The organism is Streptosporangium sp. NPDC004631 (assembly GCF_053601935.1).
Map to the genome: position 1 here is coordinate 53,800 of NZ_JBSGCR010000027.1, position 48,284 is coordinate 102,083.

General features: G+C 70.9%; 35 protein-coding genes and 1 pseudogene (1 of these 36 running past the window's edge). 20 read left to right on the plus strand and 16 right to left on the minus strand.

The window, feature by feature from the left end:
* Positions 1–335: the final stretch of a DivIVA domain-containing protein gene (locus ACWEF2_RS24110; RefSeq protein ID WP_453818622.1), read on the plus strand. The gene continues 640 nt to the left of window position 1, outside the view; 335 of the gene's 975 nt are visible here — the last part of the coding sequence; its start codon lies beyond the left edge, outside the window; its stop codon occupies positions 333–335.
* 76 nt (positions 336–411) lie between these two features.
* Positions 412–1,221 (plus strand): hypothetical protein, encoded by an 810-nt coding sequence (locus ACWEF2_RS24115; RefSeq protein WP_453818623.1) that lies wholly within the window; start codon positions 412–414, stop codon positions 1,219–1,221.
* 33 nt (positions 1,222–1,254) lie between these two features.
* Here ACWEF2_RS24115 and ACWEF2_RS24120 read toward each other — a convergent pair whose 3' ends face one another.
* A complete protein-coding gene (locus ACWEF2_RS24120) occupies positions 1,255–2,373 on the minus strand; it encodes a HoxN/HupN/NixA family nickel/cobalt transporter (protein ID WP_453818624.1) in 1,119 nt (372 codons plus the stop codon).
* Positions 2,374–2,806: 433 nt separating this feature from the next.
* A complete protein-coding gene (locus ACWEF2_RS24125; protein WP_453818625.1) occupies positions 2,807–3,619 on the minus strand; it encodes an SAM-dependent methyltransferase in 813 nt (270 codons plus the stop codon).
* A gap of 279 nt (positions 3,620–3,898) precedes the next feature.
* Here ACWEF2_RS24125 and ACWEF2_RS24130 point away from each other — a divergent pair, with 279 nt between their 5' ends.
* Positions 3,899–4,402, plus strand: coding sequence for a hypothetical protein (locus ACWEF2_RS24130; protein WP_453818626.1), 504 nt, complete (start codon positions 3,899–3,901; stop codon positions 4,400–4,402).
* Between the two features lie 274 nt (positions 4,403–4,676).
* On the opposite strand, the gene ACWEF2_RS24135 is transcribed toward ACWEF2_RS24130, so the two are convergent.
* Positions 4,677–6,038, minus strand: a complete 1,362-nt coding sequence (locus ACWEF2_RS24135; protein ID WP_453818627.1) for a hypothetical protein — start codon at positions 6,036–6,038, stop codon at positions 4,677–4,679.
* A 504-nt stretch (positions 6,039–6,542) separates the two neighbouring features.
* Between ACWEF2_RS24135 and ACWEF2_RS24140 the strand changes: the two genes are divergently transcribed.
* Both ACWEF2_RS24140 and ACWEF2_RS24145 read left to right on the plus strand, forming a co-directional pair.
* Positions 6,543–6,875 (plus strand): hypothetical protein, encoded by a 333-nt coding sequence (locus ACWEF2_RS24140; protein WP_453818628.1) that lies wholly within the window; start codon positions 6,543–6,545, stop codon positions 6,873–6,875.
* A complete protein-coding gene (locus tag ACWEF2_RS24145; RefSeq protein WP_453818629.1) occupies positions 6,872–7,159 on the plus strand; it encodes a hypothetical protein in 288 nt (95 codons plus the stop codon). Before ACWEF2_RS24140 ends, ACWEF2_RS24145 begins: the two co-directional genes overlap by 4 nt.
* Before the next feature lie 111 nt (positions 7,160–7,270).
* Here the strand turns inward: ACWEF2_RS24145 and ACWEF2_RS24150 are convergent, their stop codons facing one another.
* The 4 genes from ACWEF2_RS24150 to ACWEF2_RS24165 form a co-directional block, all read right to left on the minus strand.
* On the minus strand, positions 7,271–8,395 hold the full coding sequence (locus ACWEF2_RS24150; protein ID WP_453818630.1) for an LLM class flavin-dependent oxidoreductase: 1,125 nt from the start codon (positions 8,393–8,395) through the stop codon (positions 7,271–7,273).
* A 410-nt stretch (positions 8,396–8,805) separates the two neighbouring features.
* Positions 8,806–9,288: a hypothetical protein gene (locus tag ACWEF2_RS24155; RefSeq protein ID WP_453818631.1), complete on the minus strand. Its 483-nt coding sequence runs from the start codon at positions 9,286–9,288 to the stop codon at positions 8,806–8,808.
* Positions 9,289–9,479: 191 nt separating this feature from the next.
* Entirely contained in the window at positions 9,480–9,968 is a 489-nt protein-coding gene (locus tag ACWEF2_RS24160; protein ID WP_453818632.1) for a DUF6653 family protein, read from the minus strand.
* The gene (locus ACWEF2_RS24165; RefSeq protein WP_453818633.1) at positions 9,922–10,593 is read right to left on the minus strand and encodes a TetR/AcrR family transcriptional regulator; all 672 of its coding nucleotides are present in this window, start codon (positions 10,591–10,593) and stop codon (positions 9,922–9,924) included. The genes ACWEF2_RS24160 and ACWEF2_RS24165 overlap by 47 nt, the downstream gene beginning before the upstream one ends.
* A 207-nt stretch (positions 10,594–10,800) precedes the next feature.
* Here ACWEF2_RS24165 and ACWEF2_RS24170 point away from each other — a divergent pair, with 207 nt between their 5' ends.
* The 3 genes from ACWEF2_RS24170 (at position 10,801) to cydB (ending at position 14,351) form a co-directional block, all read left to right on the plus strand.
* Positions 10,801–11,667 (plus strand): universal stress protein, encoded by an 867-nt coding sequence (locus ACWEF2_RS24170; protein ID WP_453818634.1) that lies wholly within the window; start codon positions 10,801–10,803, stop codon positions 11,665–11,667.
* Between the two features lie 278 nt (positions 11,668–11,945).
* The gene (locus ACWEF2_RS24175; RefSeq protein WP_453818635.1) at positions 11,946–13,331 is read left to right on the plus strand and encodes a cytochrome ubiquinol oxidase subunit I; all 1,386 of its coding nucleotides are present in this window, start codon (positions 11,946–11,948) and stop codon (positions 13,329–13,331) included.
* A gap of 42 nt (positions 13,332–13,373) precedes the next feature.
* On the plus strand, positions 13,374–14,351 hold the full coding sequence (cydB, locus tag ACWEF2_RS24180) for a cytochrome d ubiquinol oxidase subunit II (RefSeq protein WP_453818636.1): 978 nt from the start codon (positions 13,374–13,376) through the stop codon (positions 14,349–14,351).
* Between the two features lie 150 nt (positions 14,352–14,501).
* On the opposite strand, the gene ACWEF2_RS24185 is transcribed toward cydB, so the two are convergent.
* The 4 genes from ACWEF2_RS24185 to ACWEF2_RS24200 all read right to left on the minus strand — a co-directional run bounded on the left by ACWEF2_RS24185 (position 14,502) and on the right by ACWEF2_RS24200 (position 17,784).
* Positions 14,502–14,909 (minus strand): pyridoxamine 5'-phosphate oxidase family protein, encoded by a 408-nt coding sequence (locus ACWEF2_RS24185; protein WP_453818637.1) that lies wholly within the window; start codon positions 14,907–14,909, stop codon positions 14,502–14,504.
* A 50-nt stretch (positions 14,910–14,959) separates the two neighbouring features.
* Entirely contained in the window at positions 14,960–15,601 is a 642-nt protein-coding gene (locus tag ACWEF2_RS24190) for a response regulator transcription factor (RefSeq protein ID WP_355598978.1), read from the minus strand.
* A 155-nt stretch (positions 15,602–15,756) separates the two neighbouring features.
* Positions 15,757–16,272: a DUF6328 family protein gene (locus ACWEF2_RS24195; RefSeq protein WP_453818638.1), complete on the minus strand. Its 516-nt coding sequence runs from the start codon at positions 16,270–16,272 to the stop codon at positions 15,757–15,759.
* Between the two features lie 237 nt (positions 16,273–16,509).
* Complete coding sequence (locus ACWEF2_RS24200) at positions 16,510–17,784, minus strand: cytochrome P450 family protein (RefSeq protein WP_453818639.1); 1,275 nt, start codon at positions 17,782–17,784, stop codon at positions 16,510–16,512.
* Positions 17,785–18,842: 1,058 nt separating this feature from the next.
* Here ACWEF2_RS24200 and ACWEF2_RS24205 point away from each other — a divergent pair.
* The 6 genes from ACWEF2_RS24205 to ACWEF2_RS24230 all read left to right on the plus strand — a co-directional run bounded on the left by ACWEF2_RS24205 (position 18,843) and on the right by ACWEF2_RS24230 (position 34,750).
* Positions 18,843–19,709: a DUF4132 domain-containing protein gene (locus ACWEF2_RS24205; RefSeq protein WP_453818640.1), complete on the plus strand. Its 867-nt coding sequence runs from the start codon at positions 18,843–18,845 to the stop codon at positions 19,707–19,709.
* Positions 19,706–24,703, plus strand: a complete 4,998-nt coding sequence (locus ACWEF2_RS24210) for a DNA-binding protein (RefSeq protein ID WP_453818641.1) — start codon at positions 19,706–19,708, stop codon at positions 24,701–24,703. Before ACWEF2_RS24205 ends, ACWEF2_RS24210 begins: the two co-directional genes overlap by 4 nt.
* Before the next feature lie 650 nt (positions 24,704–25,353).
* Positions 25,354–26,541, plus strand: a complete 1,188-nt coding sequence (locus ACWEF2_RS24215) for an ATP-binding protein (protein ID WP_453818642.1) — start codon at positions 25,354–25,356, stop codon at positions 26,539–26,541.
* The gene (locus tag ACWEF2_RS24220; protein WP_453818643.1) at positions 26,538–30,701 is read left to right on the plus strand and encodes a DUF5682 family protein; all 4,164 of its coding nucleotides are present in this window, start codon (positions 26,538–26,540) and stop codon (positions 30,699–30,701) included. Before ACWEF2_RS24215 ends, ACWEF2_RS24220 begins: the two co-directional genes overlap by 4 nt.
* The gene (locus tag ACWEF2_RS24225) at positions 30,698–32,992 is read left to right on the plus strand and encodes a hypothetical protein (RefSeq protein ID WP_453818644.1); all 2,295 of its coding nucleotides are present in this window, start codon (positions 30,698–30,700) and stop codon (positions 32,990–32,992) included. Before ACWEF2_RS24220 ends, ACWEF2_RS24225 begins: the two co-directional genes overlap by 4 nt.
* 138 nt (positions 32,993–33,130) lie before the next feature.
* Positions 33,131–34,750: an MDR family MFS transporter gene (locus tag ACWEF2_RS24230; RefSeq protein ID WP_453818645.1), complete on the plus strand. Its 1,620-nt coding sequence runs from the start codon at positions 33,131–33,133 to the stop codon at positions 34,748–34,750.
* Between the two features lie 13 nt (positions 34,751–34,763).
* On the opposite strand, the gene ACWEF2_RS24235 is transcribed toward ACWEF2_RS24230, so the two are convergent.
* From ACWEF2_RS24235 to ACWEF2_RS24255, 5 genes are all read right to left on the minus strand, one after another.
* Complete coding sequence (locus ACWEF2_RS24235) at positions 34,764–35,801, minus strand: WD40/YVTN/BNR-like repeat-containing protein (protein WP_453818646.1); 1,038 nt, start codon at positions 35,799–35,801, stop codon at positions 34,764–34,766.
* Between the two features lie 76 nt (positions 35,802–35,877).
* Positions 35,878–38,139: a hypothetical protein gene (locus tag ACWEF2_RS24240; RefSeq protein WP_453818647.1), complete on the minus strand. Its 2,262-nt coding sequence runs from the start codon at positions 38,137–38,139 to the stop codon at positions 35,878–35,880.
* Positions 38,140–38,195: 56 nt separating this feature from the next.
* A complete protein-coding gene (locus tag ACWEF2_RS24245) occupies positions 38,196–39,917 on the minus strand; it encodes a hypothetical protein (protein WP_453818648.1) in 1,722 nt (573 codons plus the stop codon).
* Positions 39,914–41,194, minus strand: coding sequence for a hypothetical protein (locus tag ACWEF2_RS24250; RefSeq protein WP_453818649.1), 1,281 nt, complete (start codon positions 41,192–41,194; stop codon positions 39,914–39,916). Before ACWEF2_RS24250 ends, ACWEF2_RS24245 begins: the two co-directional genes overlap by 4 nt.
* A complete protein-coding gene (locus tag ACWEF2_RS24255) occupies positions 41,178–41,822 on the minus strand; it encodes a hypothetical protein (protein WP_453818650.1) in 645 nt (214 codons plus the stop codon). The genes ACWEF2_RS24250 and ACWEF2_RS24255 overlap by 17 nt, the downstream gene beginning before the upstream one ends.
* A gap of 740 nt (positions 41,823–42,562) precedes the next feature.
* Here ACWEF2_RS24255 and ACWEF2_RS24260 point away from each other — a divergent pair.
* The 6 genes and pseudogenes from ACWEF2_RS24260 to ACWEF2_RS24285 form a co-directional block, all read left to right on the plus strand.
* The gene (locus tag ACWEF2_RS24260; RefSeq protein WP_453818651.1) at positions 42,563–42,844 is read left to right on the plus strand and encodes an SAV_915 family protein; all 282 of its coding nucleotides are present in this window, start codon (positions 42,563–42,565) and stop codon (positions 42,842–42,844) included.
* Between the two features lie 441 nt (positions 42,845–43,285).
* Positions 43,286–43,375, plus strand: coding sequence for a K(+)-transporting ATPase subunit F (gene kdpF / locus ACWEF2_RS24265; RefSeq protein ID WP_189793838.1), 90 nt, complete (start codon positions 43,286–43,288; stop codon positions 43,373–43,375).
* Positions 43,375–45,036, plus strand: coding sequence for a potassium-transporting ATPase subunit KdpA (gene kdpA / locus ACWEF2_RS24270; protein ID WP_453818652.1), 1,662 nt, complete (start codon positions 43,375–43,377; stop codon positions 45,034–45,036). Before kdpF ends, kdpA begins: the two co-directional genes overlap by 1 nt.
* A gap of 1 nt (position 45,037) precedes the next feature.
* Entirely contained in the window at positions 45,038–47,191 is a 2,154-nt protein-coding gene (kdpB, locus tag ACWEF2_RS24275) for a potassium-transporting ATPase subunit KdpB (RefSeq protein WP_453818653.1), read from the plus strand.
* Positions 47,191–48,069, plus strand: coding sequence for a potassium-transporting ATPase subunit C (locus tag ACWEF2_RS24280; RefSeq protein WP_453818654.1), 879 nt, complete (start codon positions 47,191–47,193; stop codon positions 48,067–48,069). Before kdpB ends, ACWEF2_RS24280 begins: the two co-directional genes overlap by 1 nt.
* Positions 48,070–48,134: 65 nt before the next feature.
* Positions 48,135–48,284, plus strand: a pseudogene (locus tag ACWEF2_RS24285) (hypothetical protein); the annotation flags it as partial.

The following is a 48,284-nucleotide window of genomic DNA, read 5'->3' on the forward strand; positions in this document are numbered from 1 at the left end:
GCCTGGAGGAGCAGGTCCGTCAGGTGCGGAACCTGCTCCATGAGCTGGAGGGGCAGGCCGATCCCGAGCGGCAGAGCGGTCTGTCACCGGCCGGTTCCGTTTCCCGGACGGCACCGGTTCCCGTTCCGGTGGCCTCCGCCTCCCGCGCGGCGGACGCCACGGTCTCCACGGCGAACTCCAGGGCCACGGCCGGTGTCACGGTCTCGACGGCCGGCTCCACGACCAGCCCCGTGGTCCCGTCGGCCACTCCTGCGGCCGACTCCCCGGCCTCCCCGGCGCGTCACGCGGACATCGGGCGCCACGGCGGCGACATGCGCCCCCGAGGTATGTCGTGATCTCCGGCTGGGGGGCGTCTCCGTGGTATGTCGTGGTCCCTGACCTCCGAGGTCTCATCGACAAGGGGTGGTGACAATGCCGCTGGCGCATTGGGCACGGGCGGTTCCGGTGCTGGAGGACGGGCGGCCCCCCGGCTCCGGCACCTGGATCGCGGTGGCGCTGGTCTGCCTGGCCACCCTCGCGGGGGCGTGGCTGGCACGGTCCAACGCCCGGCATGTGGCGGGCTGGCTGGCGGTCGCCTCCGTGGTGATGCTGATCACCGCCGTGACGGACATGCTTCCGGACGCGTGGCACGACGCGGTCGAGGTCGGAGTGCCCCTGTGGGGCCTCGGGGGCGCGGTGGCGATCGGCTTCCTGGTGGTCACCTATTTCACCCGCAGGGCGTGCGGGCACGGCCACGAGGAGAGGCGGGCCGCCGGAAACCACGCTCCCGGCCGTCACCGCCGGGTCAACGAGATGGTCGGGGCCGCCCTGTACGGCGGGATGGGAACCGCGGCCGCGCTGACCGTTCACCGGGCGATCGAGGGGGCGACGCTGGCGCTGAGCACCTCCGCCGTCGTCGTGATAGCGCTGGCCGTGCACTCCGCCAGCGAGGGGCTGGCACTCACCGCCCTGCTCGACATGGCCAAGCAGTCCTTGACCCCGTGGCTGGTGGTGTCGTGCGCGAGTCCTGGGATCGGGGTCCTGATCGCCACCGCCGGCCCCCTGCCGAAGGGTGCTGTGCCTCTGCTGCTCGGTGTGGTGACCGGAATCATGCTGCGCACGGCGCTGGTCGGCATGAGACTCGCGGCCCGCAACCAGGAGGGCGGCCTGTCACGGTGGCAGCTGACCTTCGCGGCGGTCGCCGCCGTCACGATCGGCACGTTCATGATGTTCGCCCACTGAGGCCCTCCGACTCCGGCGCCGGCCACGCCGGAGTCAGCGATCGACGTCGGCCGGGCGAACGCCGACCGACCAGCGTTGCTCGATGCGGCCCAGATGCCACACCGTGAGCGCGATGATCCAGGTGGCCACGAACAGGGCGGCGACGCCGTAGCCGACGTAGTTGAGGTCAAGGGCGGCGATGGCCCCCAGGGGGCCGGACCGGATGCCGAGTTTCTCGGAGAGCAGGCCGATCAGCTCGATCGCTCCGATGATCATCGCGACGGCGACGGACAGCGCGGTGATGGTGATGTTGTAGTAGACCTTGCGCACGGGTTTGGAGAAGGCCCAGCCGTAGGCGAAGTTCATGAAGCAGCCGTCCATGGTGTCCAGCAGGCTCATCCCGGCGGCGAACAGCACGGGCAGGGTCAGGATCGCGTACCACGGCAGGGCGAACGCGGCGGCCCCGCCCGCCAGCACGAGCAGGGAGATCTCGGTGGCGGTGTCGAAGCCGAGGCCGAACAGCACGCCGACCGGATACATGTGCCAGGGCTTGCGCACGGCCTTGGTCGCTCCGCCGAGGACGCGGTTCATGAGGCCCCGCCTGTTGAGCTGCTCCTCCAGTGCGGCCTCGTCGTAGGCGCCGCGGCGCATCTGCCGGAAGACCTTGACGATCTGCCACAGGATCACGGCGTTGATCGCCGCGATGACCATGAGGAAGACGCCGGAGACCAGGGTGCCGATCAGGCCGGTGACGGTCTGCAGCGGGGATGCCCGGTTCTCGACCTGGCCGGCCAGGGTGCGGACGCCGACGCCGAGCAGGAGGCACAGCGCGAAGACGATGGTGGAGTGGCCCAGAGAGAACCAGAAGCCCACCGAGACCGGGCGCTGGCCGTCGGCCATGAGCTTGCGGGTGGTGTTGTCGATGGCCGCGATGTGGTCGGCGTCGAAGGCGTGCCGCATGCCCAGGACGTAGGCGGTGACGCCCAGCCCGACAGTGAAGGCCCCCGCCTGGCCCAGCCGGTAGTTGTGCGGGGCGACCAGGACGATCAGGGAGAGCCAGCCCGCGATGTGCAGTGCCGCGATGACGAGGGCCATCCCCGCGATGCGGCTCCACTCCCCACCGGAGAGGGGGCGCCTGCGCGCGGAGCCCGAGATGGCGGCGGGTGAACTCATAGGGCCGCTCCGGCGGAGACGGACAAATACCCTACAAACCTAACTTCACTGCGAAAGAGGTGCAATAGCGATATATGTGCTTAAGGGTCATGATACTTGCTGATATTGGTACGGAGAGATTGCCAAAGGCGCGGCGCAGCGACTCAGCGCGGCGACGAGAGAGCGGCATTAGCGAGGATCGAGGATGCGGTAACGGCGGGACCGTGGGCCGGTTCCGCACCTGCCCGTCATCCTCCACAGCTCCGCGGTGCCGGGGTCCATAATCACGGGCGGAAGCGTTGAGTCGTACCGTTCACCCGAAAACGCGGGGCCGCGAGACCTCCTGCGGGTATCCCAGGACCGGTGTGCCCCGGACCGGAACGGCACTCTCATGACCGGCTTGAAGTGCGGGCCGGGTAGGAGGGTGCCGTTCGTCACGGCTGCGGGTGACCTACTACGGCTTGCGGGCGACGCCGCAGAACTGGGACACCTCGTTGGGCTCGCCCCACGGGGTGGGTTCGTGACGCCAGCGGGAACAGGACACCACGCCGGGCTCAAGCAGTTCCAGGCCGTCGAAGAAACCGGCGAGCTGGGCGCGGTCACGGGCCACGATCGGGGTGCCGCCGCGTTCCATGAACCGCCGCATCGCCTCGTGCATGGCGTCGCCGTGAACCTCGGCGGTGGCGTGCGCGATCGCCAGATAGCTGCCGGAGGGGATGGCGTCGATCAGGCCCCGTACGACCCCCAGGGCCTCGTCGTCGTCCACGAGGTGGTGCAGGATCCCCAGCAGCATCAGCCCCACCGGCTTGGTGAAGTCGAGGGTCTCCGCGGCGACCTCCAGAATGTGACGGGGGTTTCGCAGGTCGGCGTCGATGTAGTTGGTCAAACCCTCGGGAGTGCTGACGAGCAGGGCGCGGGCGTGGGTGAGGACCAGCGGGTCGTTGTCGACGTAGACGATCCGGCACTCCGGCGCGATCCGCTGGGCGACCTCGTGGGTGTTGTCGGCGGTGGGCAGGCCAGTGCCGATGTCCAGGAACTGACGGATCCCGGCGTCGGCGACCAGGTGGGTGACGCAGCGGCCCAGGAACGCCCGGTCGGCACGTGCCGAGTCGGCTATGCCGGGGATGAGCTGCTCGACCATGGTCCCTGCGTCGCGGTCGGCCGGGTAGTTGTCCTTGCCGCCCAGCCAGTAGTTCCAGATGCGGGCCGAGTGTGGCCGGTCGAAACCGAGGTCGATGGGTTGGCCTGGGTCACGGGGGGTGCTCATGGGCGCTTCCGTTCATGCGGTATTCGCACCGGATATGGTCAGCCTAGTTGATCACGCACACCGTGATCGCGGCAAACTTCGCCCGCTTCACGCCTCCCGCCGTCTTCTCAGGTACGTGTCCCGATAGGGCCGGGACACCGTGACCGAGGCTCGCGCGGAGCCGGTGTCACCCACATCGAGGCCGGCATCGGCGCGGCCTGACCACCGGCGTTGCCAAAACTGTGCATTGTCCCGCACGTCGCTCAGATGGTTCGCGCACCCGCGAACCAGACTGTGGTCATGAGCGAGCGTGACACGGGCGTGGCAGCGGCGCGGGCCGAGTACGCGGGCGCCGTGTACGGCTCGCTGCTGGCCGCCTCCGTGGTCGCGGGCAGCACCGTCGAGGGCGGGCCGCCTTCGGCGGCGGACCTGGTGATCCTGCTGATCTGTACGGGGGTCGTGTTCTGGATCACCCACGTGTACGCCCAGCTCGTCAGCCGGGGATACCCGACACGGGCCTTCACCTGGGCGAACGTCCACGGGATCGCCAGGCAGGAATGGCCGCTGGCCCAGGCGTCCTTCCCTCCGGCCATCGCCGCCGCCTTCGCCTCGGCGTTGGGGGCGTCGGACGCGGTGGCGGCCTGGGTGGCGCTGTGCGTGGCGGTCGCCGGCCAGGTCACCTGGGCGGTCGTCGCCGCGCTGAAGACCCGCTGGACCACGGGCGTCGTGGTGGTCTCCGGGATCGCCAACCTGATCCTCGGGCTGGCCATCATCGTGCTCAAGACCCTGGTCTCCGCCCACTGAGCGCGTGGACCCGGCCAACAAGAAGATCACGATCGAGCATGTGCTTCCGGAGACCTCCACTCTGGAGTGGCTGGGGCAGCCGGCGGCAAGGAGGTCGAGCTGCCGCACAGACAGCCCGTTCGCACCCTTGGCGACCTGACGCTGAGCGGCTATGACTCCGCTCTGGGCAATGTCCCGTTCGGCAGGAGGCGGGACCTGCCGGCGCAGAGCGGGGTCGCGATGAACCAGGAGATCTCCGGGCGGACGCGGTGGAGCAAGTGCGGTGCCCTCGTGCTCATGTCGCGAGGGTCAGACGACGCTGGTGAAACTCCTCTACGTCTTTCATGCCGGGATAGCGCGCGGTAAGGACCTCGTCGAGGTAGGCGGCACGGGAGTGGACACGTTCGACTATCCGGGGTGACTCCAGGGCTTGGGAGGCCATTGCGATGGCCTCGTCGGGGGAGCCAAGCCCGGCGAGGGCGATGCCGAGATCGATTCGAGCGATCGCTTCGCGGCTGGGGGATCGGATCTCGATCGGCTTCGACTCGTGTGTGGCGACCGCTGCCTCCGCACGCTGACGTGCCTTCTCGAAGTCACCCAGCGAGATGTAGGCCGCCGCCGGATAGTCGGTCATCGTGTGCCCTGCAGCCAGAGCGCCCATGTCGATTCCGAAGCGTCCTGCCGCACGTGCGGGTAGCCGCCCGTATATTTCCTCGGCCGAGTGAAGTAGCGACTCACACTCTGCTCGCTGTCCAAGGTGGGCGTGCGCCCGGGCTGCTTGGACGCTCAGCCGTAGGGTCAGTACATGATCGGCGGGCGTTTTGGTCATGCCTCTTCGTGCGGCTGAAATGGCGAGATCCGGTCGCCTGGCATTCATCGAGATGGAGGCCGTGACGTTGGCCGCCCAGGCATACAGCTCGTCGTGTCCGGCCTGGTCTGCATACTCGAAGGAGTCGATGGCATAGGCGCGGGCGGCAACAGGGTTGCTTAGCTCATAAGCCAGCCAGGCGAGGGTCTCCGACAGCCACCCGGCATAGACGAACAGCTCACGACCCTCCTTGAGTGTGTGCGGGCTGCGGATGAGCTGGTCCACCCGCTGACGGTAGGCGCGGGCAACAGTGAACACGTCGGCCGGTGACCGTCGGTGGAAGCCTCCGACGATGTCGGTCACCGCGACCTCAAGATGATCGAGAGTCGCGCGGCCGACGGCGGTTTGGCCGGCGCGGCGGGTGAACTCCATGGCCTCTTCGGCGGCGTCGCCCAGCACCCGGCCCATGGCGGTGGCCAGGCCGACCTTGAGTGCATCACGGCGGTTCGTGGGATCACCTGCTCCCTCATGCTGCTCGGGGGATCGGCCCCCATTGTCCGTTGTGCCGTCGTATGGGCTCAAGGTGCGCTCGGGTGCGAACAGGATGGCCTCGGGGATGCCCATCGCCCGGCTGAACAGCAACCGGTAGCGCTCCGACAGCATCGCGATCACACCGGACTCCCACCGGCGGATCGTGCGCACCAGCGACTCGTGATCGGGCAGGTCACGACCGGCATCCCCGGCCGCCGCCCGCAGCCGCCGCGCCGTGGTGTGCACATCCCAGCCCAGCGTCTTGCGCTCGGCACGCACCCGCACCGCCCACGCGGGAAACACGCCGTCTCCGGCCACCGCCATCACCTCTTGAATTGACCCCGTCGGGAACACCCGCCACACCCATTGTCACTCTCCGAAATCGACCGTGCGCGATATCGGAGACACCGGTGTGGCCGGTGGCCGAAAGAGGACACGGCGCGTGGTCGCATCGGCGGAGACGGGATCCGTCCGTGGTTGTTAATCGATCGGCTCTGAGTGGGGGCGTTCAGGGGCGGTGCACTCGGGGGTGCGCCACGCCGACTGCCTGTCGAGTGTTATTGGGTTGATATGAGATGTTTTGGGGTGTTTTAGGATCTCGGTCGTCAAGGAAACAATTAGACCTGCCGGGTAAGTCCGGCTCCCGGCGTCCTCCGGCGGCCCCGCGGTTCTCCGGTCCTGCCGTGTTCCGCCGGTCGAGGCCGAAGAACACGCGGGGACAGCCGATGTGATCGGCGCCGTCGCCCGTTGCCACCCTCCGTGATCAGCCTCCCCCGTCTTCTACTGGCGTCGATGGATTCGGTGACCGGAGGTGGGCGCGCGGTGGACGAGCGAACGGCGGGAAACGTGGTGGCGGGATGGGAGCTGGCCCGGCGGTTGCCGTGGTGGACGGTCTGGTACGGCGAGCACACCGGGAGTTTCTGGGCGGTTCCCCGGGCCGGGCACCTGTCGGCCGTACCGCACATCGAGGCGGCGACCCCGCAGGAGCTGGAGCGCGCGGCCAGGCACATCGAGCATGTCGTCGCCCGGCGGGGAGCGCCGCCGTACGGCGAGCCGTCCGCCGGGGAGGCAGCCCCTTTCGGAAGGGAGGCGCGGGGCGGGCCACCGGGAGCCGGGAGTCCACCGCCGGGCCGTACGCCCCGGGGATCCCGGTGACCGTGGAGAGGGCGCTCGGCGAGCTCCGCCGTGAACTGCACGTTCTCGGGGTGCCGACCGAGGAGCGGGACGTTTTCTGGATGCGCTCCGGGGATCCGATGCTCAGTCTCGCGCCGGGCCTGGTCGTCTGGGTGGGTGCCGAGTGGTTCCGGTGGATCGGTGAGAGGTGCAGGTGGCGCTACCACGCGGTCGGCGACCCGGCCGGAGCGGCCCGTCTGATCCACCGAATCCACGGGCATCCCCGGGAGGAGCCGCCGGGAGGCGGCGGCGCCGCACAGCGGTGATCTCCCCGGGCTCGTCAATCCCGCTGCCTCCGGCCCGATGTTCGTCCGCGAGCACAGGGGCGCGGTGTCGCACCGCTCGGACTGAGACGTCTCGGGCGGACGTCAGGAGGGTCAGGCGGGGGAGGATGTCAAGGGAGCGGACGGTATCCCGCTCGTCGTCTCGGCGTGGTGCCTGGCGACGAGGGCCGCGTGGGTGGGGCCGTCCGGCGCATGGAAGAGGCGGTTGGAGGCGAACTCCTTACGCAGGACCGGCACCACCTCCTCGCCGAGGAAGTCGATCTGCTCAAGTACGGTCTTCAGTGGCAGCCCGGCGTGGTCCACCAGGAACAGCTGGCGCTGGTAGTCGCCGAAGGAGTCCCGGAAGGTGAGGGTCTTGTCGATGACCTCCTGGGGGCTGCCCACGGTGAGGGGGGTCTTCTCGGTGAACTCCTCCAGTGACGGACCGTGGCCGTAGACGGGCGCGTTGTCGAAGTAGGGGCGGAACTCGCGTACCGCGTCCTGAGAGTTGCGCCGGATGAAGACGTGACCGCCGAGTCCGACGACGGCCTGTTCGGGGGTGCCGTGCCCGTGGTGCGCGAAGCGCTCCCGGTACAGCTCGATCAGGCGCATGAAGTGCTCTCTCGGCCAGAAGATGTTGTTGGCGAAGAACCCGTCGCCGTAGCGGGCGGCCTGTTCGGCGATCTCCGGGCTGCGGATCGAGCCGTGCCAGACGAACGGCGGAACCCCGTCCAGCGGCCGGGGCGTCGAGGTGAACGCCTGAAGCGGTGTGCGGAAACGCCCCTCCCAGTCCACCACGTCCTTGTGCCACAACTCATGCAGCAGCGCGTAGTTCTCGATGGCCAGCGGGATGCCCTGACGGATGTCCTGCCCGAACCACGGGTAGACCGGCGCGGTGTTGCCGCGGCCCAGCATCAGGTCGACGCGTCCGCCGGCCAGATGCTGCAGCATCGCGAAGTCCTCGGCGATCTTGACCGGGTCGTTCGTGGTGATCAGGGTCGTGGATGTGGAGAGGATGAGCCGCTCGGTCCGCGCGGCGAGGTAGCCGAGCATGGTCGTCGGCGACGACGGCACAAAGGGCGGATTGTGATGCTCGCCGGTCGCGAAGACGTCGAGATCGACCTCCTCGGTCTTGAGGGCGATGGCGACCATCGCCTTGATCCGCTCGTGCTCGGTCGGCGCCCGGCCAGTGGTGGGGTCGACGGTGACGTCGCCCACCGTGAAGATCCCGAACTGCATCGTGCTCGTCCTCCTCACTGCCAAAAACTGTTAAGCGTTCAGCCGTTCCTGGTATTGCGAAGATCAACCCTATTCCCGCCTCCCGTCCGTCCCCCGTTCGCATCCGCCGTCAGGTCCGGTGCCCGTGAGGGGGCGAACTGTCCGGTCTTTCATCGGTGACCGTCAATCCTCGAGGGCGGTCGTCCACGAGCTGGAGGGCCGGGCCGTCGCGGAGCCGCAGTGGGGGCATCCGGTCGTGTGTGGAGACCACGTCGCCCGGCACGGCAGGGAGGTCTTCAAGGGCCGCGCCCGGGCCGCGGCCTGAGGGGCCGTCCGTGACGGCGCCTCAGGCCGCGACGTGTGTCACCGTCCGGGGTGTGCCCGGTGACCTCGCCGGAGGGACGGCATCCGCCCCTGCCGGAACACCGATGTCACCTCCGGCGGGAAGGACGAGGGTGGGTGAGCCACTGGTAGACGGCCGCGGTGGTCAGTCCGTAGACCAGGTGCGGGACGGCGTCGGCGACCCAGGAGGACGCCTCCCAGTCGCGCGGGTCGGTCAGCCCGAGCGCGGTGAGCGGGGTGTCGGAGGCGGACATCGCGGCCACGGACAGCCCGAGGGCGGCCACCGGCAGGGACGGGCGCCGGTCACGGGAGAGCAGGCCGTACAGCGCCCCGACCCCCAGACCCGTGGCGTATCCGAGCAGCGCGCCCAGGCCGTCACGGCGATTCTCACCGACGCCACCGGAGCCGAGGTCGACGCCGAGGCGCCCGGCGAGGTCGTCGGCGGCCTCGCCGGGCAGTTCGCTGGCCGGACGGCCGCGCACGGTCATGTCCAGGTAGGTGACGACGTTCAGCGCGGTGGTGCCCGCCGCGGCCGCGACGACCCCGGCCACCACATTCCGTCCGCATGACATGCGTGTTCCCCCCGAACGATCCCCGCCGCCCCTCGGACCCGCCTCCGAGGCGGTGACCAGGTGGATATTCCCGCCGATGCCATGACCAACCGCCGCCGTCCGCCGTCTCCGGTGACCCGCCCCGCGCTCCGTTACCGTCCCACGTCCCCTGTCACCGGCCCGCGTTCCGTGATCGGTTCCGTGCCCGGTGATCAGCCGCCGGGCACGGCGCGCCGCCGTTCCTCGTACAGCAGGCCGAGCCGGTCGATCCGCCAGAGCTGGGCGAGCACGACGAGCGTCATGCCGAAGACGGTCGGCCAGACGAGGAGGGCGATCAGGCCCCAGACCAGCAGCGCGAACCCGGCGACGCCCAGGGGGATCAGCAGCCGCAAGATCCCCCGATGCCCCTGCGGCACCTGATCGGGCTTGAGCAACCACAGTTTCTCACCGTAGATCCCCCTGGCGGCCCAGCCTCGCGGGGTCTCGATCGGCGGGAATACGTGCGGGTTCAGCCAGAGCCAGACGATCACGGCGGCGACCGGGAGCAGCGACCACCAGCCGATCCAGGTCCGGCTCCAGATGGCGAGGATCATCGCGGGGATCGCGGCGAAGCGTGTGTAGACGCTCCACGGGTTGGCGTGCCGCTTCCACGCCTCATCGGTCATACGGAAGGTGTCGGCCACCACGGTCAGTGGTTTCATGTCGGCCTCCAGGGGAGTGAGGGGCCGTGGGCCTGGTGAGGCCCACGGCGAGGGTACGGATGGTGGCCTCCAGCACCTCTCCGTAGGTGGCGCCGTAGTCCTCGCGATGCGCGACCACGAGCCCCACCGTCCGGAGCACGCTGATGAGGATCTCGGGTGCGAGGTCGTCCACGATGAGACCCTGACGTTGGCCGGAGCGGAGGAACTCGACCAGCGGTGCGACGACGTACGGGTTCACTCTGGCGACCTCGGCCTCACCCACCCGCCTGCTGACCGCGCGCAGCTCGTCGGGGTGGCTGAGCAGGCGCCGGTAGAAGGGGTCGTTCGACAGCAGGTCGGTCAGTGCCCGCATCACCTCCACCAAGGCCTCGGTGCCGGGGCGCCGGTCGACCGCCCTGGCCAGGGAGGCTCCGATGAGGGGGGCTCGGCGGACCATCACCTCCAGGTAGAGCGCCTCCTTGGAGTCGAAGAACGCATAAAAGCTGCTCTTGGCGATGCCCGCCGGAGCCACCAGCTCCTCCAGTGAGGTCTTCTTCACCCCGTGCGCGGCGAAGAGCCGCTCGGCGGTCTCCAGCAGGCACGCGGTGATGCGCTCGCGTTCTTCCGCGTCGAAGGCGACGGCCATGCTCTCCTCGCTAAAGCTATGAACAAATTATTTTTATGTTCATAGCCCACTCTACGGCAAGCCCCTGCGGTCTGTCGACGAGAACGTCGGCGGACGGATCCGTTTGGGGGGCGCGGGAGGCGGAAGTCCCCTGTGGCGGGGACTTTCGGCGGCTGCGCCGCCTGGCGGGGAATGATCGTATGAGAGATGACAATCACGGAGGTCGATATGACGGCACATGTAGTGGTGGGTACCGACGGCTCGTCCCCGGCGGACGCGGCGGTCGAGTGGGCGGCCGACGAGGCGGCCCGGCGCGGGTGCGCGCTGAGAATCGTTCATGTGTGCGAGCCGTGGGTCTACGACTCCTCGCACCGGACCGCGTCCGGCTTCCGCGACTCCCTGACGGAGCAGTCCCGGGCCGTGCTGGACGCCGCGGCGCGTCTGGCGGGTGAGCGGGTCCCGGGCCTCGCGGTGGACACGTCGATGGAGACCGGCCGGGTGGCCGAGGTCATGCGGCGCGAGGCCGAGGGCGCCGAGCTGGTCGTGGTGGGCAGCCGTGGGCGAGGCGGGTTCGCCGGGCTGCTGCTCGGCTCCGTATCCCTCGCGCTGGCCGGGCACGTGGCCACGCCGGTCGTGGTCGTCAGAGGAGAGCCCAAGCAGGTGTACGGAGAGGTCGTCGTGGGGTTCGACCAGTCCCCGGAGTCGGAGGCCGCACTGCGGTACGCCTTCCAGGAGGCCGTCCGCCGTGGTGCGCGGCTGCGTGCGATCCACTCCTGGGAGTTGCCCGTCCTGGCGGCGGGTGCCACCGCCTACACGCCGCTGGTCGAGGATGTCTTCGAGGCCGAGCGACGTCTGGCCGCGGACACCCTCGTTCCGTGGCGGGAGAGGTATCCGCAGGTCGAGGTGGAGGAGACGGTGCTCTACGGGCACCCGGTCCGCGACATCTGCGAGGCCTCGGCCGCTGCGGACCTCGTCGTGGTCGGGTCACGCGGGCTGGGCGGGTTCGGCTCGGCCGTACTGGGTTCGGTGAGTCACGGGGTGCTGCACCACGCCGGCTGTCCCGTCGCCGTGGTGCGCGCCGGGAAGGACGAGTGATCGGACGTCCGTAGGGGGCCCGCAAGTCCGCAAGCCCCGCAAGTCCGCAAGCCCGGAAGAAGGTGTGGCCGGGGAGGTGCTTCGCGGGGGACGTGACGGAGGTGTGCCGCAGGGGACGTGACCGGACGTTCATATGCAGGATGGTTGCTTTCGGATAGGTGATCACCGCCCTGGACAATTAGGACGAAAGTCCTCTTCAGCGAGGCCCGCCGGCCCTACGGCGGGCCTCCGGCGGTCCGAGATTCTTACGAGGACATCACTTGTGAGACGGAGCGCCCATGGACGTCTTGGACCTGTCACGCTGGCAGTTCGGGATAACGACGGTCTACCATTTTCTTTTCGTCCCGTTGACGATCGGCCTGTCGGTCATCGTGGCCGGATTGCAGACCGCCTGGTACCGCACCGGCAAGCCCGCCTACCTGCGGCTGACGAAGTTCTGGGGAAAGCTCTTTCTGATCAACTTCGCGATGGGCGTGGTCACCGGCATCGTGCAGGAGTTCCAATTTGGGATGAACTGGAGTGACTACTCCCGTTTCGTTGGTGATGTGTTCGGTGCTCCCCTGGCGATGGAGGGCCTGATGGCCTTCTTCCTGGAGTCCACCTTCCTCGGCCTGTGGATCTTCGGCTGGGACAGGCTGTCGCCCAGGCTGCACCTGGCGACGATCTGGGCGGTGGCGATCGGCACCAACCTGTCGGCCTACTTCATCCTGGCGGCCAACTCGTGGATGCAGCACCCGGTCGGCTACCGGTTCAACCCCGAGACCGGCCGGGCCGAGCTCACCGACATCTGGGCGGTGCTCACCAACTCCACCGCCCTGGTCACCCTTCCGCACGTCATCTTCGGCGCGTTCATCACCGCCGGGGCGTTCATCACCGGTGTCAGCGCCTGGCAGCTCCTGAAGAAGCGGCACATCGAGCTGTTCCGCACCTCGGCGCGGATGGCGATGACCGTCACCCTGGTCGCCTCGGTGGGCGTCGCCTTCAGCGGCCACTGGCAGGCGCAGATCATGACCGAGCAGCAGCCGATGAAGATGGCCGCGGCCGAGGCGCTCTGGGAGGACGAGTCCTCCGCGGGCTTCTCGATCTTCGCCGTCGGCGACGTCGCCCGCGGCCGCAACCACATCAACCTTCAGATCCCCTACGGTCTCAGCCTGCTGTCCACCAACACCCTGGACGGCCGGGTCGAGGGCATCAACGACGTCCAGGCCCGTTACGAGGCCCTGTACGGCCCCGGCGACTACCGGCCGATCATCGGCGTGGCCTACTGGTCCTTCCGGCTGATGATCGGGTTCGGTGTGCTGGCCGCGCTGCTCGCGGCGGCGGGTCTCTGGGTCACCCGGCGTGGCAGGCTCCCGGAGAATCCGTGGTTCCACCGGATCGCGATCTGGGGCATCGGCCTGCCGTTCCTGGCCAACTCCCTGGGGTGGATCTTCACCGAGATGGGCCGCCAGCCGTGGACCGTCTTCGGTGTCATGCGCACCGCGGCCGCGGTCTCGCCGGGTGTCGACATCCCCGAGGTCGCGATAACCCTGGTCGGCTTCACCCTGCTCTACGGCGTGCTCGCGGCGATCGAGGTCCGGCTGCTGCTGAAGTTCATCCGGATCGGTCCCGAGGACGAGCCCGGTCAGGAGTCCGCGGACGTCGCCCCCGCCCTTTCCTACTAAACCTCCCTTAATCGTGTTAAGGATTTCTACCAAGGACCGTTCATGGAACTCACCACCGTCTGGTTCCTGCTCATCGCCGTACTGTGGACCGGCTACTTCGTCCTGGAGGGCTTCGACTTCGGCGTCGGCGTCCTGCTGCCCTTCCTCGGCAGGGACGAGACCGACCGGCGGACGATCCTGGCCACCATCGGACCCGTCTGGGACGGCAACGAGGTCTGGCTGATAGTCGCCGGAGGCGCCACCTTCGCCGCCTTCCCCGAGTGGTACGCCACCCTGTTCTCCGGCTTCTACCTGCCGCTCTTCGCGATCCTGGTCGCCCTCATCCTGCGCGGGGTCGCCATCGAGTATCGAGGTAAGAGCGACAACCCGCGCGGCTGGGACCGCTCCATGTTCTTCGGCTCGCTGCTGCCGGCCTTCCTGTGGGGCGTGGCGTTCGCCAACATCGTCCGGGGCGTTCCGCTGGACGCCGACCACGAGTACACCGGTTCGCTACTCACCCTGCTCAACCCGTACGCGCTGCTGGGCGGCCTGGCCACGCTCACGCTGTTCACCCTGCACGGCGCGCTTTTCCTGACGCTGCGCACCGAGGGCGACCTGCGGGCGCGCGCCGCCACCCTGAGCAAACTGCTGACCCTGGCCGCGCTGGCCGTGGGCGGCGCCTTCCTGGTGATCACTCAGCTCACCGTGGGCAGGCCGGCCACCTGGGTCGTGGCCGGGATCGCCGCGGCGGGGATCGGGGCGTCGCTGCCCGCCACCCTGCGCGGCCGGGACGGCTGGGCGTTCACCGCCAGCGCGGTGGCGATCGTCGCGGTCACCGTCACCCTCTTCGGCAACCTCTGGCCCAACGTGATGCCCGCGCTGGATCCGGCCAACAGCCTGACCGTCGACAACGCCTCCTCCACCCCGTACACGCTGGAGGTGATGACCTGGGTCGCGGTCATCTTCACCCCCCTCGTGCTGGCCTACCAGGGCTGGACCTACTGGATCTTCCGCCGTCGGCTCACCCGGAGCAGGCCGTAGCCGGTCCGCGGAGGGTGCCGTCGTGTCTCCGGCGCCCTCCGCCGGTACCGGACCCGGCGGGTGGTGCGGGGTGGGCGATCTCCGTCTCCGGCGTCCTCCCTGATCGGGATCCGGCTCCCGGCCCGGTTCCGCGATCGGGGAAGACGGGTTCTAGCAGCGGACCCGGATGCCGGCCATCTGGTCGGTGCGGACGGTGATGAAGTGGTCGCGGCCGTCGGGCATCCACGGAATCAGCGGAAGTCCCGACAGCCGCGCGATCTCCTTGGGGGCGTGGACCGCCCGCGCGTGCCCGACCACGGTGACCGACCAGCCGGTACGCATCGCGGTGTCGAAGTCGTCGGCCTCGAAGGCCACCACGGCGTCGATCGCCGCCGTGGCCAGCTTCGAGCCCGCCGTCGTGCGGATCACGATCTCCGTACCGTCCAGGCAGAAGGCCACGGGCTGGACCGCGGGCAGAGCGCGATCGGTGAAGACGATTCGTCCGATCGGGACGGAGGAGAGGAGCTCTCCGCACTCCTGGCGGGAGAGTGCCTGCGAACCGGTGGAGTCGAGCTTCATATTTCCAGCCTGCCCGAGGTGGGGAGGGCTGTTCAGGGCCGAAGGTCCCGTCATTCGTGACGATCTGCCTTCATCCGGGCTGCCAGCGCCGCCACCTGGGTACGGCGCTGCATGCTGAGCTTGGCCAGCAGGTTCGAGACGTAGTTCTTGACGGTCTTCTCGGCCAGGAACATCCGCTCGCCGATCTGCCGGTTGGTCATGCCCTCGCCGATCAGCTCCAGGATGAGACGCTCCTGGTCCGACAGGGCCGCGAGCGGATCCTTCACGCTCGCCTGGTCGCGCAGGCGCCGAAGCATGCTGGAGGTGGTCTGCGGGTCCAGCAGCGACTGGCCGGTGGCCACCGTCCGCACCGCCCCGACCAGGTCCGAGCCGTGGATCTGCTTGAGCACGTATCCCGCGGCGCCCGCCATCACCGCGTTGAACAGGGCCTCGTCGTCGGCGAACGAGGTCAGCATCAGGCAGGCCAGCTCCGGCATCTTGGACCGGACCTCGCGGCACACGTCCACACCGCTGCCGTCGGGCAGCCGCACGTCCAGGACCGCCACGTCCGGCCGGAGCGCCGGAATGCGGGCCACCGCCGACTCCACGGTCCCGGCCTCACCGATGACCTCGATGTCGTTCTCCGACTCCAGCAGCGCGGCCACGCCTCGCCGTACCACCTCGTGATCGTCTACCAGGAAAACGCGAATCATGTTCCGCACGCTATTGCCTTTCCGGCCCGCGTGGGTAGAGGCCGGCTCCCGGTCCGATGAGACCCCGGCCCCGTCCACGCCCGTGACCCGGATCACAAGGGTCATGCGGTTCGGCCGGTGAGGCGGGCGGCGTGGACCGTGGCGGCTCCGCCTTCTTACCGGGATCGCCGGTTGCCGCCGGTGGTGTGGAGGCGGTGAAGGTCGAGGATCGGCTGCAGGAACCAGAGGCAGCCGGCGGTCAGAGCCACCGCGCCGCCGAAGAGCACGGCGGGCAGGTTGCCGACGGCGATCTCGATGACCAGCGAGATCGCACTGGTCATCGAGACCACCAGGGCGGCCATGCCGACGGTGCCGATCCGGTTGGCCCGGCGGAGCATCTTCTCCTTCAGCGGGGTTCGGAAGAGCAGTAGATGCTGGGCCGCGGGGGTGATGAAGCACACCGAGGTCAGGGCGCTGCTGAGCAGCGCGACGAAGAACAGCCACCGGCCGGTCGGGGTGACCTTCGGAAAACCGGCCTGGAAGGGAAGGGTGAGCAGGAAGGCGAACAGCACCTGGACCCCGGTGACGGAGACGCGTAACCCCTGAAGGAGCTCGCCCAGCTCCCGGTCTATCCGCGCCTTGCTGCTCTCACCGGGCTCGGGGGCCTCATTTCCAGAGAGGCTCCCGTTCACCTGATCTGTCCAGAACGCATGGAATGTGACCTTCGGCCTGTCGAGTCGATGATGCGCTGAGGCGTGGAGTCCGGGCAACCCTGCGCGCGTCGAGAGGTCTCGGCGGGACGGCCCTCCCGTCTCCGGCAGCCCCGCCACTCCTGGGCGCGTTACTGCCCGGCCCTCCGCACGTGCATCCCGAGCCGGGGCGAGCGGGGCCTGCCGGAGACCCTCACGACGGGCCGGTCGGACGGCCGGTCAGAGCTTCACCGGTAGCCGTTCCAGCCGCCACGAGGCGGGTATCGGCTGGCGCCGTAGATCCGCGGGGGCGACGGCGAGGGCGAGATCGGGGAAGCGGCGCAGCAGTGCCCCCAGCGCGACCTCACCCTCCTGGCGGGCCAGCGCCGCGCCCAGGCAGTAGTGCAGGCCGTACCCGAACCCGAGGTGGTTCTCCCGGCGACCGTCCGGCTCCCGGGTGATGTCGAGCCGCTCCGGGGCGTCGAACTCGCGCGGGTCGTAGTTGGCGCTCACCAGTACCGCCATCACGGGCTCACCCTGCCGCACCCGCATGCCGCCGATCTCGACGTCCTCGGACGCGTAACGGAGCTGCGTCCCCTGGACGGGGCCGCACCAGCGCATGAGCTCGTGGACGGCGCGGGGGGTCAACGCCGGATCGCTCCGGAGCAGGGCGAGCTGATCGGGGTGCGTGAGCAGGGCGGCGACACCGTTGCCGATCAGGTGGGCGGTGGTCTCGTGCCCCGCCAGGATCAGGGTCAGGACCATGGTGATCATCTCAGCGTCGCTGAGCCGGTCGCCGTCCTCGTCGTGGGTGCGGATCAGCCCGGTGAGCAGATCGTCGGTGGGGGTGACGCGTCGCCGTTCGATCAGCGCGTTTATGCCCTCGACGAGGCTCCGCAGCGTGGCCGCGAAGTCCTCCGGCTCCATGGTCATCAGGGATTTGCCCCACTCCCGCCACTGCGGGCGGTCCTCTTCGGGGATGCCGACCAGTTCGCAGATGACGGTGATCGGCAGGGGATAGGCGAAGTGCTCGATCAGGTCGACGACGCCGTCCTGGGCCATGCCTTCGAGCCGGTCGAGGAGATTCTCGGTGATCTCCTCGACCCGTGGCCGAAGCTCCATGACCCGGCGCGCGGTGAACGTGCGGGACACGAGTTTGCGGAGCCGGATGTGGTCGGCGCCGTCGGCGGCGAGGACGCTCTTCGTCACGTACGGCATGTACTCCTCAGGGACCCCGCGAGCCCGAAGCTGCCTGTCGCGGGTGTTCCGCACGTCCAGCCCCGGCACGTTCGCCGGGTCGTTGACGAACCGGGGGTCGCTCAGCACCCGCTTGACGTCGTCGTACCGGGTCACCAGCCAGATCGGCGCCTCGGGGTCGAAGAGAACGCTCCGGACCAGGGGGGCCCTCTCACGCATCGTGGAGTACTCCCCGAAGGGGTCCTCCAGCAGACCGGGGTCCATGAGGTTCACCGGGGCGAGGGCGCCGGTCGTGTCGGACTCCGTCGAAGCGCTCATTGTTTCCCTCCTCGGGGCATCGGGTGAGTTTCCGCCTGCTGACTTCCGCGTGTTCTCTGCTGCGTTCCCGTACATTCTCGTGCGCCGGATCCGGCGTGCGTCCCGGCGGCCCGCCGCATTCCGTGTCCGGCCTGTCGTGCCCGATTAACCGCACCTGTCCTGTTGTGCCACCATACGCGCTGGTTCTGTATTCCCGAGTGATCGTGCCCACTTTCGCCGCCCCCGGAAACCTCATTCGATGTTCGCCGAAAAAGGAAATCGGTGACGGATCCCCGGCCGATTCCGGTGACGGCCTGGACGGGGGCCTGCTGGGGCGGGGTTTCCGCTACGACGTGGTATGGCAGTCGCTTCAGGGGGTGGCGGAGCGTCGGCGGGCGGGCCGGCCCTGGAACGGCGTCGCCCGGGGAGACCCGGACAGGGCGGTACCGTTCGGTGGCTTCGGCGGCGGGAAATGCGAATGGTTCCGGCGTGGCCGGAGTCACCGGCGCACCCGGTGGGCCCGGGGAAATCGGCGGTCGGATGTCAAGTTCTGCCGGATAAGGACTGGAATCCTGAAATTGTGGCAGGATTCGGACGTTCATTGGATATTTCGTTTATTCAAACCATCTGTGATTGGCTGGTTTCGAGCGGTATGATCGCGTCTGTTGGGATTCGGGAGATCACGGGTCGAGGCGACGCGATCGAGCGCCCGAAACCCCAAGGGGCGGATCCCACGCGGTGCGGCACCCGTGAGACGGTCTCCGAACAGCGGAAGCCGCAGGCGCGGGACGGCGCCCGAGCACGCCTGACCCCGGTCGCGTCGGCTGTTCCGTGGAGGAAACGGTTGTTCCGTGACCGCGCGAGGCTGAGGGCTCGCCGAAAGGGTTTTCCCGTTAGACGATCAAGTCGGCCGAGGGCCGCGGCGAAGGTGTGAGGGACGTGTCACGGAGTCGACGCGGTCCCGGGCGGGACGCCGCCCCTGATTGTCGGTGACGGGCGTTAACGTTCCGCGCATCATGGTCGCAGGCGTCAAACCCCTGCGACGTCGGCGATCCGCGCGTGACGAGAGGATGGGACCGTTGGGTTGGCTGTCGGCGGGTGACGGGTATGAGGTCGCCCTGGTGGAGGGCCGGGTGGTGGCGAGGGCCACCGCGGGCCGGGCGGCGGGACGACGGCTGAAGTCGCTGCCGAAACAGGTGCGGGAGCATCCCGAGGTGGAGCGGCTGCGCCGTTTCGCCGAGTGGCTTGACCGGCACGCCGCGGCCTGTGTGGCACAGGTCGACACCTGGATGGTGTCCTCCCTGCCCGTTCCCACCGGGCTGATAGCCGAGGTCTGGGCGGACGAGGCGTGGCGGTCGGTGCTGCGTGACCTCGTGGTGGTCGGTGACGATCCGGAGGAGGCGGGCTTCCTGCGGGACGTCACCGCCTCCGGCGAGCTACGGGTGGTGAACCTGGACGGTGAGACCGTCCGGCTCTCCCCGGTGGCCGTGACGCTGCCGCACCCCGTGCTCCTGCCCGACCTGCGGGAGCTGCGGGAGTTCGCCGCGGAGCTGGGTGTGGTCCAGCGGGTCGAGCAGATCCACCGGGCGACCTGGATCAGACCGGCCGGGCTCGCGGAGAGCGCGGACGAGGTGGCGGAGTTCGCCGGAGGAAGGTTCGACTCCCGGTTCGGTCTCGCGGCCCGGGCCACCTCCCTCGGCTACCGGGTGTCGGGAGGCTACGCCACCTGCGCGGCGCGTGACGCGGGAGGCGCCACCGAGGCCCTGGTGTGGATCGGCGAACCCTACTGGGACGGCGACACCGAGACCGGAAACCTGACCTGGAACGGTCTGGGCGGCGAGCGGCTGCCGCTGCGGCAGGTCGGCCCGGTCTCCTGGTCCGAGGGGATGCGGATGGCCTCGGCGCTGTACGCCGGACGGACGGTAGAAGAAGGAAGGGACGTATGAACGGCGCCATGCCGTCGGCGGAGGCCGGAGCACGGGAACTGCTCGAAGCGGGGGCGGTGCTCGCCCCGGGCACGGAGGGCGGCGGTGAGCGGGCGGTGCCGCTGACCGCGCGGGCCTACCGGCACCCGGGGCTGGACGGCCGGACAGTGGTGCGCCTCGTCGCCGGGGAACTGGGCGCGGCCGAGGACGCGGCGGCGGGCTTCCTCGGCCTGGAGCCGGCCGGGGAGCCGGTCGTGGTCGGGCTGGGGCTGCGGCGCTCGCTCGGCTTCCCGGAGTGGGTGCTGGTGCACCACCCCCACGACGGCCATCACGCGCTCGCCGTGGTTCCGGAGCTGGAGCGCACGGCCAGGCAGGCGAAGGCCCGGCCGAAGGCCGCCCTGGACGCCTACCAGCGGCTCGCCGCGCAGCTCGCCGCGTCCGTCCCGCACTTCCTGCCCACGTTCTTCGAGCAGGCGGGCCGGCTGTTCCTCACGGTGGACAACCCCACCTACGCGGCCCAGATGTTCACCCAGGCGCGCAGGGCGGAGGCGGAGCACGGCCTGCCCGTCGACGAGGAGCGGCTCGACGCGGTGTTCCTGGAGTTCGCGCTCGCCGGGGCGCTGCCGGTGAAGGCGCTGTCCGGGTACGCCAGGGAGCTGGCCGCCCGGGTGCCCGCGGACGAGGCCCTGCGCAGGTTCCGTGGGCTGTGCGCGCGCCGTACGGCGGGCGGCCTGTCGCCGTCGGCACGGATGGCCGACGACCTGCGCCGCCTGGCCAGGGCCGCGGGCCGGGACGCGAATGCCGAGGAACAGTCCTACCTGGTCGAGCTGCTCGGCCTGCCCGCCACTCTCGGCGCGCCGCTCGGCTGGTGGAAGGCGCACCGAGTGGCCCTGGTCGCGCTGGGCCGCCGGGATCCGGCGGTCCGCGGGACGCTGCTGAACCTGATGCCCCGCGGCGGCGACGACGAGATGCCCGCCTTCTGGCTGGAACTGCTGGAGGAGTCGGGGGCCGCCGCGGGGCTGGGCGAAGGGGAGGTGCCCGAGCCGGAGCGATCCGCCGACGGCACGGCCGGCTGGCTTGAGCGCTTCCTGCAGATCTGGAGTCCCAGCTGGCGGGGCGAGTCACGGCTGCCCGGTCTGTACGCGCTGGTGGAGCGGGTGGCCGGACGGCTGCGCACCGAACTCGCCGAGTCGGGCCGGGCCGTGACGGCCCCCACCGAGGTCGAACTGCTTGACCTGCTGCTGGCGCTTGACGTGCCGGTGGCCGACCCCGACGCGGACGCGTGGCTGCTGCTGGAGTCGTGGGCGCGGAGCCAGGGCGGCCGCGACCTGCTCGCCCTGGCCGCCACCCCCAGGTTCCGGCCCGCCTTCCACCGCGCCGCCGACCGGTTCGCCGACGACGAGGACGGCCGGCGGGCCGTACGCCGCCTGGCCGCGTCTCCCGGTGGCAGGTCGATGCTGGCGGAGTGGATGAGGACGGTCGTCCGGCGTTCGTCCGCCACGGGTCTGCCGGGGCTGCCCGACGCTCTCAGACGGCTGACCTGGCTGCCCGCCGAGGCGCTGGTCCTCGCCGCGGAGGAGGTCGCCGAGGCCGCCCGGGCCGACCTCGCCTCCGAGCTCGCCAGGACACTGCGCGGCGGGCTCCTCGACGAGCTGGGCTGGCCGGCCTGGGAGGAGGCGGTCGCCACGCTCGTCAGGCCGAAGGACCTCGGAGAGATCGAGGTCGCCGACGCGTGGCCGAACCTGATCGTCTCGGGTCCCGCCCAGGTGAGGGTCATCGGCGTCGAGGGCACCGTGCTCACCCACGACCTGCGCAGGCCACCGGACGACGTCTACGGCGCCCCCGGCTTTCACCACGTGGACGGCGAACTGCTCGTCTACTGGCGCTCCTCCGGCGCGGGTGACTCGCTCCGCGGCTACTGGCACTCCTCCGCCGGGACCTTCCGGCCGATGGAGGCGCCGGACAGCACGTGGATGCTCCGTACCGACACGGTCACCCTGCCGCTGCCCGGCGGCGGCCGGACCACGGGCGCCGGGGTGCTGCATCCGGGGGACGCCACCGTGCCCACCCGGGCCCGGCTGATCGGCGACGGGACCTCGTTCTGGGTGTGGGACCAGCAGCGTGAGGGCTGGCGGGAGTACGACCCGTCCAGCATGGCGTACGGCCGGCTGAGCATGCCCGGTTTCCTCGCCGACGCGCCACTCTCGGCTCCGGCGGGCAGCGCCTTCCACAGCGGGTGGCTGCTGCCCGCCGGGACCGAGGAGGCCACCCCGGTGGGCGTCCCGGTGAACGGCCTGCTCGGCTGGCGGGTGGTCCGGCTGCCCGACGGATCGCTGCGCGGTGACGATCTCGCCGGGCGCACCGTCACCCTGGACGGTGGCCCGGATGGGCCCGGCCTGCCGGCGTGCGCCGTGACCCTCCCCGGTGACGACCGGCCACGCACCCTCGTTCGGAACCACCGCCAGGTCAAGCTGATCGACCCGTCGGGGGTCGTCGTCGGGACGGCCACCATGGAGAGCGCCCCCGGGGCGTTCGCGGCGGGCACCACGATGCTGCCGCCGCTGCGTTACTGGTGGTGCCTGCGACCCCGCGACCCGGCGGGTTCCGCGGCCCTGCGCGGGATCGACGGGGAGACGGCGGCCGCTCTGCTGAAGGCCGCCGTCTGGGTGGAGTCCGAGCACTCCGGGCGGTCGGCCCACTCTCCGGACCCCCGGCGGTCCACCCCCCGGGCCCAGGCCATATCGCCCGCGCACCCCGGCCGGTCCGCGCGGGAGGAGTTGCGGGGGCTCGTCCGGGCTCTGCTGCCCCAGGTCCGCGATGACGCGTTGATCGCCGGGATCGCCGGGGTGGCGCGGTTCGCCGCCGCCCAGCGGATCACCCTGGACACCGTGGCGGCCCGGCTTACCCACGCCCTCGCCGGAGGGCAGGAGGAACAGTGGGCGGCCGGTCCCTCCGACCAGTTGCTCACCCGCGCGCTCAGCGGTCTCGGCGTCTCCGGCCCATGGTGGTACGGCCAGGCGTGCCACAACGCCTTTCAGCAGATACGTGTGATCGCCCAGGCGCTGCGGGCCGCCTCACAGCACGCGGCGCACGCGGCCTCCGGCCCCGTGGCCCGTCTCCACTTCGACGGACCGCGGCTGCCGAACACCTCGCTGGAGTGGGAGCCGCTGCTCGACCGGTGCGCGGCGGTCGCCTACCGGGTGGCGTCGGCGGCGTTCGAGCCGGAGCACGCGGACGCGCTGCGCGAGCTGCTGCACGAGCTCGACGCGCTCGGGCTGACCTCGGCCGCCGAGCCCGCCCGGTGGCGCCGACTGTCGCTGCACCTCGACGAGAGCCTGCTCGTCGACGCCGGGGGAGACCGGCGGGACGGCAGCTGGTGCGGGGTGCTTCCACTGCCCGGCGGCGCGTTCGTCGTCTTCCAGGACGCCAAGACGGAGAGCGGCGGCTGCCGGTTCGCCGCCCTCTTCCACGACCCCGCCCGCCGGTTCGACGTTCCCCACCCCTACACCGTGCGCTCCTCGGGCCCGGTCGGCGAGGGGCGGGGAACGGGGTGGCTCGCGGAGTTCCTGACCCTCCGCGCCGAACACGGCCCGGCTCCCTGGCGCCCGGAGGCGGCCGAGGAGTTCGCCCGGCTCACCGGGGTGACCCCGACGGCCGCCCGGCTGATCGTGGCGGGCCTGCCGTACGTGGACAGTCATGAACGGGCCTTCCTGCCCGCCGGATCGCGGACCGCGCTCGGGTTGAAGGCGGCCGACGCCGCCGTCGCCAGGGACGAACTGCGCGATGTGGACGCCGACATCCGGCGGGAGGTCGTCGCGGCGCTGCTGCCCGTGCGCCCGGCCGCGCTCTGGACGGACGGCCCGGACATCGCGGCCGCCGCACGGGTGTGGAACACCCGGGTCGGCCGGCGGGCTGCCGTTCCCGAATGGATCGTCGCGGAGGCGGCCCGTGCGGTACGGACGTCGTGGGAGCCGGGCCGGGCCCTGCCCGCCCTGATCGACCCCGCCTCGGCGCCGGAACTGAGCCGGGATCTGCGCTGGAGGGTGCACCGCGACCGCGTCTCCCCGGCCGAGGACGGCGCCACCGGGTTCACCGAGTCCACGCTGGTCGGGGTCGCCGCCCTGACGTCCTGGTTGGCTCACCGGCTCCCGGCCGGAGACCCTGTGCGGGCCGTGCTGCCCGCGGCGCTGGCCGCGGTCCGGGACCGGCTGGCCAACCCTGACCTGATGCTCAGCCTGGGCCGCTACGTCAACCTTCCCGGCTTCCGTCAGGTGGCCGGGGCCCCCACCGAGGTCGCCGAGGGCTGGGAGCGCTACGGTGCCGTGATCATGGCCACCCACGACGACCAGCCGGCGCCGGGCATCCGCATGGCTCTGCTGGGCGACTTCGGGGACGACCCCTACCTGCCCGCCCTGCGCGCCCTGGCAGGGGACGCGGGAGAGCCGTTCCCGGTGGAGTTGGCCCTGCGCACGGTCCGTGCCCCGTGTTTCGCGGCACTCCTCGCCGACCCCGGTGATCCGGTGGCGGGGGAGCGGGCGGCCGACGGCACCTGGTGGCCACAGGATCCCGGCCGCTCCGTGCCCGCGCTGGTCGCCCAGGTCGCTCAGGAGCACGGTCTCGGCCAGGACGCCGCCGCACTCTACCTGGTGCTGCTCGCGATGCCGGATCCCACCGACAAGAACGTCACCCGGTGGACGGGCTGGAAGACCGCCCGGTTCAAGACGGCCCGCGCCGAACTGGCCACCACCGATCTGGTGGTCGAGGCCAGCCGGATCCGGGCGGGCCGCTCGCTCTTCCTCCCGGGGGCCTGGCTGGACCTCAAGGCTCCGCGTATCCCGCTGGAGGAGTGGAAGGTCCCCCTGTTCGACCTGATCAGTGAGAGGACCGCGCAGCTGGGGGTGATCGTGCCCACCGAGCCGGTCGCCGCTCTTTACACCAGGGCATGGCGGCGGGTCCGCGACGGTGACATTCCCCGGCTCGAAGAGCTCCGGGTGCGGCGCGGCAGACGTCGCTGATCCGGACGCCTCCGGGACACGGGTGCGGCGCCGTCCCGTCCGCCGCCGCACCCGCCTGGGTCGGTCCTCCGGCGGACTTTCCCCGCCCCGTCTTCCCCCGGCAGGTCCGCCGCCGCCCGGGCAGACTCCCGACCGAACAGTTCTCCCGGTTTCAGCGGTCTTTTACTCCAGTGGTCTTCTAATGGTCCCAGCAACTTTTCCCGATCTTCGATAGGCACGACCCGGCAGGCACGACTCCAGTGGGTACGGCTCGGCGGTCACGCCGAGCCCGTCGCGGACCCGGGCAGCGGCCCCAGAGACAGAAGGACTTCTCCCTTGACATTCCCTCCACGGCCGAAGCCGGGAGACCCCACCCCTCACGGGGTGGGGCGCCCGCTTCGTCTCCGGCGGCCCTCCCGGCTCACGCCGCCGGGCTCTCACCCCGGCTCCACAGCCGCCTCGCCCCTCCGCCGATCCGGCGGCGAGCGCGCCGGGGCGCACCCGTCCGGTGGTGAGCGCGCCGGGTCACGCGCATTCGGAAGCGCGCACGCCGGGGCTCATACGCCCGGCGATCCGGTCGTGACCGCCGGACACAGCACCGAACCGTCCGGAGTCCCGTCGCGTCTCCCTTCCGGGGCCGGCCCCCGGGGGCTCCACGCCGGAGGTGTGCGATGACCACGATGGAACAGGCGGTTCCCTCGATCCCACCCAACCGGCAGGCCCTGCCGGCGGAGGAACGGCACACCGTCGAACTCGCCTTCCTCGCCGCCCACGACGACGGTCCCCGCCCACCCGGCTGGACGCTGACCCCGCGCGCGGTGGTCACGTTCATCTGCGGCAGCGGCGGCGAGGCCCTGGAACTGCCCGGAACCCGGTCCGTGACGGCCGGCGGCGACCCCGAACTCCCGGCCAGGCTCGTGGTGGCCCCCAAGTTCGTCGGCGAGCGCGCCCTGGTGGAACGCTGCGTGGTCACCCTCGCCGGAGAGCGCGGTCTGCTGCTGGTCGGCGAACCCGGCACCGCCAAGTCGATGCTCTCCGAACTGCTCGCAGCGGCCGTCTCCGGAACGAGCGCGCTCACCGTGCAGGGCACCGCGGGCACCACCGAGGACGCCTTCCGCTACGGCTGGAACTACGCCCTGCTGCTCGCCCAGGGGCCGAGCCGCCAGGCGCTGGTCGACTCCCCGGTGCTGGCCGCCATGCGCGCCGGTCTCGTCGCCCGGATCGAGGAGATCACCCGTTGCCTGCCGGAGGTGCAGGACGCCCTGGTGTCGATCCTGTCCGATCGGCGCGTCAACGTGCCCGAACTCGCGGGCACCGTCGACGCCCTGGTGGCCGCAGCCCCCGGCTTCACCGTGATCGCCACGGCCAACCTGCGTGACCGGGGTGTCTCGGAGATGTCGGCCGCGCTCAAACGCCGGTTCAACTTCGAGACCGTTCACCCCATCGCCGACCCCGCGGCCGAGGCCGCCCTGGTGCGCGATCAGGCCACCGCCGTGGTGCAGCGCGCAGGCGCCGCCTTCGGCGTGGACGACGCCGTGCTCGACGCGCTGGTCACCGTCTTCCGTGACCTGCGCTCCGGACGGTCGGCCGAGGGCTGGGACGTGGAGCGTCCCGGAACGGTGATGTCCACCGCCGAGGCGGTACAGGTCGCCGCCTCCCTCGGCGTGGCGGCGGCCTACCTGCCCGCCGGGGACGTCCTCGACCTGATGCCCGGTCACCTGCTGGGCGTGGTGCGCAAGGACGACCCGGCCGACCACTCGCGGCTGCTCGGCTACTGGGACGGCCCGGTGCGCCGCCGCGCCGAAGACGGCTCCGCGATGTGGCGTCGGCTCTGGGACCTGCGGGAGAACCTCCGTTGACAGGCGATCGGGAAACATCCTCCCGTGGTGCGCGTTCACGGGAGGCGGTCGCCTGGGGTACCTCCGATCCCCGCGAGATCGTGGACGCCCTCGCCGGAGCCGGTCGGCCGTACCTGCTTGGGGTGCGTCACCACAGCCCGGCGCTGGCGGTCGCCGTTCCGGCACTGCTGGACGCCGCCGGTGCCGAGGTGGTCTGCGTCGAACTGCCCGCCGACTTCCAGCCGTGGCTGGCGCACTTGGCGGATCCGGCCACGGTCACCCCGATCGCCCTTGCCGGGACGGACGAGGAGGGGCGGCTCGGGTTCTATCCCTTCGCCGACTTCTCCCCGGAACTCGCCGCCGTCCGCTGGGCCAGGGAACGCGGGGCCGAGGTGATCTGCTGCGACCTGCCGCTGTCCGCCCCGGCCTGGTCCGAGGAGAACCCGGCGCGGACTCCCCCCGACCGGCCGGATCCGTCGGCGGCCGAACACCCTCAGCCGGGGTCGCCTCAGGCGGAGCCGTCACCGGCGGAACACTTCTCCCGCACCGAATCCCCTCGCACGGGACACCCTCGCACGGGACACCTCCGCACGGGACAGGCCCGGCCGGTGGTGGCCTCCGGTGAGCCGTACCGCGCGGAGCCGGTCAAGGGTGGGCAGGTCTCCGACGACTCGTCTCAGGTGGAGTTGGCTCGCATCGAACGGCTTCCCGCCGAAGCGGTCCTGACAGAGCAGGCTCCGGTGGACACGGAGGTCTCGGCGGCCCCGGTCGTTTCAGTGGACGCGGTGATCCCGGTGGGGAACGTCTTCGCCGACGGTCTCGCCGCCTCCTGCACCGGGCGGGACGGGGACGACATGTGGGATCGCGCCGTGGAGGTGCTCGCTCCAGGGTGCCCGCCCGAGGCGGTGCGCCGGGCCGCGCTTGGCGTGGGCTGGGCGTTGCGCCAGGACGCGGAGATCTCGGGTGGTGTGCTGTCCAGAGACCTGGCCCGTGAGGCGCACATGCGTGAGGTGATCGCCGGCGCCGCCGCCGGTGGCCGTAGGGTCGCCGCCGTGGTCGGAGCCTTCCACGCCCCCGCACTGGTCATATCGGTGGACGAGGCCGCCGGGGGGGCGGCGCCGTCGATCCCGGCCGGCCCCGCCGGAGGGCGCGCGGCCGAGATGGCTGTGGCAACCTCACCCGGTGGCGGTGGCGGTGGCGGTGGCGGTGGCGGTGGCGGTGGCGGTGGCGGTGGCGGTGGCGGTGGCGGTGGCGGTGGCGGTGGCGGTGGTCCCTTGTCCGCCACGTCGCTCGTCCCGTACGCCTTCGACCTGCTCGACTCCCGGTCCGGCTATCCGGCGGGCATCCGGGATCCACGCTGGCAGCAGGCGGTCTTCGCCGCCGCAGGTGATCCTGGAAGGGTCAGGGACGCCGCCGCCCGTGCGATCACCGACCTGTGCCGGGAGTTGCGCGCGGCCGGGCACACCGCGGGCACCGGGGAGGCCGTGGAAACCCTGCGGCTCGCCTGCGATCTGGCCCGGTTGCGAGGGTTACCCGCGCCGGGCCGGGGCGAGTTGCTGGAGGCCGTGACGACCGTGCTCGGCCAGGGGGAGTCCCTCGGGCGTGGCCGGGCGCTCGCCCGTGCCCTCGAAGCCGTTCTCGTCGGTACCGACCGTGGCAGGACCGCGCCCGGTACACCCCGTTCCGGGCTCGGCCCCGCGGTCGAGGCCGAGCTGGCGGCCTTGCGGCTGCCCTGTCCGGAGAACCCCGGCTCTCGCGAGATCCGCCTTGATCCGCTCCGCTCCGCCCTGGACCGCCGCCGCGAGATCCTGCTGCAGCGCCTGCTGGCGTGCGGTGTCGGGTACGGCCAGCCGATCGAGGTGGTCGCGACGGGGGACGCGACCGCGCTCACCACCCGGTGGCGGCTCTCATGGACCCCCTCCGTCGCCGCCCTGCTCGATCTGGCGGGCGTGCGTGGGGTCACCGCAGCCCTGGCGGCCGCCGGGACGCTGCGCGAGACCTTCCGTCGCGAGTCCGCCGAAGGGGGCGCCACCTGCGAGTTCATCCTCGCGGGCCTGCGTGCCGCGGCGGTCTGTGATCTGCCGGACCTGGTCGCCGACCGCCTCGCGGACGCCACCGCCGTACTTCCGGCCACCGCGGGTCTCCCCGACCTTCTCCAGGCCCTCGACCTGCTGGAGGCGCTGCGCCGGGAGCACCTTCCCGGCACCACGCCGGAAACCCGGCGGCAGGCCGCGGAACTGGCCGGCACACTGCTGGAGGCCGCGGTCCGCGCGCTGCCCGGCCTGGTCGGCAGTGACCGGCAGGAGGACGCCTCCGCCCTGGTCGCGCTCGTCATCCGGGTGGGCGAACAGCGGCTGGGCATCCGCATGGACGACGCGCTCGGCGCCCTCGTGCGCGCCGGCTCCGCGCTCATGCAGGGAGCCGCGCTGGCGGCCCGTGTCCTGCTCGACCTGGACGTTCCACGCACTCTCGGTGCTCGCGCCGCAGGGTGGATCGACACCGCCACCGGCCCGGACGGGCGTCACCGCCTGTCTCGCCTGCTCACCGGTCTGCTCACCGCCGCGGGCCCGCTCCTGCAGTCGGCCACGGCGGCGCTCGATCCGGTGCTGGACCGCATCGACGGGCTGACCGACCAGAGTTTTCTGGACCGGCTGCCGGCTCTGCGCGGTGGTTTTGACACGCTCGCCCCGGCGGGGCGCGACCGGTTGCTACGGGTCGTGACCGACCGCCTCGGCGATCGGATCGATCTGGCGTTGGGCGCTCCGCCGGAACTCCTGGCCCTCTGGGCCGGTGCCGACGCCGCCGGACTGGCCGCCCTGAACGCCCTGGGACGTTTCACGCCCGGACTCTCCGCTCTCTCATCAGGGGCGCACGGGACACGTGACGCGGGACCTTGCGCGGTGCCCGCGGCATCCGAGACGGCTGGGCTCGGCCGGCAGGCCGTGAAGTCGGAGGGGGCCGGGAAGGCCGGGAAGGCCGGGAAGTCTGGGGAGGCCGGGAAGTCGGAGCAGGCCGAGACGGCGGTGGGGGCGGGGGGTGCCGGGCGGCGGCTGGCTCCCGCCGATCGGTGGCGGTTGCTGCTCGGCAGGGAGACCGAGTACCTTCCCGCCGACGCCCGGCGTTACGCGCACGCCCTGGACGAGCTGTACGGCGCGGGCCGAGGAGAGGGGGCGGCCGATGTCGGATCCGGGCGGGGCGCCCGGCAGGGGGGCGGCGGTGGTGGTCAAGGGGCCTCCTTCCCCACCGCCCGAGAGTGGGCGGTGGAGCTCGACGCCCTGTTCGGCGCCGAGGTACGCGAGGAGGTGCTGGCCAGGGCGGCCCACACCGGGCGGACCGATGTGCTCGCCGTACTCGACCCCGAGGCGGTGCGCCCGTCGATCGACCTGCTGACCTCGGTTCTCTCCCTGGCGGGTGGACTGCCGGAGCAGCAGCTCTCCCGGCTGCGACCGCTCGTCCGCCGCCTGGTCGCCGAACTCGCCCGCGAGCTCGCCACCCGGCTGCGTCCGGCACTGACCGGGCTTGCGACGCCACGCCCGACCCGCCGCCCCGGCGGTCGCCTCAACCTGTCCGCCACCCTCAGGGCCAACCTGGCGCACACACGCCGGACCGACGACGGCAGGTTTCTCGTCGTCCCGGAGCGGCCGGTCTTCGACACCCGGGTACGGAACGAGGCCGACTGGCGGCTGATCTTCGTGGTCGACGTGTCCGGCTCGATGGAGGCCTCGGTGATCTGGTCCGCGCTCACCGCGGCCGTCCTGGGGGGTGTCCCCACACTCTCGACCCACTTTCTCGCCTTCTCCACCCAGGTGCTCGACCTGACGGACCAGGTCGCCGACCCGCTGTCCCTGCTGCTTGAGGTGCAGGTCGGCGGCGGCACCCATATCGCCGCCGGACTCGCTCACGCCCGCTCCCTGGTCACCGTGCCGAGCCGTACGCTCGCCGTGGTGGTCAGCGACTTCGAGGAGGGCTATCCGATGGGGGGGTTGCTCGGAGAGGTTCGCTCCCTCGTCTCCTCCGGTGTGCATCTGCTGGGCTGCGCGGCCCTGGACGACACCGGTGCGCCGCGCTACTCAGTGCCCGTCGCCCAGCAACTCGTCGCTGCGGGAATGCCCGTCGCCGCACTCAGCCCGCTCGCTCTCGCCCGCTGGGTGGGCGACCGCCTCCGAGGAGAAGCCCGTTGAATCTCCCCCTCCCGGTCCCCGGCCCCGCCCCGGCCTCCGGCTCCGTGGTTTCGTCGCCCGCACAGCTGCCGCCGGTGGAACCTCATCTGGCCGCCATGGCCGTGGAGGACCTCACACCTCGCCTGCGCAAGAAGCTGGACGCGGCGATCGAACGCTGTGCCGGGTTGCCCGTCACCGTCGACGGACAGACCGTCTCCGTCAGCTGGGGGGAGGACGCGGTGGTCACCCTCACGCCGGGATCGCCGGGATCGGTCACCGACCCCGGCGAGGCACGGTGCAGCTGCCTGCTGGCGCCACGCTGCCTGCATCGCGCGGCCGTTCTCAACGCCTGTCCGGTCGCGGGTGTGGGAGCGGACCCGGACCTGACGGCCGGCCGGGAGGCATCCCGCCACGAGGGGGCCTCCAGGGGGCGGTCTTCCGGCGGGGAAAATCCGGAAAATCCGGAAAACACGAAAAGTCGCCACGTTCCGAACACCGACTTCACCGGTGGGGGTACGGCCGTCGTGTCGGGTACCGGACCTGCCGGGCGGCTGGTCACGGCTTCGGGGGTCTCCACGGACGCGGGTTCCGCTGCCGGGGATGCGGTCGCCGCCTCGGATGTGGGGTCCGCTGGACATACGGCTGTGGCCGCGGAGGCTCTGCGGGATTTCGATCCTCCGGCCCCCACCACCGGACAGGTGGCCGCCGCGGCCGGGGTGTGGAACGCGGCCGTGGCGGTGCTCGTGGCAGGGGTGCCGGGGGCGGGGGCGGTGCTCCAGGCCGAACTGCTCCGCGCGGCCCACACCGCCCGGCTGGCCGGTCTGCCCAGAGCCGAGGCCGCGGCCCTGGGCGTCGTGCGCGGCCTGCGCGCCGCCCGGGCACGTCACGACGACCACCGCCTCGCCGACCTGGTCTCCGCGCTTCGGGAACTGTTGCTGACCTCGGGCAGGCTGGCGGCGGCCGACCCCGACCCGACCCTGGTGGGAACCGCGCGCCGCGCCTACCGGCCGGGCGGCGCGCTACGGGTTTACGGGGTCTGCCGGGAACCGGTGATCAGCGCCACCGGCTATGCCGGGGTGGTCACCCATCTCCTCGCCGAGGACGGGCGCTGGTTCTCCGTCGCCGACGTCAAGCCCGGAGGGTCGGCCCGCGCCCGTGGCGCCGCCACCGCGGCGGTCGCGCTCGGTACGGCCGGCATGAACCACGCCCAGCTCGCCCGGAGGGGGCTGCTGATCTCCGGGGCGACGGTCTCCCCCGGAGGTCGTCTCGGGGCTGGACGAGGGGTGCGGGCCACGCCCGTCCCCGGGATGTCCTGGTCGGAGGGGCCGCTGGCCGCGCTGTTCGCCCGCCCGCTCGACGAGGTGGCCGACGCGCTGCTGTCCGGCGGCGCCTGGAGCGATCCGCAGACCGCGGAGGAGACGGAGCGGCCGGTCGGGTGCGATCTGGTGATCGTCGGTGCCGAGGGAGACCGGCTGCTCGCGCGCCGGTTGCCCGCCGGCGGTTCCGGGGCGGGGGGAGCGTGTGGCGAGCCGGTGAAGGCGGCGCGAAAGGAGCCGGGAGAAGCGCCGTCCGGGGGGGAGGTGTCGCGAAAGGAGCCGGGGGGAGCCTCGGCCGGGTGGGCGCAGGCGTGGGAGGAGAGACCGGGAGGAGCCTCGGCCGGGCGGGCGGAGGGGACGGCGGAGGGGCCACTGGTCCGGCTCGTGCCTGCCAGCTCCCACCCCGACCTGGCTCACGTCGCCAACCTGCGGCAGCTCGCCTCCCTTCCGGGGCTGCGGGTGCGGGTGCTCGGTCGGCTGGACCCCGGCCGGGCCGCCACTCTGCGCCCGCTCGCGGTCGGGCCGGTGCCGGGGGACGGGCCGACGCTCCGCCTGCCCGCCGAGTGGCTGGGCCACGCCGACTTCGGTTACGACCACCTGCAGGGCTCCCACCTGCCGCCCCGTGACGTGTGTCCGCCGTGGGCGGAGGAGACCACGGCGGCCGTTGACCCGGTGACGGGCTCGCCCCTCTGGCGGGTGCGCCGCCTGGTCGAGCTGGCCGTCTCCGGTGGGCGGCGAGCGGTCGCCGAGTCGGCGCGCGGCGGTGACTCCCTTACCCAGCGGGCCTCGCTCCGCCGTGCGGGGTTCGAGACCGCCGCCGAGCTGGTCGGTGTGCTGACCGTGGAGGCCGACCGCCGCTCCCGTGACGTGTTCGGCCGTCTGGTGGACGCCGACGGGGACCGGTACGCCTGGTCGTGGCTGGCCACCGCCCTCCACCTCACGGTCACCGAGCGGGCACTGGTCCAGGCGTCCTGGCACGACCACCGGAGTCGTTGAGGTCGTCTCCGGCAGGTGAGCCGCGGCCCCTGGATGTTGTCCCTTTGCCGCTGATTTTTATGTGTTTGCTTACCGGTCGGTCGGCAAGTACGGTAACTGGCCGGCCGGTAAGTCGGTTCGGATGGGGAAGGGAACACAGTGGCGTCGCAGGACGGTACGCAAGACGCGGAGGCCCCGTCGGCCTCGGTGACGGGTGAGACGGTTCCGGGGGAAGGAGCAGGGCTGGGGTTCAGTCACCGCCAGATCCTGGTCACGATGAGCGGCCTGGTCATCGCCATGCTGCTGGCGATGCTGGACAACATGATCGTCGCCCCGGCGTTGCCGACGATCGTCGGCGAACTGGGCGGCCTGAACCACCTGGCCTGGGTGGCCACGGGATACATTCTGGCCTCCACGGTGTCCACGCCGATCTGGGGCAAGCTCGGCGACCTCTACGGCCGCCGGATCATCTTCGTCTCCGCCGTGGCGATCTTCCTGATCGGCTCGGCGCTCTGCGGCATGTCCCAGGACATGGCGCAACTGATCGGTTTTCGCGCGGTCCAGGGCCTGGGCGCGGGCGGTCTGATGGTCGGCGTGATGTCGATCATCGGTGAGATGATCCCGCCGCGGGACCGCAGTAAGTATCAGGGCCTGATGATGGCCGTCATGCCGGTTTCGATGATCGGTGGCCCGCTCATCGGCGGCTTCATCACCGACAACCTCGACTGGCGCTGGGCCTTCTACGTCAACCTGCCGCTCGGCGTGGTCACCCTGGTGGTCTGCTGGATCACCCTCGGCAAACTGCCGAGGGGTACCGGCAAGGCCCGTATCGACTGGCTGGGCGCCGGGCTGCTCACCGTGTGGATCACCGCACTGGTGCTGATCACCAGCTGGGGCGGCTCCCAGTACGACTGGGACTCGGCGCAGATCCTCGGGCTCGCGGCGCTGACGGTGGTCTCGTTCGTCGCCTTCATGATCGTCCAGCGGCGGGCGGTCGAGCCGATCATGCCCCTCCGGGTCTTCGGCAGCCGTAACTTCTCCCTGGCCGGAGCGCTCGCCTTCATCTCGGGCTTCGCGATGTTCGGCGCCATGGGGTTCCTGCCGCAGTTCCAGCAGTTCGTCCAGGGCTCCTCGGCCACCAACAGCGGCCTGCTGCTGACACCCATGATGATCTCCGCGATGATCGTCAGCCTGGGGGGCGGTGTGCTGATCAGCAGGACCGGGCACTACAAGTCCCTGCCGATCATCGGCTCCATCCTCGTCGCCGCCGGCCTGGCACTGTTCGCCACCGTGGACGTCGGCACCTCCACGACGCTCTCCGGCCTCTACATGGTGGTCCTGGGCGCCGGCATGGGCGCGCTGATGCAGACCAGCACCCTCATCGCCCAGAACAGCATCGAGCTGCGCGACATGGGCGCGGGCACCGGCGCCTCCACCTTCCTGCGCAACATGGGCAGCTCGCTCGGCGTCTCCCTCCTCGGTGCCGTCTACGTCAACCGCCTGACCGACTCCCTCGCCGAGGCCGGGGCCGGCGCGCGGGATATCGCGGCCTCCGCCACGTCCATGACCCCGCAGGCGCTGCGAGCCCTGCCGGAAGCGGCCCAGGACCTCTTCAAGCAGGCCGTCACCGACGGCATCACCATGCTCTTCGCCTGGGGCGCGGTGGTGGCCGCCGCCGGTGTCGTCATCGCCCTGTTCATCCGCCAGGTCCCGCTCCGCGGCGGGGGGACGCCGGAGGCGGTCAAGCCCGACGCGGAGCCGGCGGCGGTCAGAGGCTGAGCCGGTCCGGACGTTACGAGGGGCGGGTGAGTGTGAGGCGGGCGACCCGGCCCTGGTCGCCCGAGGCCCAGCAGCTGAGGTCGGTGGTGCAGGCCACCGTGTCGAAGGAGCCGGCGTCGAACTTCTGCCAGCTCCGCCCCGCCGAGAACGTCACGTCACTGCCGGTGGGGCCCACCGCGATCGCGGCGGACGGCAGGCCGGGCAGCCACGCCACGCCCGAGCGGAACTCCTTCGAGGTGGTGGACGCGGGCTGCCAGGTCGCACCGCCGTCCCGGGTCAGGGCGGCGGCGTCGGGCGAGGGCTGATCCACCCGGTAGTCACCGCCCACGGCGATGCCGTGCCGCGGGTCGCGGAACGCCATGGCGAAGACGCCCCGGGTCGGCTCGACGGCCGGTATCGAGGTGTCGGCCACGGTCCAGGTGTGGCCCCGGTCGCGGGAGTGGAAGATCCGCGAGCGCGCGCCCCCGCCGCTGGACAGCCAGACGTCACGTCCTCCCGAGGTGACGAGGCACTGGCCGCTGGCGGCGAACGCCGCCTCGCCGGGGAGGGCGTCGGGCATTCCGTCGGCGGGGAGAACCCGCCAGCTACGCCCCCCGTCGTCGGTGGAGGCGACGCGGAACCTCCCGTCGACGGGATCGCTCATCGCCAGCCCGTGCTTGCGGTCGAAGAAGCCCATGCAGTCGTAGAACGACTTCGGCTCGTCGCTGCGGAACGTCTCCGACCAGGTCCGGCCGCCGTCCTCGGTGCGGTATATACGGGAGGCGTCGCCCTCGCCGATCGAGAGGATCAGGGCGTTGCGGGCGTCGAACGCCTCGATGTCGCGGAACTGGAGATCGGCGGCGTTCGGCGGCGAGACGTTCTGCCAGCTCCGGCCGCCGTCGTGGGTGCGCAGCACGGTGCCGAGGGTGCCGGACGCCCATGCCACGTCGCGGGTCACCGGGGCCAGGCCGCGGAGGCGGGCCGTGACCCCGGTGGGCTTGAGCTCCCAGGTGAGAGGTGGCGCGGAGGGCGTCGTGGCCTCCGCGGGCGCGGGAAGGGCGCTGATGAGCACACCTAAGCCGGAAATAGCGGCAAACGCGGATCTAAATCTCATGCGCCGCAAGATAGTCAGAAAATATCAAATACGTCTATAAGTCCGGACGGGATTTCTGTAGCCGGCGCCGTACCTCGGTGACCTGGAGCGGTTCGGCGATCCCGTCCCACGGGGCGAGCGCGGTCAGCCCCTTCTCCCGGTGGGACCGAGCGCCTCGCGGCTCCGCCCGAGCGAGGTGCAGCCATGCCAGCGCGGTGCTCACGCCCGTCGCGGGCAGCCGCCGCAGGGCCGACCTGAGGAGCTTGGCGGCCTCCCTGCGCTCCGCCTCCGGAAGCGTCGCCGCCCGATGTATCTGGCAGCGGGCCTGGCCGACCGTGTCCCCCAGCAGCCCGTACATCCGGATCGCCTCCTCCCAGTCGGCCGACGCGTCACGCGTCCTGCCCAGGAGCCAGTGGACGAGCGCCAGGAGCTCCCGGGCGTGGGCCTCGGCGTGCCCGTCGCCCGCCTGCCGCGCGACCTCCAGAGCCTGGACCAGGATGCCCACGGCGTCGGTGTACAGGCGGTCGGCCTCGTCCGTGCCGCCCTCGAAGCCGAGGACCTGCCCCCGGCGTATCCGCAGGACGGCCATGTTGATCCACCGGGTGGCCTGTCCGGTGGCGTCTCCACTCGGCAGGGCCTGGCCGTACTGCACCAGTGACGACTCCACCGCGGTGAACTCGTCGCCGGTCGCCAGCAGCGTCGCCGCACGCGCCAGGTGGAGCTGGGCGGGCCAGGACTCGACGCCGGTACGCAGGTGCGACGCGGCGTCGAGATGCTCCTTGGCCATGCCGGGCTCGCCCAGCACCAGGGCGATCAGGCACAGTCGCAGTTCGGCGGTGGCCTGGACCTCCGTGTCGTCAAGGGCCTTGGCCGCCTGGGCCAGGGCGCGGGCGGTCTCCCGCCTCTCCTTGTGGCGCTGCTCAAGAAAGAACCACACCTCAAGGGCGTCCGCGATCCGCCAGAACGGACCGGACGCCCACGGTGCCGGTCGGCGTGTTCTCAGTATGTGCAGCAGCGCCTTGTCCTCGACACCGAACCAGGCCCGCGCCTCCTCCTGCGGGAGCCGTTCGGCGAAGAGGTCGGCCCGGTTCGCGAAGTGCTCCACCAGGCGCCGCCAGGCCGCCTCCCAGTCCTCCGGCGGCGTCACGATCGCGCGCGCGGCGTCCACCACCCGGACCCGGGACTCTCGCACCCGCTCCACCAGGCCGTGCTGACTCAACTCCTCCATAGCCCGCTCGGTGTCGTGCTCCGTCCCGCCCGTGAGGGCGGTGGCCCCGTCGATTCCGAGTTCGGCGATCGGCGCGCGGGCGAGCAGCGCCAGCAGTCGCCTGGCCGCCGGCCGTACTCGCCGCAGTTGCATGGCGAGCAGCAGTTGAAGCGTGTGGTCGTGGGGCCCCTGCTCCAGGTCGGCCACCAGTGCCGCGATCGGCACCCGCGGATTCTCGGCCAGCCAGCGGCCGATTCCGACCGCGATCGCGGGCCTGCGCAGGAACAGGTTCGCCAGTCTCTCCGTCGACGCGGGGTCGGCCTCGATCCGATCCGCCGCGATCTGGGAGCGCAGCAACGCCACACCCTCGCCGGGGCTCAGCAGACCGGCCTGTACGACCGCCACCTCCGCGGGGACCGCGCAGTCCGTGTCCGCCTTGAGCTCCCCCGCGACGATCACCCAGCCCCCGGGCACGTGGCGGGGGAGCCACGCCACCTGGCTCCACCGTTCCACGTTGTCCAGAACCAGGACGTGCCCGGTGTTCCGGAGCGCGCCGAGAACCTCCTGCGCGGCCTCCTCCGCGCTCCCGACGGGCCCCAGCGGGCGGCCGAGCGTCCGCAGCACCCGCTCCGTCACGCTCGCCGCGTCCTCGGGTTCGTCCCGGTCCTGCCCGCGCAGATCCGTGTAGCGCTGCCGCTCGGTCTCCGGTGCCAGTCTCCATCCGGCGTTGACGGCCATGGTGGAGGTGCCGCTTCCGGCCGGCCCCCGCACCAGGACCAGGCCCCGTGCCAGGGCTCGGTCGACCACCTCCCCGACCTCCCGCTCCCTGCCGACCGTGGTGTCGACCCGAGGGGGCAGCCGCGGGCGTGCCGCGGCGGCGTCGTTGAGGGGGAGGGGCCGCTCGCCCCTGCGCAGCCATTTGATGGAGAGCAGGAACAGGCTCACGGTGATGATGAGCCCGAGCGGAATCACCACCTCCAAGGCGTTCACCACCTGGTCGGAGATGACGCTCGCCGCCAGCGACAGGCCAATGGTGGCCATGGCGGCCAGGAACTCCCTGCGGTTCCTCGGCAGCGCCGAACGCAGTCCGGCCAGTCGTCTCCCGGACACTCGCAGTCCGGCCGGTCGAGGCCGGAGTCTTCCGGACGGGCCCGGGGAATCGGAACTCAACGGCGGACTCCCTGTGTCAGACCTTGGATCAGCGACCTGCCGGTCGCCAGCAGCAGCAGCGCGGGTACGGCGGTCATCACGACCCCCTGGGCCGCCAGCGCACCGGCCGAGGTCACGAACTGGCGGGACTGCTGAAGCATGATCAACGGTGCCTGGTTCGCCGCCGGCCAGTTCAGCAGCAGACCGATCACCAGGTCGTTCCACGCGAGCACGAACGCCAGCACCGCCACCGTGGCCACCGCGGGACCGCTCTCGGCCATCATCTGGAACATCGCCGAGCGTCCTTCGGCCAGTGGCCGCAGCACCACCGGCCGGGGCACGGACATGAACGCGTTACGCAGCAGCAGCACCCCCAGGGGCAGGGCCAGCGCGACGTGGACGAAGCTCAGGATCACGGTGCCGCCCAGCCGCCCGGCCAGCATCTCCCCGAGCGGCTTGGCCAGTACCTGGGGAGGCAGCACCGCGAGCAGGACCGTCACCGCCGTGACGATCCGCCGCGTACGGCGGGGCAGCCGCTCGTGCGTCAGGGCATAGGCGGCCGGTACGGCCACCAGTGTGGTGACGGCGGAGACCAGCAGCCCGCGCTGTGCCGTGGCCCACAGCGCACTGGAGAAGGAGCCGTCGTCGAACGCCTCGCCGTACGACCCTCCCAGAACGTAGCCCCCGGTCCACCACCCGGAGGTGGCGGCCTCCTCCGGAGACCGTAACGAGGTGAGCACGAGGACGACGAAGGGGAACGCCCACAGCGCGGTCACCGTCGAGGACAGAAGGCGAAGGGGCCGGTGGGTGCGTGCCGGCGCGGGGGTGTGCCGCTCCCGCCGCCGGTGTCCCGCCTCCGGCCAGTCCCGGCGCAGCCGCCACAGCACGAGAAGCACCACCGTGCCGGCCATCGCGAACAGCAGAACCGCGAGCGCCGCGGCCTGTCTCCTCCCGAGCTCGTCGTAGTGGCGCCACCAGAAGAGTCCCACCACGTCCACCTCGTCCTGGATCGAACCCGGTGCTCCCACCAGAACCAGGTCGAACACGTGGACCGCGGCGGTGAGCACGATCAGCATCACCAGGGCCGCCGTGGGAAACAGCGCCGGAGCCACCACCGTGCGGAGACGGCGGAGCCTTCCGGCTCCGAAGATCCGCCCTACCCGCAGCAGGCTCTTCGGCACGTTGGCCAGGCCCACGTGGAAGACCAGGAACGCCAGCCCCGTCCACTGCCAGGCGAACGCCAGGCCGAGAACCAGCCAGATCCAGCGGGGGCCGAGGAAGTCGACGAGGACGGGGTCGGGCAGCAGAGAGGCCACCGCACCCCGGGGGGCCGCGTCGAAGATCAGGCGGAAGGTCACCCCCGCCGTCAGCGGGGAGGTGACCGTGGGCAGGGCCAGGGCGACCAGCAGCACCGCCCGCCTGCGGGGTCCCATGTCCCCGGCCAGCCAGGCGAGTCCAAGACCGAGCGCGCAGACCACCAGCGCGAGCACCAGCCAGACGGCGTTGTGCAGCAGGGCGGGCCAGAGGTTGAGGCTCTCCCCGGCGGGGACCCGGTCATCTCGTGGGATCAGGCTGTCGCTCACCGTCCAGGCCAGCGGGACGAGCAGGAAAACGGTGGCGATCAAGGTCGCGGGCACCAGGTATCCCCACGCGGTCCGGCTCCGGCCGCTCCACCTGGCGGGTGCGCGCATGTCGTGATGCGGTGTCACGTCGAAAAGAAGGGCGTCTCGGTCCCTCACGGCCGTCCTTTCCTCCGGCTCAGCGCCCGCATGGAATCCCAGGCCGTGCTCACGGCCTGGGAGCCCTGGACTCCGTCGACGGCGACGTCGACGAACAGCCGGGTCATGATGCGCCACAGATCCTTGCCGTCTCCGCCGGCTCTGCCGGGCAGGAGCCCGTCGGAGAGGTCGAAGGCCGCTTTCCGGCCGTCCCGCAGATACGAGGTCAGGTAGCCGTTTATCGGGGACGAAGCGTTGATCTTCTGGTCGAGCGACAGCATCCCCCCTTTCCCGGCCCACGCCTTCATCGCGGTGTTCGCCGGGTGGCCCGGGGTCTTCGTCTCGCGGTCGAGCCTCTCCACGAACTCCTTGCCGCGACCTTCGTTCGACTTGAGCGCCACCAGGACGTCTCCTCCGACCACCATGGGCGGTACCGATTCGGAGGACCACGGCAGCCTGGAGACCTCGGTCTGTGCGCCGGGGCAGTACTGCCCGATGACGGACTGGGCGAAGTCGGGCGCGGCCAGCATGTCCGCGCTGCCGTAGCGGAAGACGTTGAGGATCGACTCGTGAAACTGCGTGGTCAGCGCCCGAGCGCCCCCGCCGGGCAGCAGGCCGTCGATGGACCACAGATCCGCCAGCCGGTCGAGCGCCAGCCGGACGTTGTCGTCGCCCCACCCCGCCGGATCCTGGAGCAGTCTCCGATACGCCGCCTCGTCGACCCCGAGCAGGACGTTCTCGAACCAGTCGGTGAGCGTCCAGCCGTCGGCCGCGCCGATGGAGAGCGGCCCTCTTCCCTTCCCCTCTCTCTTCGTCATCTCCGCTCTGAGCCTGAGATCCGTCAGCCACGTGTCCCAGTCTTCAGGGGGAGCAGGGGTTCCCGGCCTGTGCCACACCAGCGACTTGTGCGTGACCTTGAACCAGACGCCCTTGATGGAGGGGTCCGCCGGTTGACCGGTGGAGTTGCCGGGTTTAACGCGGAGCAGATCCTGCCAGTAGGCAGGGTCGTCGGAGGAGATGTCCTCCAGCCGGTCGCGGATTCCGGGGTCGTGCACCAGCCAGGGCTGGGGCACGATCGCCACGTCGGGGGCCGCCGGGCTCTTGAGCAGGGTGGCGATGTCGTCTCCGGCCGAGTACACGGCGACGTCGGGGTAGCCCCGCACCACGTTCCGGAAGCTGCTCAGCTCCCGGCCGCTCCACACCACCCCGATCCGCAGCGGGGGGCCGGCGCATCCGGTGACCCCCGCCAGGGCCAGGCCCGACAGTGCGGCGAGGGCCTCCCTACGATTCAACCGCATCGACTATCTCCCAGGAGGTCGCGGGGGTCCGGAGGGTTTCGACCCGGTGCGGGGCGTCGCTCACGATCAGGATCGGCAGGTCGGGGTAGGCCTTCCGGCTCTCGCTCACCGCCGCGTGACAGGAGGGGTGTCCGGTGTGGTCCTCGATCACCACGGCCCTCGCCCCCTGCCAGTGGCACATGGCGCGGGCGAGCGCCACCCGGAGCCTGTCGTCGGGAGGGAGCTCGTGTGGCCGCAGGGTGAGGAGGCCGCGGATCTTCAGCCGCTCGGCGACGTAGTTCACCTGCCCTCTTCTGAAGTCCTCCCCATGGCGCCTGAGCGTCCCGAACCCGATGTTCTGCTCGATCGTCATGTGGGGGAGCAGGCCGCCGCCGGCGGGCACCAGGGCGATGCCGCGTTCCTCGGAGGGCAGCGTGGTGACCTCGCGGCCGGAGATCCGGATCCGGCCGCCGACGGGCCAGGTCTGCCCCAGCAGGACGTCGCTGAAGATCTCGGCGTCGGCGGCGTCATCCGCCAGCACGACCGCCGGCCTTTCCACGCCCACCGTCAGCCGATCGGGTTTCAGTGCCCGTCGATCCCTGCCGTGGTACCAGGAGAGCCCGTCCAGCTGAAGCCGCAGTTCGGACACGGATAGATCAGCTCCGGTAAATGAGGAGAATGTCCGTTCTTTATATATCGCAACGCGGCGGGAGATCGGGAGGTTCCCCGAATTCCCCCTCAGGTTAATTGTCGGATAAGTTGCTTTATATCCCGTAAATGAGGAATATGTTTTCGGGGCGACTTAATGAGGCGGGATGTACGGCCGGAATTAGGGGAGCAGGCCCTGCCCGAACCCCGGGGAAGCTCCGAGGGGGCGGCGGCGTTCGCGGCGACCGCAGCCGTGCCCGTCCCGGCGGATAGGACGTTCGGGCCGGCCCATGGCGCCGGAGCACGACATTATTGTGGTTCATCAAGTAAGTAAGAAATATATTGATTTGTAGCCAAATAGAGCTCACAATCTCGTCATGCCATGCTCTCGGGGATACAGTGGCCCGCTTTTCCGTGGCCGTCACCGTCACCTGCCGGTGGCCGGGCGATCGGCGCGCCGCCCGGCGAGGAGCCGGGGAGCCCCGCTCCGCCGGAGACCGGTCATCAGGAGACCGGTCATCAGGAGACCGGTCATCAGGGAGCCGGCGGCAGGAGCGGGCCGCATCCGGACGGTGATCTCCGAGAGGGCCCGGGCGTTCACGCCGGGCGGCCGTCAAGGGGTTGTCAGAGACGGTCGGAGGCGCGTCAGGATCGCATCGGGATCGCTTTTTCCCAGCGTTGGCGCTCATAGCGTCCCTTTTGTGTGGCTAGCTGGCCTTGTTACCGAAGCAGGAGGAGCGCATGGACACCTCGCGCAGAAGTGAACCCCCGTTGCTGGTCCCGGTCCGTTCGGGAGGCAGGGTTCTGGCCCTGAGCCTGTTCCGGACCCCGGGGGGCAGGCGGACGGCGGTCGCGTTCACCTCGCGGGACCGGCTCGTCGGAGTACTCGGCGGCGGCCACGAGTGGACGTGGCTGAGCGAGCGCGCGCTGCGCGGAATGATCGAGAACCTCGATGTCGCCGGTATCGTGATCGACCCCGCGTGTGCCGTGAAGGGCCGGAACCCGCGCCTGAGGGCGGCGTGATGCGCCGTCCCGTCATCGGCCCGACCACAGGCCGTCAGGGCCGCTGACGTCGGTCGGCGTCGATCGAGGCCCGAGAGGGCCCGCCGGTGGGGACGGCCCGCCCGCCGTCCTCACCGGACCCCGGCCGGACCACTTCGGTCACCGGCCTCGGCCGTGGACCGGTCCGGCCGCCGTTTTTCGGTACGCCGGGAGGCGAAACATTCGGCGTGCCGGCGGTTTTCGTAGAGACGGCGTCAAGCCTTGATGCCTGGCCGTATGGAACTCGTCAAGAACCGCCTTATGGGGAAAAACTTGCGATTTGCTAACTCTGTGCCGCGCACCTCGCAGCGGTGAGAACATTTTTTCCTATCAAGGAGTGGGGATGGCCGACGTCATCTTCGTCGCCCTGACGATCGCGGTCTTTGCGGTTCTCGGGCTTGTCGTCAAGGCGGTGGACCGGCTGTGAGCGCCGTCAACGCCATAGGTCTGGTCGTGGTCGTCGGCCTGGTGGTCTTCATGGTCGCCGCCCTGCTGTTTCCGGAGCGCTTCTGATGTCACCGACCATGACCGGGATCCTGTTCATCGGATCCCTTGTCGTCGCCCTGATCCTGACGCACCGGCCACTGGGCGACTACATGTACCGGGTTTACACGGCCACCCGGCATCTCGCGGTGGAGCGGGTGATCTACCGGCTGATCGGGGTGCGGCCGGACACCGAGCAGCGCTGGAGCGTCTACGCTCGCAGCGTGCTGGCGTTCTCCGCCGTCTCCATCCTCTTCCTGTACGGCATGCAGCGGCTGCAGGACAAGCTGTTCCTCTCCCTGGGCATGCCCCCGGTCACCGACCACGTGGCCTGGAACACCGCGGTCAGCTTCGTGACCAACACCAACTGGCAGTCCTACTCGGGTGAGTCCACCATGGGGCACCTGGTGCAGATGGCCGGGCTGGCGGTGCAGAACTTCGTCTCGGCCGCGGTGGGCATGGCGGTGGCGATCGCGCTGGTGCGCGGATTCGCCCGCAGGACGACCGACGAGCTGGGCAACTTCTGGGTCGACCTGGTGCGCGGCTCGGTGCGGATCCTGCTGCCGATCGCCTTCGTCGGCGCGGTGGTCCTGGTGGCCGGCGGACTGATCCAGAACTTCTCGGCACCGCACGACGTGGCCACGCTGACCGGCGGAACCCAGGCGATCACCGGCGGCCCCGTGGCCAGCCAGGAGATCATCAAGGAGCTGGGCAACAACGGCGGCGGTTTCTACAACGTCAACTCCGCCCACCCGTTCGAGAACGCCACCGGCTGGACCAACTGGGTGGAGATCTTCGCGATCCTGATGCTGCCGTTCGCGCTCCCGCGCACCTTCGGCCGGATGGTGGGCGACCGGCGTCAGGGGTACGCGATCGCCGCGGTGATGGCGACGCTGGCCCTGATCAGCGTCGCGGTGCTGACCGGCCTTGAGCTCGCGCACGGCGGCACGGTGCCGCAGGCGGTCGGCGCGGCGATGGAGGGCAAGGACGTGCGGTTCGGGGTGGCCAACTCCGCCACCTTCGCCGCGGCCACCACGCTGACCTCGACCGGCGCGGTCGACTCCTTCCACGACTCGTACACCGCGCTGGGCGGAATGATCACGATGTTCAACATGATGCTGGGCGAGGTCGCGCCGGGCGGTGTGGGCGCGGGGCTGTACGGCATGCTGGTGCTCGCGGTGATCACGGTGTTCGTCGCGGGCCTGATGGTGGGCCGCACCCCCGAGTATCTGGGCAAGAAGATCGGTGCCAGGGAGATCAAGCTCGCCTCGATGTACTTCCTGGTCACCCCGGTTCTGGTGCTGACGGGTACGGCGTTCGCCATGGGCTCGTCGGAGCAGCGGGCGAGCATGCTCAACAGCGGCCCCCACGGTTTCTCCGAGGTGCTGTACGCCTTCACCAGCGCCTCCAACAACAACGGGTCGGCGTTCGGCGGCCTGACGGTCAACACCCTGTGGTACGACACGGCGCTTGGACTGTGCATGGCGCTGGGCCGGTTCCTGCCGATCGTCTTCGTGCTGGCCCTGGCCGGGTCCCTGGCCAGGCAGTCGCCGGTGCCCGCGTCGGCGGGCACGCTGCCCACGCACCGGCCGCAGTTCGTCGGCATGGTCGTCGGCGTGACACTCATCCTCGTCGGGCTGACCTTCCTCCCCGCCCTGGCGCTGGGGCCGCTCGCAGAAGGAATCAACTGATATGCCAACCCAGACGCTCAAGGTGCAGGGCCGTACCCCCGACAGCCCGGGTAAGAAGGACGGCAAGGTCGGCGGCGGGCTGCTCGACCCCAAGCAGCTGATCCTGTCGCTGCCGGACGCCTTCAGGAAGCTCAACCCGGTGACGCTCTGGCGTAACCCGGTGATGTTCATCGTCGAGATCGGCGCGCTGCTCACCACGGTGCTCGCGGTCGTCGAGCCGTCGTTCTTCGCCTGGGCCGTCGTGCTCTGGCTCTGGCTGACGGTGCTCTTCGCCAACCTGGCCGAGGCGGTCGCCGAGGGCCGGGGCAAGGCGCAGGCCGCCACGTTGCGCGCCGCCAAGCGCGACACCGTCGCTCGCAGGGTCAAGAACTGGAAGCCCGGGATCACCGTCTCCGAGTGGGACGTCGTGGGCGCTCCCGAACTCTGCCAGGGTGACTTCGTGATCGTCGAGGCAGGGGAGATCGTCCCCGGCGACGGCGACGTGGTCGAGGGCATCGCCAGCGTCGACGAGTCGGCGATCACCGGCGAGTCGGCGCCGGTGATCCGGGAGTCCGGCGGTGACCGCTCGGCGGTGACCGGCGGCACCAGGGTGCTCTCCGACCGGGTCATCGTGCAGATCACCCAGAAGCCGGGGGAGAGCTTCATCGACCGGATGATCGCCCTGGTCGAGGGCGCCAACCGGCAGAAGACGCCCAACGAGATCGCGCTCAACATCCTGCTGGCCGCGCTGACGCTCATCTTCCTGGTCGCGACCGCGACCATGCAGCCGATGGCGATCTACGCCAAGGCCGAGAACCCCGGGGTGCCCGACTCCCTGGCGCTGACGGCCGAGGGCGTCACCGGGATCGTGCTGGTGTCGCTGCTGGTCTGCCTGATCCCGACCACGATCGGCGCGCTGCTGAGCGCGATCGGGATCGCGGGGATGGACCGGCTGGTGCAGCGGAACGTGCTCGCGATGAGCGGCCGGGCGGTGGAGGCCGCGGGAGACGTCAGCACCCTGCTGCTGGACAAGACCGGCACCATCACGCTGGGCAACCGGCAGGCGTCGGAGTTCGTGCCGGCGCCCGGGGTGTCGGCGGAGGATCTGGCCGCCGCGGCGCAGCTGTCGAGCCTGGCCGACGAGACACCGGAGGGACGTTCGATCGTGGTCTACGCCAAGCAGGCGTACGGCCTGCGGGAACGGCAGCCTGGCGAGCTGGCCCACGCCGAGTGGGTGCCCTTCACCGCCCAGACCCGGATGTCCGGCGTCGCCGTGGACGACCGCCAGGTCCGCAAGGGGGCCGCCACCGCGGTGATGAAGTGGGTCAGGGACAACGGAGGCCACCCCACCGACGAGGTCGGCGCGATCGTGGACGCCATCTCCGGCAGCGGCGGCACGCCGCTGGTGGTGGGGGAGATCTCCGGCGACACGGCCCGCGTGCTGGGGGTGATCCACCTCAAGGACGTGGTCAAGCAGGGCATGCGGGAACGGTTCGACGAGATGCGCCGGATGGGCATCCGCACCGTCATGATCACCGGCGACAATCCGCTGACCGCGCGGGCCATCGCCGACGAGGCCGGGGTGGACGACTTCCTGGCCGAGGCCACGCCCGAGGACAAGCTGGCCCTGATCCGCAAGGAGCAGGAGGGCGGGCGGCTGGTGGCGATGACCGGCGACGGCACCAACGACGCGCCCGCGCTGGCCCAGGCCGACGTCGGGGTGGCGATGAACACCGGCACCTCCGCCGCCAAGGAGGCCGGCAACATGGTGGACCTGGACTCCAACCCCACCAAGCTGATCGAGATCGTGGAGATCGGCAAGCAGCTGCTGATCACCCGGGGAGCGCTGACCACGTTCTCCATCGCCAACGACATCGCCAAGTACTTCGCCATCATTCCGGCGATGTTCGCCGCGGTCTACCCGGGGCTGGAGACGCTGAACGTGATGCGGCTGGCCAGTCCGCAGTCGGCCATCCTCTCAGCGGTGATCTTCAACGCGATCGTCATCGTGGCGCTGATCCCGCTGGCGCTGCGCGGGGTGCGCTACCGGCCGTCGAGCGCCTCCAAGCTGCTCAGCCGGAACCTCTACCTCTACGGCCTGGGCGGGATCATCGTCCCGTTCATCGGTATCAAGCTCATCGACCTGTTCGTTCAGTTCCTTCCGGGGATGTCGTAATGGAACGCCTGCCCAGCTGGGTCCGCCAGCATCTCGCCGCGCTGCGCGCGCTGCTCGTCCTCACCCTGATCCTCGGCGCGGTCTATCCGCTGGCGGTGATCGCGGTGGCTCAGACGGTCTTCGCGGACAAGGCCAACGGCTCCATCATCCGTGGCGGCGCCGGCAAGGAGATCGGAAGCTCGCTGGTCGGTCAGAACTTCACCGACGCCGAGGGGCAGCCGGTGAAGAAGTACTTTCAGAGCCGCCCGTCGGCGGCCGGGGACGGCTACGACATGCTGTCGACCTCCGCCAGCAACCTCGGTCCCGAGGACGTCGTCGACGTGCTGCCGGTGCCGGGGGCCAAGGACGACGAGGGCAAGCCGGACACCGGTAAGCAGTCGCTGCTGACCCAGGTCTGCGCCCGGAGCCTGGCGATCGGGAAACTGGAGGGGGTCAGCGGCGCCCGGCCGTACTGCACCCCCGACGGGGTGGGGGCGGTGCTGAAGGTCTTCCCGGCCTCAGGCACCCCGACCCGGGCGGTCAGCGTCAACCAGGCGTGCCCGGCCGTCCCCTTCCCGGCCACCTACCGTGGGGTGAAGGTCGAGTGCGGCAAGCCCGGCGAGGACTACGCGACGGGCCGTACCGTCCCGATCCGGGGGGACGCGGCCCCGCCGGCGGTGCCCGCCGACGCGGTCACCGCCAGCGCCTCCGGGCTCGACCCGCACATCTCGGTCGCCTACGCCGAGCTCCAGGCGCCTCGGGTGGCCAGGGAGCGCGGTCTGGACGTGACCGGGGTCAGGCGGCTGATCCGGGAGAACACCCTCGGACGCGCTCTGGGCTTCATGGGTGAGCCGGCCGTCAACGTCCTGGAACTCAACCTGGCCCTCGACAAGGGATGACAGACGCTGAGAGCGGGCCGCCGGAGACCTCCGGCGGCCCGCTCTCCGGACGAGAAACGATCGAGATGAACACGGCGAAGGTGACAAAGGCGGCGAGCAGGGGCCGGGGACGGCTCCGTGTCTATCTGGGTGCGGCGCCTGGTGTTGGGAAGACCTACGCGATGTTGGATGAGGGGCGTCGGCGGTTGGGGCGTGGCACGGATGTGGTGGTGGGT

Excerpts from the sequence above, each read along its gene's own strand:
- ACWEF2_RS24250 (WP_453818649.1), bottom strand. The coding sequence starts at position 41,194 with ATGCGGTTGAATCGTAGGGAGGCCCTCGCCGCACTGTCGGGCCTGGCC.
- ACWEF2_RS24120 (WP_453818624.1), bottom strand. The coding sequence starts at position 2,373 with ATGAGTTCACCCGCCGCCATCTCGGGCTCCGCGCGCAGGCGCCCCCTC.
- ACWEF2_RS24170 (WP_453818634.1), top strand. The coding sequence starts at position 10,801 with ATGACGGCACATGTAGTGGTGGGTACCGACGGCTCGTCCCCGGCGGAC.
- cydB (WP_453818636.1), top strand. The coding sequence starts at position 13,374 with ATGGAACTCACCACCGTCTGGTTCCTGCTCATCGCCGTACTGTGGACC.
- ACWEF2_RS24125 (WP_453818625.1), bottom strand. The coding sequence starts at position 3,619 with ATGAGCACCCCCCGTGACCCAGGCCAACCCATCGACCTCGGTTTCGAC.
- ACWEF2_RS24155 (WP_453818631.1), bottom strand. The coding sequence starts at position 9,288 with ATGTCATGCGGACGGAATGTGGTGGCCGGGGTCGTCGCGGCCGCGGCG.
- ACWEF2_RS24210 (WP_453818641.1), top strand. The coding sequence starts at position 19,706 with ATGAACGGCGCCATGCCGTCGGCGGAGGCCGGAGCACGGGAACTGCTC.
- ACWEF2_RS24175 (WP_453818635.1), top strand. The coding sequence starts at position 11,946 with ATGGACGTCTTGGACCTGTCACGCTGGCAGTTCGGGATAACGACGGTC.
- ACWEF2_RS24215 (WP_453818642.1), top strand. The coding sequence starts at position 25,354 with ATGACCACGATGGAACAGGCGGTTCCCTCGATCCCACCCAACCGGCAG.
- ACWEF2_RS24130 (WP_453818626.1), top strand. The coding sequence starts at position 3,899 with ATGAGCGAGCGTGACACGGGCGTGGCAGCGGCGCGGGCCGAGTACGCG.
- kdpA (WP_453818652.1), top strand. The coding sequence starts at position 43,375 with ATGTCACCGACCATGACCGGGATCCTGTTCATCGGATCCCTTGTCGTC.
- ACWEF2_RS24260 (WP_453818651.1), top strand. The coding sequence starts at position 42,563 with ATGGACACCTCGCGCAGAAGTGAACCCCCGTTGCTGGTCCCGGTCCGT.
- kdpB (WP_453818653.1), top strand. The coding sequence starts at position 45,038 with ATGCCAACCCAGACGCTCAAGGTGCAGGGCCGTACCCCCGACAGCCCG.
- ACWEF2_RS24165 (WP_453818633.1), bottom strand. The coding sequence starts at position 10,593 with ATGGCCGTCGCCTTCGACGCGGAAGAACGCGAGCGCATCACCGCGTGC.
- ACWEF2_RS24280 (WP_453818654.1), top strand. The coding sequence starts at position 47,191 with ATGGAACGCCTGCCCAGCTGGGTCCGCCAGCATCTCGCCGCGCTGCGC.
- ACWEF2_RS24185 (WP_453818637.1), bottom strand. The coding sequence starts at position 14,909 with ATGAAGCTCGACTCCACCGGTTCGCAGGCACTCTCCCGCCAGGAGTGC.
- ACWEF2_RS24190 (WP_355598978.1), bottom strand. The coding sequence starts at position 15,601 with ATGATTCGCGTTTTCCTGGTAGACGATCACGAGGTGGTACGGCGAGGC.
- ACWEF2_RS24160 (WP_453818632.1), bottom strand. The coding sequence starts at position 9,968 with ATGAAACCACTGACCGTGGTGGCCGACACCTTCCGTATGACCGATGAG.
- ACWEF2_RS24115 (WP_453818623.1), top strand. The coding sequence starts at position 412 with ATGCCGCTGGCGCATTGGGCACGGGCGGTTCCGGTGCTGGAGGACGGG.
- ACWEF2_RS24200 (WP_453818639.1), bottom strand. The coding sequence starts at position 17,784 with ATGAGCGCTTCGACGGAGTCCGACACGACCGGCGCCCTCGCCCCGGTG.
- ACWEF2_RS24150 (WP_453818630.1), bottom strand. The coding sequence starts at position 8,395 with ATGCAGTTCGGGATCTTCACGGTGGGCGACGTCACCGTCGACCCCACC.